Annotated in this window: 57 protein-coding genes (2 of these 57 running past the window's edge); 36 read left to right on the top strand and 21 right to left on the bottom strand. The window is 55.1% G+C overall.

All coding sequences use genetic code 11. The features are described 5' to 3' along the window. The 9 genes from rlmB to OOJ60_RS13685 form a co-directional block, all read left to right on the top strand. Positions 1-690: the 3' portion of a 23S rRNA (guanosine(2251)-2'-O)-methyltransferase RlmB gene (gene rlmB / locus OOJ60_RS13725; protein ID WP_042289578.1), read on the top strand. 42 nt of this gene lie to the left of the window's left edge; 690 of the gene's 732 nt are visible here — the last part of the coding sequence; its start codon lies beyond the left edge, outside the window; the stop codon is at positions 688-690. Positions 691-794: 104 nt separating this feature from the next. Continuing rightward, on the top strand, positions 795-1,196 hold the full coding sequence (locus OOJ60_RS13720) for a YjfI family protein (RefSeq protein ID WP_042289575.1): 402 nt from the start codon (positions 795-797) through the stop codon (positions 1,194-1,196). Positions 1,197-1,213: 17 nt separating this feature from the next. Next, on the top strand, positions 1,214-1,912 hold the full coding sequence (locus OOJ60_RS13715; protein ID WP_205612751.1) for a PspA/IM30 family protein: 699 nt from the start codon (positions 1,214-1,216) through the stop codon (positions 1,910-1,912). Next, complete coding sequence (locus tag OOJ60_RS13710) at positions 1,912-2,982, top strand: potassium channel family protein (protein ID WP_205612729.1); 1,071 nt, start codon at positions 1,912-1,914, stop codon at positions 2,980-2,982. The genes OOJ60_RS13715 and OOJ60_RS13710 overlap by 1 nt, the downstream gene beginning before the upstream one ends. Then, positions 2,955-3,638 (top strand): YjfK family protein, encoded by a 684-nt coding sequence (locus OOJ60_RS13705; protein WP_082636866.1) that lies wholly within the window; start codon positions 2,955-2,957, stop codon positions 3,636-3,638. Before OOJ60_RS13710 ends, OOJ60_RS13705 begins: the two co-directional genes overlap by 28 nt. Before the next feature lie 17 nt (positions 3,639-3,655). After that, the gene (locus OOJ60_RS13700; RefSeq protein ID WP_042289568.1) at positions 3,656-4,054 is read left to right on the top strand and encodes a DUF350 domain-containing protein; all 399 of its coding nucleotides are present in this window, start codon (positions 3,656-3,658) and stop codon (positions 4,052-4,054) included. A 9-nt stretch (positions 4,055-4,063) separates the two neighbouring features. Beyond that, a complete protein-coding gene (locus tag OOJ60_RS13695) occupies positions 4,064-4,705 on the top strand; it encodes a DUF1190 domain-containing protein (protein ID WP_060570938.1) in 642 nt (213 codons plus the stop codon). Between the two features lie 2 nt (positions 4,706-4,707). Beyond that, positions 4,708-5,871: a glutathionylspermidine synthase family protein gene (locus OOJ60_RS13690; RefSeq protein ID WP_205612728.1), complete on the top strand. Its 1,164-nt coding sequence runs from the start codon at positions 4,708-4,710 to the stop codon at positions 5,869-5,871. Between the two features lie 84 nt (positions 5,872-5,955). Then, complete coding sequence (locus OOJ60_RS13685) at positions 5,956-7,578, top strand: isovaleryl-CoA dehydrogenase (protein ID WP_060570936.1); 1,623 nt, start codon at positions 5,956-5,958, stop codon at positions 7,576-7,578. A 48-nt stretch (positions 7,579-7,626) separates the two neighbouring features. On the opposite strand, the gene yjfN is transcribed toward OOJ60_RS13685, so the two are convergent. Together yjfN and bsmA are read right to left on the bottom strand one after the other, a co-directional pair. Beyond that, entirely contained in the window at positions 7,627-7,902 is a 276-nt protein-coding gene (gene yjfN / locus OOJ60_RS13680; RefSeq protein WP_072197155.1) for a DUF1471 family protease activator YjfN, read from the bottom strand. A gap of 147 nt (positions 7,903-8,049) precedes the next feature. Further along, positions 8,050-8,379, bottom strand: coding sequence for a biofilm peroxide resistance protein BsmA (bsmA, locus tag OOJ60_RS13675; protein WP_042289558.1), 330 nt, complete (start codon positions 8,377-8,379; stop codon positions 8,050-8,052). 182 nt (positions 8,380-8,561) lie between these two features. Between bsmA and yjfP the strand changes: the two genes are divergently transcribed. Next, a complete protein-coding gene (yjfP, locus tag OOJ60_RS13670) occupies positions 8,562-9,311 on the top strand; it encodes an esterase (protein WP_205612727.1) in 750 nt (249 codons plus the stop codon). On the opposite strand, the gene ulaR is transcribed toward yjfP, so the two are convergent. Both ulaR and ulaG read right to left on the bottom strand, forming a co-directional pair. Further along, complete coding sequence (ulaR, locus tag OOJ60_RS13665; protein ID WP_042289553.1) at positions 9,308-10,063, bottom strand: HTH-type transcriptional regulator UlaR; 756 nt, start codon at positions 10,061-10,063, stop codon at positions 9,308-9,310. The genes yjfP and ulaR overlap by 4 nt on opposite strands. A gap of 104 nt (positions 10,064-10,167) precedes the next feature. Then, complete coding sequence (ulaG, locus tag OOJ60_RS13660; protein WP_181822125.1) at positions 10,168-11,232, bottom strand: L-ascorbate 6-phosphate lactonase; 1,065 nt, start codon at positions 11,230-11,232, stop codon at positions 10,168-10,170. Positions 11,233-11,591: 359 nt separating this feature from the next. Here ulaG and ulaA point away from each other — a divergent pair, with 359 nt between their 5' ends. The 6 genes from ulaA to OOJ60_RS13630 are packed head-to-tail and all read left to right on the top strand — an operon-like array spanning position 11,592 to position 16,003. Further along, a complete protein-coding gene (ulaA, locus tag OOJ60_RS13655; RefSeq protein ID WP_060570933.1) occupies positions 11,592-12,989 on the top strand; it encodes a PTS ascorbate transporter subunit IIC in 1,398 nt (465 codons plus the stop codon). Between the two features lie 15 nt (positions 12,990-13,004). Beyond that, entirely contained in the window at positions 13,005-13,310 is a 306-nt protein-coding gene (gene ulaB, locus OOJ60_RS13650; protein ID WP_042289546.1) for a PTS ascorbate transporter subunit IIB, read from the top strand. 9 nt (positions 13,311-13,319) lie between these two features. Continuing rightward, the gene (gene ulaC, locus OOJ60_RS13645; protein ID WP_181822124.1) at positions 13,320-13,787 is read left to right on the top strand and encodes a PTS ascorbate transporter subunit IIA; all 468 of its coding nucleotides are present in this window, start codon (positions 13,320-13,322) and stop codon (positions 13,785-13,787) included. A 12-nt stretch (positions 13,788-13,799) separates the two neighbouring features. Further along, complete coding sequence (ulaD, locus tag OOJ60_RS13640) at positions 13,800-14,453, top strand: 3-keto-L-gulonate-6-phosphate decarboxylase UlaD (RefSeq protein WP_120714914.1); 654 nt, start codon at positions 13,800-13,802, stop codon at positions 14,451-14,453. 9 nt (positions 14,454-14,462) lie between these two features. Further along, positions 14,463-15,317, top strand: coding sequence for an L-ribulose-5-phosphate 3-epimerase (locus OOJ60_RS13635; protein ID WP_181822123.1), 855 nt, complete (start codon positions 14,463-14,465; stop codon positions 15,315-15,317). Beyond that, the gene (locus tag OOJ60_RS13630) at positions 15,317-16,003 is read left to right on the top strand and encodes an L-ribulose-5-phosphate 4-epimerase (RefSeq protein ID WP_205612750.1); all 687 of its coding nucleotides are present in this window, start codon (positions 15,317-15,319) and stop codon (positions 16,001-16,003) included. The genes OOJ60_RS13635 and OOJ60_RS13630 overlap by 1 nt, the downstream gene beginning before the upstream one ends. Positions 16,004-16,152: 149 nt before the next feature. On the opposite strand, the gene yjfY is transcribed toward OOJ60_RS13630, so the two are convergent. Next, positions 16,153-16,428: a DUF1471 family protein YjfY gene (yjfY, locus tag OOJ60_RS13625; RefSeq protein ID WP_042289537.1), complete on the bottom strand. Its 276-nt coding sequence runs from the start codon at positions 16,426-16,428 to the stop codon at positions 16,153-16,155. Between the two features lie 147 nt (positions 16,429-16,575). Then, positions 16,576-18,699: a hypothetical protein gene (locus OOJ60_RS13620; RefSeq protein WP_233470898.1), complete on the bottom strand. Its 2,124-nt coding sequence runs from the start codon at positions 18,697-18,699 to the stop codon at positions 16,576-16,578. 280 nt (positions 18,700-18,979) lie between these two features. Here OOJ60_RS13620 and rpsF point away from each other — a divergent pair, with 280 nt between their 5' ends. The 5 genes from rpsF to OOJ60_RS13595 all read left to right on the top strand — a co-directional run bounded on the left by rpsF (position 18,980) and on the right by OOJ60_RS13595 (position 21,493). After that, positions 18,980-19,375 carry a 30S ribosomal protein S6 gene (gene rpsF / locus OOJ60_RS13615; RefSeq protein ID WP_001216673.1) on the top strand — a complete coding sequence of 132 codons (396 nt, stop codon included), beginning with the start codon at positions 18,980-18,982 and terminating at the stop codon, positions 19,373-19,375. A 6-nt stretch (positions 19,376-19,381) separates the two neighbouring features. Beyond that, positions 19,382-19,696 carry a primosomal replication protein N gene (priB, locus tag OOJ60_RS13610; RefSeq protein WP_042289531.1) on the top strand — a complete coding sequence of 105 codons (315 nt, stop codon included), beginning with the start codon at positions 19,382-19,384 and terminating at the stop codon, positions 19,694-19,696. Positions 19,697-19,700: 4 nt separating this feature from the next. Next, the gene (rpsR, locus tag OOJ60_RS13605; RefSeq protein WP_000135199.1) at positions 19,701-19,928 is read left to right on the top strand and encodes a 30S ribosomal protein S18; all 228 of its coding nucleotides are present in this window, start codon (positions 19,701-19,703) and stop codon (positions 19,926-19,928) included. A 41-nt stretch (positions 19,929-19,969) separates the two neighbouring features. Next, positions 19,970-20,419, top strand: a complete 450-nt coding sequence (gene rplI / locus OOJ60_RS13600) for a 50S ribosomal protein L9 (RefSeq protein WP_012907347.1) — start codon at positions 19,970-19,972, stop codon at positions 20,417-20,419. Between the two features lie 144 nt (positions 20,420-20,563). Then, entirely contained in the window at positions 20,564-21,493 is a 930-nt protein-coding gene (locus OOJ60_RS13595; RefSeq protein WP_042289528.1) for a DMT family transporter, read from the top strand. Between the two features lie 38 nt (positions 21,494-21,531). On the opposite strand, the gene OOJ60_RS13590 is transcribed toward OOJ60_RS13595, so the two are convergent. After that, positions 21,532-22,182, bottom strand: coding sequence for an OapA family protein (locus OOJ60_RS13590; RefSeq protein WP_181822122.1), 651 nt, complete (start codon positions 22,180-22,182; stop codon positions 21,532-21,534). Positions 22,183-22,400: 218 nt separating this feature from the next. Between OOJ60_RS13590 and fklB the strand changes: the two genes are divergently transcribed. Further along, the gene (fklB, locus tag OOJ60_RS13585; RefSeq protein WP_042289524.1) at positions 22,401-23,021 is read left to right on the top strand and encodes an FKBP-type peptidyl-prolyl cis-trans isomerase; all 621 of its coding nucleotides are present in this window, start codon (positions 22,401-22,403) and stop codon (positions 23,019-23,021) included. Positions 23,022-23,343: 322 nt separating this feature from the next. Continuing rightward, complete coding sequence (cycA, locus tag OOJ60_RS13580; protein ID WP_205612726.1) at positions 23,344-24,753, top strand: D-serine/D-alanine/glycine transporter; 1,410 nt, start codon at positions 23,344-23,346, stop codon at positions 24,751-24,753. Positions 24,754-24,846: 93 nt separating this feature from the next. Here the strand turns inward: cycA and ytfE are convergent, their stop codons facing one another. Continuing rightward, positions 24,847-25,509 (bottom strand): iron-sulfur cluster repair protein YtfE, encoded by a 663-nt coding sequence (gene ytfE, locus OOJ60_RS13575; RefSeq protein WP_042289519.1) that lies wholly within the window; start codon positions 25,507-25,509, stop codon positions 24,847-24,849. A 245-nt stretch (positions 25,510-25,754) separates the two neighbouring features. Between ytfE and OOJ60_RS13570 the strand changes: the two genes are divergently transcribed. Further along, positions 25,755-27,308 carry a methyl-accepting chemotaxis protein gene (locus OOJ60_RS13570; protein WP_060570929.1) on the top strand — a complete coding sequence of 518 codons (1,554 nt, stop codon included), beginning with the start codon at positions 25,755-25,757 and terminating at the stop codon, positions 27,306-27,308. A gap of 49 nt (positions 27,309-27,357) precedes the next feature. On the opposite strand, the gene OOJ60_RS13565 is transcribed toward OOJ60_RS13570, so the two are convergent. From OOJ60_RS13565 to OOJ60_RS13555, 3 genes are all read right to left on the bottom strand, one after another. Further along, the gene (locus OOJ60_RS13565; protein ID WP_181822120.1) at positions 27,358-28,323 is read right to left on the bottom strand and encodes a DMT family transporter; all 966 of its coding nucleotides are present in this window, start codon (positions 28,321-28,323) and stop codon (positions 27,358-27,360) included. Between the two features lie 76 nt (positions 28,324-28,399). Further along, entirely contained in the window at positions 28,400-29,224 is an 825-nt protein-coding gene (locus OOJ60_RS13560) for an AraC family transcriptional regulator (RefSeq protein WP_199957002.1), read from the bottom strand. 63 nt (positions 29,225-29,287) lie between these two features. Next, positions 29,288-30,154 carry an SDR family oxidoreductase gene (locus tag OOJ60_RS13555; RefSeq protein WP_205612725.1) on the bottom strand — a complete coding sequence of 289 codons (867 nt, stop codon included), beginning with the start codon at positions 30,152-30,154 and terminating at the stop codon, positions 29,288-29,290. An 88-nt stretch (positions 30,155-30,242) separates the two neighbouring features. Between OOJ60_RS13555 and OOJ60_RS13550 the strand changes: the two genes are divergently transcribed. After that, positions 30,243-30,623 carry a winged helix-turn-helix transcriptional regulator gene (locus tag OOJ60_RS13550; protein WP_205612724.1) on the top strand — a complete coding sequence of 127 codons (381 nt, stop codon included), beginning with the start codon at positions 30,243-30,245 and terminating at the stop codon, positions 30,621-30,623. Between the two features lie 52 nt (positions 30,624-30,675). On the opposite strand, the gene OOJ60_RS13545 is transcribed toward OOJ60_RS13550, so the two are convergent. Beyond that, positions 30,676-32,619 carry a bifunctional 2',3'-cyclic-nucleotide 2'-phosphodiesterase/3'-nucleotidase gene (locus OOJ60_RS13545; protein ID WP_042289506.1) on the bottom strand — a complete coding sequence of 648 codons (1,944 nt, stop codon included), beginning with the start codon at positions 32,617-32,619 and terminating at the stop codon, positions 30,676-30,678. Positions 32,620-32,809: 190 nt separating this feature from the next. On the opposite strand from OOJ60_RS13545, the gene cysQ reads away from it, so the two are divergent. Continuing rightward, positions 32,810-33,550, top strand: a complete 741-nt coding sequence (gene cysQ / locus OOJ60_RS13540; protein WP_205612723.1) for a 3'(2'),5'-bisphosphate nucleotidase CysQ — start codon at positions 32,810-32,812, stop codon at positions 33,548-33,550. Here the strand turns inward: cysQ and OOJ60_RS13535 are convergent. Further along, the gene (locus OOJ60_RS13535) at positions 33,540-34,097 is read right to left on the bottom strand and encodes a YtfJ family protein (protein WP_181822115.1); all 558 of its coding nucleotides are present in this window, start codon (positions 34,095-34,097) and stop codon (positions 33,540-33,542) included. The genes cysQ and OOJ60_RS13535 overlap by 11 nt on opposite strands. Before the next feature lie 325 nt (positions 34,098-34,422). Between OOJ60_RS13535 and OOJ60_RS13530 the strand changes: the two genes are divergently transcribed. Continuing rightward, positions 34,423-34,629, top strand: a complete 207-nt coding sequence (locus OOJ60_RS13530; RefSeq protein ID WP_004857160.1) for a DUF1107 domain-containing protein — start codon at positions 34,423-34,425, stop codon at positions 34,627-34,629. A gap of 71 nt (positions 34,630-34,700) precedes the next feature. Here the strand turns inward: OOJ60_RS13530 and OOJ60_RS13525 are convergent, their stop codons facing one another. The 6 genes from OOJ60_RS13525 to OOJ60_RS13500 form a co-directional block, all read right to left on the bottom strand. Then, positions 34,701-36,041, bottom strand: coding sequence for a hemolysin family protein (locus OOJ60_RS13525; RefSeq protein ID WP_042289497.1), 1,341 nt, complete (start codon positions 36,039-36,041; stop codon positions 34,701-34,703). 142 nt (positions 36,042-36,183) lie between these two features. Next, positions 36,184-37,722, bottom strand: a complete 1,539-nt coding sequence (locus tag OOJ60_RS13520) for an MFS transporter (protein WP_205612722.1) — start codon at positions 37,720-37,722, stop codon at positions 36,184-36,186. A gap of 79 nt (positions 37,723-37,801) precedes the next feature. Then, positions 37,802-38,824, bottom strand: coding sequence for a Gfo/Idh/MocA family protein (locus OOJ60_RS13515; protein WP_042289765.1), 1,023 nt, complete (start codon positions 38,822-38,824; stop codon positions 37,802-37,804). A gap of 10 nt (positions 38,825-38,834) precedes the next feature. Further along, entirely contained in the window at positions 38,835-39,902 is a 1,068-nt protein-coding gene (locus tag OOJ60_RS13510; protein ID WP_205612721.1) for a Gfo/Idh/MocA family protein, read from the bottom strand. Then, complete coding sequence (locus tag OOJ60_RS13505; RefSeq protein WP_199957010.1) at positions 39,899-41,083, bottom strand: Gfo/Idh/MocA family protein; 1,185 nt, start codon at positions 41,081-41,083, stop codon at positions 39,899-39,901. The genes OOJ60_RS13510 and OOJ60_RS13505 overlap by 4 nt, the downstream gene beginning before the upstream one ends. A gap of 15 nt (positions 41,084-41,098) precedes the next feature. Then, positions 41,099-42,253 carry a Gfo/Idh/MocA family protein gene (locus tag OOJ60_RS13500; protein WP_205612720.1) on the bottom strand — a complete coding sequence of 385 codons (1,155 nt, stop codon included), beginning with the start codon at positions 42,251-42,253 and terminating at the stop codon, positions 41,099-41,101. A 190-nt stretch (positions 42,254-42,443) separates the two neighbouring features. Here OOJ60_RS13500 and OOJ60_RS13495 point away from each other — a divergent pair, with 190 nt between their 5' ends. Further along, positions 42,444-43,499: a LacI family DNA-binding transcriptional regulator gene (locus OOJ60_RS13495; RefSeq protein ID WP_181822112.1), complete on the top strand. Its 1,056-nt coding sequence runs from the start codon at positions 42,444-42,446 to the stop codon at positions 43,497-43,499. Between the two features lies 1 nt (position 43,500). Here the strand turns inward: OOJ60_RS13495 and msrA are convergent, their stop codons facing one another. Continuing rightward, positions 43,501-44,139, bottom strand: a complete 639-nt coding sequence (gene msrA / locus OOJ60_RS13490; protein WP_181822111.1) for a peptide-methionine (S)-S-oxide reductase MsrA — start codon at positions 44,137-44,139, stop codon at positions 43,501-43,503. Between the two features lie 215 nt (positions 44,140-44,354). Between msrA and tamA the strand changes: the two genes are divergently transcribed. From tamA to OOJ60_RS13475, 3 genes are read left to right on the top strand one after another with little or no spacing between them, the layout of a single operon-like run. Next, the gene (gene tamA / locus OOJ60_RS13485; protein ID WP_060570916.1) at positions 44,355-46,088 is read left to right on the top strand and encodes an autotransporter assembly complex protein TamA; all 1,734 of its coding nucleotides are present in this window, start codon (positions 44,355-44,357) and stop codon (positions 46,086-46,088) included. After that, positions 46,085-49,864, top strand: coding sequence for an autotransporter assembly complex protein TamB (gene tamB, locus OOJ60_RS13480; RefSeq protein WP_205612719.1), 3,780 nt, complete (start codon positions 46,085-46,087; stop codon positions 49,862-49,864). The genes tamA and tamB overlap by 4 nt, the downstream gene beginning before the upstream one ends. Before the next feature lie 2 nt (positions 49,865-49,866). Continuing rightward, a complete protein-coding gene (locus OOJ60_RS13475) occupies positions 49,867-50,211 on the top strand; it encodes a gamma-glutamylcyclotransferase family protein (RefSeq protein WP_042289476.1) in 345 nt (114 codons plus the stop codon). Positions 50,212-50,548: 337 nt separating this feature from the next. On the opposite strand, the gene ppa is transcribed toward OOJ60_RS13475, so the two are convergent. Further along, the gene (ppa, locus tag OOJ60_RS13470) at positions 50,549-51,079 is read right to left on the bottom strand and encodes an inorganic diphosphatase (protein ID WP_042289473.1); all 531 of its coding nucleotides are present in this window, start codon (positions 51,077-51,079) and stop codon (positions 50,549-50,551) included. 308 nt (positions 51,080-51,387) lie between these two features. On the opposite strand from ppa, the gene ytfQ reads away from it, so the two are divergent. The 5 genes from ytfQ to OOJ60_RS13445 form a co-directional block, all read left to right on the top strand. Beyond that, positions 51,388-52,344 carry a galactofuranose ABC transporter substrate-binding protein YtfQ gene (gene ytfQ, locus OOJ60_RS13465; protein ID WP_042289469.1) on the top strand — a complete coding sequence of 319 codons (957 nt, stop codon included), beginning with the start codon at positions 51,388-51,390 and terminating at the stop codon, positions 52,342-52,344. A gap of 75 nt (positions 52,345-52,419) precedes the next feature. After that, complete coding sequence (ytfR, locus tag OOJ60_RS13460) at positions 52,420-53,922, top strand: galactofuranose ABC transporter, ATP-binding protein YtfR (protein WP_205612718.1); 1,503 nt, start codon at positions 52,420-52,422, stop codon at positions 53,920-53,922. 13 nt (positions 53,923-53,935) lie between these two features. Beyond that, positions 53,936-54,958, top strand: coding sequence for a galactofuranose ABC transporter, ATP-binding protein YtfT (gene ytfT, locus OOJ60_RS13455; RefSeq protein WP_042289468.1), 1,023 nt, complete (start codon positions 53,936-53,938; stop codon positions 54,956-54,958). Further along, positions 54,945-55,946, top strand: a complete 1,002-nt coding sequence (gene yjfF / locus OOJ60_RS13450) for a galactofuranose ABC transporter, permease protein YjfF (protein ID WP_042289465.1) — start codon at positions 54,945-54,947, stop codon at positions 55,944-55,946. Before ytfT ends, yjfF begins: the two co-directional genes overlap by 14 nt. 81 nt (positions 55,947-56,027) lie before the next feature. After that, on the top strand, positions 56,028-56,145 hold the beginning of the coding sequence (locus tag OOJ60_RS13445; protein WP_205612717.1) for a methyl-accepting chemotaxis protein. Its footprint extends 995 nt past the window's final position; the window shows 118 of its 1,113 coding nt (coding positions 1-118); its start codon is at positions 56,028-56,030; its stop codon lies off the right edge, out of view.

Genomic DNA, 56,145 nt, shown 5'->3' with positions numbered 1-56,145 from the left:
CTTGAGCGTGCTCCTGAGCGTTTTCAGGATGTCTTTATTCTTAAAGGTCGTGAAGATAAGCGTCTGTTGCCGCTGATCCACGCGCTGGAAGCGCAGGGCGTGGTCATCCAGGTGGCGAACCGCCAGTTTCTGGATGAAAAAAGCGAGGGTGCGGTACATCAGGGGATTATCGCCCGGGTGAAGCCGGGGCGTCAGTATCAGGAGAACGATCTGCCGGATTTGATCGCTTCACACGATCAACCGTTCCTGCTGATCCTTGACGGCGTCACCGATCCACACAACCTCGGCGCCTGTCTGCGTAGCGCAGACGCCGCTGGCGTACATGCGGTGATTGTGCCGAAGGATCGCTCGGCGCAACTGAACGCGACGGCGAAAAAAGTCGCCTGTGGCGCTGCCGAAAGCGTTCCGTTAATCCGCGTCACTAACCTGGCGCGTACCATGCGTATGCTGCAGGAAGAGAACATCTGGATTGTGGGAACGGCAGGTGAGGCCGACCATACGCTTTACCAGAGCAAAATGACCGGCCGCATGGCGTTGGTGATGGGCGCGGAAGGTGAAGGTATGCGCCGTCTGACCCGTGAGCACTGCGACGAACTTATCAGCATTCCGATGGCAGGCAGCGTGTCATCGCTGAACGTCTCCGTGGCGACTGGGATTTGCCTTTTCGAAGCGGTGCGTCAGCGCAGCTAAATCTCTTTTTAAGTAAAAGCCATCCGTTTTCGGATGGCTTTTTTTTATTTATTGCGATTACTATAACCGACTAAAATGGATTATGACTCAATGGGAAATGTTATATGCCATGGACTCCGCTGGCGCTTGCTGATGCGCTACAGAATAATGTCGCTTTAAATATAGAAATCACAAATAATGAAAATGCCTTAATCATTAAAATGAATGATTATGGCGACCTGCTGCTCTCGGTGTTATTTACCTCACGACAGATAATTATTGAAACACGAGTCTGTCCGGTGACGGCGATTCATAATCAGCCTGAATTTAATCTTTTCCTGCTCCGTCACCAGAAAATGTTGCCGCTCTCATCGGTTGGCATTTCGGGCATTCAAAATGAAGAGTACTACGTGGTGTTTGGCGCGCTATCGCTATATTCCTCGTTGAACGATGTTGTTCTTGAAATTACCACGCTGGTCGAAAATGCGTTAGATCTCGCAGAAGTCACGGAAGAGTACGCGCAGTAATCATCAGGGAGAAAATGATGGGTATTTTAAAAAGTTTATTTACGCTGGGTAAATCAATGATCTCCCAGGCGGAAGCTTCAATTGAAGAAGCGCAGGGCGTAAGAATGCTGGAGCAGCATATTCGCGACGCTAAAACTGAACTTAATAAAGCGAATCAGTCGCGTGTCGAACTGCTCGCCCGGGTGAAACTCAGCAACGACAAACTTTATGATTTGCGCGAGCGTAAAGCCAGCCTCGAGAAGCGGGCGCTGGAAGCGCTGAATAAAAAGGTCGACGCCGCGTTAATCAATGAGGTCGCAGAAGAAATAGCGCGCCTGGAAAACCTCATTACGGCAGAAGAGCAAGTACTTGCTAACCTTGAAGCGTCGCGGGACGGCGTAGAGAGAGCCGTAACAGCCACCGGTCAGCGCATTTCACAATTTGAGCAGCAGTTGGAAGTCGTAAAGGCGACGGAGGCGATGCAGCGCGCGCAGCAGGCGGTCACCACCTCTACCGTAGGCGCCTCCTCCAACGTCTCTACAGCGGCAGAATCACTCAAGCGCATCCAGACGCGCCAGGCAGAACGTCAGGCACGGCTGGACGCGGTGGCGCAGTTGGAAAAAGTGGCGGATGGGCGCGATCTGGACGAGCGGCTGGCTGAAATGGGCATCGGCGGCAGCAATAAAAGTTCAGCTCAGGATGTGTTAGCGCGCCTGCAACAGCAAAAAGGTGAGTAATGCTGTTCACCTGGCTTGTCAGGGCCTGCCAGCGGCACTTTTCCCGGGTGACCTGGCCTGCGTTATTGGGTTTGTTTATCAGTCAGTACCTGATTTGTTTTCTGGTTCTGACCCTGCTGGGTGAAACGGCGCTGGTCGGTCGCCTGAGCGACTTCATCTACTACTGTTCGGTGGTGGGGTCTACGCTGGGTTTTGGTGACTTAAGCCCGCAGACCGCCGGAGGACGTTTGTTTACCGGCCTCTGGCAAATCCCGGTAAGCGTTGGCTTATTTGGTGCGCTGATGGGAAAGGTCATTGCGCAGGTACAAGGAACGTTAGCGAAAGGATTAACCGGGATGGGCGATTTTCGACATCTGCGTAAACATATGCTGGTGATTGGTTGGCGGGGCCATCAGACGGAGAAGATGATCTCGCTTCTGCTTTACGATACCCGACGCGCCTTTGAACGGGTTTTGCTGTGCGAGTGGGACGAGATGCAACACCCGCTGTCAGGCAACCGCTGGGTGGATTTTCTGCGCGTCAGTAATATTAACGACCCACAGGAACATCAGCGGATGGGGCTGAGCCACTGCCAGAGCGTAATCATTTATGCCAGAACAGACGAGCAGACCTTTACCGCTGCGCTATCGCTGGCAGGCTTTGTTCCGCCGCACAGCCATATTGTGGTGTATCTGGAAGATGAACGTTACGCCGGACTGCTTGAAACACACTGTCCGCAAATAGAAATTGTGCGCAATCTCTCCGCGGAGCAGCTGTCCCGTTCGATCCAGGATCCCGGTTCCTCACAGTCGGTGGCTTCCATTATGAATCCCATGCTCGGCGACACCGGCTTTGCCCTGCCTGTGCCGCAAGCGGTTACGCCTTTCCGCTATGGCGCGCTGATGCGCTATATGAAACTTCATCATGACGCGACGGTGCTCGGTATCAGCCATTGCAAGAACGGTCGCGGCATGGAGCTAAACCCGGTGATTTCAACCGAAGTCCGCGGTGGCATGTGGTTACACCTGGTCGGCAACAGCCGCATCCTGGCGGACGATGTCGCCTGGCAAGAGATAGGAGAAGCGAGATGACGTCGTTCTTTCAACGGCTGTGGAGAAGGTCTGCCCCACAGGCGCCGGTTCGTGGACCGTTAGGACTGCACCTCAATGCCGGGTTTACGCTGGATACGCTGGCGTTCCGCCTACTGGAGGCGTCGCTTTTGGTGGAACTGCCCGGTGAAGAATATACCGTTGCGGCTGTTAGCCATATCGATCTGGGGGGAGGCAGTCAAATTTTCCGCTATTACACCTCCGGCGATGAGTTTTTACAGATAAACGCCACCGGAGGCACGGGCGTCGAGGATATCGACGACATCAAACTGTTCGTTTACCAGACCTGTGACGGCATAAGCCAGGAAGCGCACTGGCGTGCGGCCATCAGTCCAGTGGCCATTGGTACGCCGACGTTGACCTGGCAGGCGCAGCGCTGGCAGCGATTTTTTAACCGCGAGGAGCCGGGAAACATCGCGCCGATCTTTATGCTGGAAAAAGTGGAGAATCAACAGCAGGCAAAATGGGATATCCACAATTTTTCGATGGGCTACCAGCGTCAGATCACTGACGACACCTGGGAATACTTGCTGCTGAACGGGGAGGAGACATTTGACGAGCGCGGAGAGCCCGAGTGGGTCTTTTCACGCGCGCTGGGCGTTGATATTCCCCTGACTTCATTGAATATTATTGGTTAATTACAGGGAAGCATGTGATGCACATTCTGGATTCATTATTGGCCTTCTGCGCCTATTTTTTTATTGGCGCGGCGATGGTTATCCTTTTCCTTTTTATCTACTCCAAAATTACGCCGCACAATGAATGGCGATTGATAAAAACTAATAACACTGCAGCCTCGCTGGCCTTCAGCGGTACGCTGCTGGGATATGTTATTCCGTTATCCAGCGCGGCAATAAACGCCGTTAGCATTCCGGATTATTTTGCCTGGGGAGGCATTGCGCTGGTCATTCAGCTCATCATCTACGCTAGCGTCAGGCTGTATATGCCGACGCTGAGCGAGAAAATTATTCAGCATAATACGGCGGCGGGACTATTTATGGGCACCTCCGCACTGGCGGGCGGTATTTTCAATGCGGCTTGCATGACGTGGTAATGGACGATCATGGCTAAAAAAACAGGAAACAAAAAACGTAAAACAGGCTTAGGTCATGCAGCGATTACCCGGATCGACCGTCCGGTAAACCCTTTCGAGCCTAAACGCAGCCGGTACAGTGGCAAAGTGCTGACGCTGGCGATCATGGGCGGCGCGGCTTTTTTCGCCTTGAAAGGGTGCAGTGACAGTGACGATGTCGACAACGATGGTGACGGCGTTTTTTACGAAACGGTGCAGAACTGCATTGATGACGGCAATAATATTAGCGTTTGCGTTGATGCCTGGAATAACGCGAAAACCGAATTTTATAACACCTTGCCAAAAAGGATGAGCAAGAGCGACTGCGAAACCCAGTTCGGCAACTGTTATCAGGATATTATCGACCAGAGCTGGGTGCCTGTCATTTCTGGCTTTTTGCTCAGCCGTGCGCTCCGTAAAGATCGTGATGAGGCGTATGTTTATAGCAGCAATGGGTCATCCTACGTTTCTCGTCCCGTCTGGCGTACGACGTCTGGCGACTACGCCTGGCGTACTGGCTCACGAAAAACAGACTCTGCGACCAGCCATAGCTACAGCACGAAAAAGGTATCAACGGTGTCTCGTGGAGGTTACGGACGCTCGTCCAGCGCCCGTGGCAGCTGGGGGGGCTAACCATGCTGCGACATGATGTGCCGGTTCGCCGGGATCTGAATCAGATCGCCTGCGATCACGGTTTCGATTTTCATATCATTGATAACGAAATCTACTGGGATGAAAGCCGGGCTTACCGCTTCACGCTTCGGCAAATTGAAGAACAGATCGAAAAGCCGACGGCAGAATTGCATCAGATGTGCCTGGAAATCGTCGATCGTGCAATAAAAGATGAGCATATTCTTGAGCAACTGGCGATCCCGCCGCTTTACTGGGATGCGATTGCTGAAAGCTGGCGCAGCAAGGATCCTACGCTGTACGGACGTATGGATTTTGTCTGGTGCGGTAATGCGCCGGTTAAGCTGCTTGAATACAACGCAGACACGCCAACGTCATTATACGAGGCGGCGTATTTCCAGTGGCTGTGGCTGGAGGATGCCCGCCGAAGCGGCGCGATTCCCCGTGATGCCGATCAGTACAACGCGATACAGGAGCGCCTGATTTCGCGGTTTGCGGAGCTTTATCGTCCGGAACCATTTTATTTTTGCTGCTGTGAAGACAGCGATGAAGATCGCACCACGGTGCTTTATTTACAGGACTGTGCGGAGCAGGCGGGCCAGGAGACGCGGTTTCTTTATCTCGAAGAGCTGGGGCTTGGTGTTGGCGGCGTGTTAACCGATCTCAACGATAACGTGATTCAGCGCGCCTTTAAGCTCTATCCGCTGGAATGGATGATGCGGGACGATAACGGACCGTTGTTACGCAAGCGACGAGAACAATTGATTGAACCTTTATGGAAAAGTATCCTCAGCAACAAGGGGTTAATGCCACTGCTGTGGCGCGTCTTCCCGCGGCATCCCAATTTGCTTCCGGCCTGGTTTGACGGGGAAAAGCCCTGTATCCAGGCGGGGGCAAGCTGTGTGCGCAAGCCGATTTTCTCCCGTGAGGGGGGGAACGTGACGATCTTTGACGGCCATCAGCAGGTAATGGAGCATGCCGATGGTGATTATGCCGACGAACCCATGATCTATCAGGCGTTTCAGCCGCTACCACGCTTCGGCGACAGCTATACGCTGGTCGGCAGTTGGATCGTAGATGATGAAGCCTGCGGTATGGGGATCCGTGAAGATAACACCCTGATCACCAAAGATACGTCACGATTCATACCTCACTACATCTCGGGGTGATCCCACTTTTGTGATCTCTCTCCGTCGTCATTCAACCGGCAGCGACCATACTTATTGTCGCGGCCATTGAAGGAGGGAGACACAATGCACTGGCAAACGCATACCGTTTTTAACCAACCGATACCGTTGAATAACAGCAATCTTTTCTTGTCTGACGGCGCGCTGTGCGAAGCAGTTGTCCGGGAAGGGGCTGGCTGGGACGGTGAACTGCTCGCCAGCATCGGACAACAGCTTGGCACCGCCGAGTCTCTGGAGCTGGGACGGCTGGCGAACAGCTGGCCGCCGGAATTATTGCGCTATGACCCGCAGGGGCAGCGTCTGGACGATGTGCGTTTTCATCCCGCCTGGCATCTGCTGATGCAGGGGCTATGTACCAACCGCGTGCACAACCTGCCCTGGGAGGAGGAGGCGCGCGCCGGATCGTTTGTCGCCCGCGCTGCGCGCTTTGTCCTGCATGCGCAGGTGGAAGCCGGGACGCTATGCCCGATAACCATGACTTTTGCCGCCACGCCACTTTTACAGCAGATGCTCCCGCCCCCCTTTTCTGACTGGTTGACACCGTTAGTGAGCGATCGCTACGACTCACATCTTTTGCCTGGCGGGCAAAAACGCGGCCTGCTCATTGGTATGGGGATGACGGAGAAACAGGGCGGGAGCGATGTGCTGAGCAATACCACCCGCGCGGAGCGACTGGAAGACGGATCGTACCGGCTGGTGGGGCACAAATGGTTTTTCTCCGTCCCGCAAAGCGATGCCCATCTGGTGCTGGCCCAGACGGATGGGGGGCTATCCTGTTTCTTCGTACCGCGTTTTTTGCCCGACGGAAAGCGCAACGCTGTGCGGCTCGAACGTCTCAAAGACAAACTGGGTAATCGCTCCAATGCCAGTTGCGAAGTGGAGTTTCAGGATGCCCTTGGCTGGCTGCTGGGTGAAGAGGGCGAAGGCGTTCGCCATATCCTGAAGATGGGCGGCATGACGCGCTTTGATTGCGCGCTCGGTAGCCATGGGTTGATGCGCCGCGCTTTCTCAGTGGCGATTTACCACGCGCACCAGCGTCAGGTTTTTGGCAAGCCGCTGATTGAACAGCCTATGATGCGTCAGGTACTCAGCCGGATGGCGCTACAGCTTGAGGGGCAAACCGCGCTGTTGTTCCGTCTGGCTCGCGCGTGGGAACGCCGGAGCGAAGCAAAAGAGCAACTGCTGGCCCGTCTGTTTACCCCTGCCGCTAAATTCGCGGTTTGTAAAAGCGGTATCCCGTTTGTGGCCGAAGCGATGGAAGTCCTCGGTGGCGTAGGGTATTGCGAAGATAGCGAACTGCCGCGGCTATACCGCGAAATGCCGGTTAACAGCATCTGGGAAGGTTCAGGAAACGTAATGTGTCTCGACGTTCTGCGGGTCATCAGTAAACAAACCGGCGCGGATGAAATACTGAGCGAAACCTTTTCTGATGTGAGGGGGCAGGACCGCCATTTTGATCGTGCGGTTCGCCAACTGCAACAGCGGCTACGTAAACCTGTGGAAGCGCAGGGGCGTGACATCACCCAACTGATTTATCTGCTCGGCTGCGGTTCGCAAATGCTGCGATACGCGTCGCCGCCGGTTGCGCAGGCATGGTGTCAGATGATGCTGGATACGCGTGGAGGAAGACGCTTATCGGAACAGGTTCAGGATGAAGTACTGCTGAGGGCGACGGGAGGAGTACGGTAATCTCTTAGCCGGGTGGCGCAACGCTGACCCGGCTCAGGAAGGGCAGAATCAGGCGTAAAGGATGGCCTGGACGCGCCAGTTATCAGGCTGCTGTTCTTCATACATCTGCACAATGCGATACCACGAAGCGCCTTGTTCATCGGCTTTAAGCGCCACGATACGCTCCACGTCCTGTGGATTTCCTGAAATATTACTGACTGAAATCAGGCCAATTTCATTGAGGCCCGTCACGCAGTCCGCGCTGGCAAATTCGGCAGATTGCGCCGTCGTGCTTATCAGCCCGGCAGTAAGCAGCAGTGAGGATAAGGCAAGAGATTGGTTCATCGTCAGCTCCATTTTACGTTTCCCCGCAAGACGCAGGGCATTCCATCGCCGTAATAAACCTCGAGCTTCCTGCTGTCGGTTTATTGTGCACAGATAAACGTATAGAGGCGTAAAGCAACGTGAAACTGACTTAAATTTCAGCATCTTTTATTTACGATATAAAATGGCCTGTGAATACCACTGACCCGTCACGATCGTCTCATCGACCATGACGATAACGTAATAATCGGCTTTCGCGGCGGCGGCTTTGGCTTTAACCTCATCAATTGCGTCATCCGGAGACCCCCTCACCATTGAGGTGACGGTGCCCATTCGCTGCAACCCTTGCGTTTGATTGCGGCGTATTTCTTGCGGATGATCGGCGACGGGTGGCGCTGGCTGCGGCTTACCTTCAAGTACGCTGCATCCCGTTAACAACATAACCAGCATCAAAGGGACAAGCCGACGCATAACTCTATCTCGTTTACTGATAGTCATAGTGTAGTGCCTATTTAATTTCCCTTTGGGGGAATGTTCCCGAAATGTTAACTTCCGCGCGATTTTCGAATGAAAATGTCGTGAAAGCGTAATCCAGTTCTCAACATTATGAATCGTTGTTGAACACTTAACACTGCTTAATGGATCGCCCTGTGGCGTTCCGGACAAAAAAGGACCCGCAAATGATTGAAATAGAAACATATCAGTTGGCGGAGCATCACCTGCTGCACGCTTTCCCAACCGGTAAAATCAATACACCTTTACCGAGTATCATTTTCTATCACGGGTTCACGTCGTCAGCGCTGGTTTACAGCTACTTTGCCGTCGCGCTGGCCCAGGCCGGTTTTAGGGTCATTATGCCAGACGCCGCAGAACACGGCGCGCGTTTCAGCGGTAACGCACCGTTGCGAATGACGCGCTTCTGGCAGATTTTGCAGCAAAACATGCAGGAATTTACTGCGTTACGTGCGGCTATTCTCCAGGAGAACTGGCTGCAGGATGACAGGCTTGCCGTGGCGGGAGCGTCAATGGGCGGTATGACCGCACTCGGGATCATGACGCAGCATCCTGAAGTCAGCTGCGTGGCCAGCCTGATGGGCTCGGGTTACTTCACCCGTCTGGCAAAAACGCTGTTTCCCCCTTCGGCGTTGGATACGCCAGCGCAGCAGGCGATGTTCGACAGCGTTATCGCGCCACTGGCGAAGTGGGATGTCTCGCAACAGCTGGAACAGGTGTCCGACAGGCCGCTGCTGTTATGGCATGGAGTGGAGGATGATGTCGTGCCAGCAGAAGAATCGTTTCGCTTGCAGCGGGCGCTGGCGCAGGCTGGACGAGACCGGAATCTGACCTGTGAGTGGCAGACGGGCGTGCGCCATCGCATCACACCCGAAGCCCTGGCGGCGACGGTCTCTTTTTTTCGTCAGCACCTTTAAACGCGTATAATGCTTACGCCCTGCGCCTCAAGCTGTTTCAGGATTTCAGGGTTAGCATGTTTGCCGGTGATAAGCATATCGATCTGATCTGCGCGACTGAACAGCATCCCCGCCCGTTCGCCCACTTTGCTGCTGTCGACCAATACGACCAGCTTGCCGACCACACTCAGCATTTTTTGCTCGGCCATAGCGGTGAGCATGTCCGTTTTGTACAGGCCATCCGTGGTCAGCCCTTTACCGCTGGTGAACATCCAGTGTCCGGCATAGAGACTGTTTTCACTGCCCTGGGGGCTCAGGGTGATCGACTGGGTTTTATTGTACTGGCCGCCCATGATGATCACGCTGTCATGCTCCTGATCGATCAGGTAATTGGCCAGCGGAAGATAGTTGGTGATGATCTGCACAGGTTTACCACACATCTCGCGCCCCAACAAAAAGGCAGTGGAGCCGCAGTTAATCACAACGCTTTCCCCCGGATTGACCAACTGGGAGGCGGCTTTCGCGATACGAACTTTTTCATCGTGGTTTTGGGCCTGATGCAGGTTCATTGGCGTCCAGCGTGGGCGCTGCTGGGCGATGGCTTCGGCTCCGTTTCGCACTTTTTTTAGCTTGCCGCTCTCATCAAGTTTATTGATATCCCGGCGTGCCGTTGCAGGGGAGATACCCAAACGTTCAACGACATTTTCCACAGTGACAAAGCCCAGTTGTGCCAGCATATCCAGCAAAATTTGATGTCTTTGCGCTTCAGTCATGAGCTATTCCGATACAAAATGATTTTAAAAGATGATATTTGAAATAGCCTGAAAATACTAAAGTAAATGTGAAAAAATGCCGGGAAAACCCGGCATTATCGCGATTACAGGAACGATTTAAACGGCAGATCGGGCTCAATAGTGAAGCAGTCGTCAAAGCCGCGCGGATAGTGATATTCAAAGTTATCCTTATCCAAAGGCCAGGTGAATTTCCCGCCAACCTGCCAGATGAACGGCTTAAAACCGTATTTAAGGCGATCTTTTTTCATTTCCCACAAGACGCGGATCTCCTGCGGATCGGCCTGGAAATTTGACCAGATATCATGGTGGAACGGGATCACGACTTTCGTGTTCAGGGATTCCGCCATGCGCAGAATGTCTGCACTGGTCATTTTATCGGTAATACCGCGTGGGTTTTCGCCATAGGAGCCCAGCGCCACGTCGATCTGATGCTCGTTGCCGTGCTTCGCATAGTAGTTGGAGTAGTGGGAATCTCCGCTGTGGTACAGCGTCCCCCCCGGCGTTTTGAACAGATAGTTTACGGCGCGCGCATCCATGCCGTCAGGCAGAACGCCTGCGGCTTTCTGGTCCGCCGGAAGGGTGATCAGCGCGGTGCGGTCAAACGCGTCAAGGGCATGTATTTCAATATCTTTTACTTTAACCACATCGCCTGGTTTTACCACGATGCAGCGCGATTTCGGCACACCCCAACCTATCCAAAGGTCCACGCAGGTCTGCGGCCCAATGAACGGCACATCGTCCGCGCAGTTTTGCATCACCGCTGCCGCCACATTGACATCAATGTGATCGTTATGATCGTGTGTTGCCAGCACCGCGTCGATCTGGCGAATCGCGAAAGGATCCAGCACAAATGGCGTGGTGCGCAGGTTTGGCTGCAATTTTTTTACGCCCGCCATACGCTGCATCTGGTGGCCGGTCTTCATCAGCGGGTTACCGTGGCTTTGTTTTCCGGTACCGCACCAGAAATCCACGCACACATTGGTGCCGCCTTCGGATTTCAGCCAGATGCCGGTACACCCCAGCCACCACATTGCAAATGTGCCTGGCGCCACGCGTTCTTGTTCAATCTCTTCGTTCAGCCAGCTTCCCCATTCCGGAAAAGTGTTCAGGATCCATGATTCACGGGTGATGGTATTCACTTTACTCATTGTTTGACTCCTGGGTTCAATCAAAAATAATCATTTTATGATTTGATGTGATTCATGTTGTCACCATTTTGAGCGGTTTGCAATGGGGAGAACGTGGGGTTTTACCTTATTGATCACACGGTCAATACCGTATCATGCCGCTAATTGAGCGTGTATATTTAATTAATTGCATGAAAAATAAAGAGTAATTCTGTTTTCTGGTTATATCATGAAATCCATTATGAAAAGAGGGGAAATAATTTGCGTGATGCGTCACAAATAATCAAATTTAATCTTGTGATGATTATTTGTGATTACTAGAGTGATGGCACCAACCACACCGGGATTACCCCTCGTGTTCCTTTTTACTGGAGAGAGTTATGGAGATCCTCTACGACGTCTTTACCGTTTTCTTTAATCAGGTAATGACAAACGCGCCGCTTCTGCTCGGCATCGTGACGTGCCTCGGTTATATCCTGCTGCGTAAAAGCGTCAGCGTGATTATTAAAGGCACCATTAAAACCATTATTGGTTTTATGCTGTTGCAGGCGGGGTCTGGCATTTTGACCAGCACCTTTAAGCCGGTTGTTGCCAAAATGTCTGAGGTGTACGGCATCAACGGCGCGATCTCCGATACCTACGCCTCGATGATGGCAACCATTGACCGGATGGGCGATGCATACAGTTGGGTAGGGTATGCCGTGCTTCTGGCGCTGGCGCTGAATATTTGTTACGTCCTGCTCCGACGTATTACCGGCATCCGCACCATCATGCTGACCGGACACATCATGTTCCAACAGGCGGGGCTGATCGCGGTGTCGCTCTACATCTTCGGCTATTCGATGTGGACCACTATTATCTGCACCGCCATCCTGGTCTCCCTGTACTGGGGCATTACGTCCAACATGATGTACAAGCCGACTCAGGAAGTGACTGACGGCTGCGGTTTCTCCATCGGTCACCAGCAGCAGTTCGCCTCCTGGATCGCTTATAAGGTCGCGCCATATCTGGGTAAAAAAGAAGAAAGCGTTGAAGATCTCAAGCTACCGGGCTGGCTGAATATCTTCCACGACAACATCGTTTCAACGGCCATCGTGATGACGATTTTCTTTGGCGCGATCCTCCTTTCCTTCGGCATCGACACGGTGCAGGCGATGGCGGGTAAAACACACTGGACGGTGTATATCCTGCAAACCGGCTTCTCATTTGCCGTGGCGATTTTCATCATCACCCAGGGCGTGCGTATGTTCGTCGCCGAACTGTCCGAAGCGTTCAACGGTATTTCTCAACGCCTGATTCCCGGCGCCGTGCTGGCTATCGACTGCGCCGCGATTTACAGCTTTGCGCCTAACGCGGTGGTCTGGGGCTTTATGTGGGGCACCATCGGCCAACTGATCGCGGTCGGTATTCTGGTGGGTTGCGGTTCGTCCATTCTGATCATTCCAGGCTTCATCCCGATGTTCTTTTCCAACGCCACCATTGGCGTCTTTGCCAACCACTTTGGCGGCTGGCGCGCGGCGCTGAAGATCTGTCTGGTGATGGGGATGATCGAAATCTTTGGCTGCGTCTGGGCCGTGAAACTCACGGGTATGAGCGCCTGGATGGGGATGGCCGACTGGTCGATTCTGGCGCCGCCGATGATGCAGGGCTTCTTCTCCCTCGGCATCGCGTTTATGGCCGTCATTCTGATTATCGCATTGGTTTATATGGTCTTCGCCGGACGCGCGCTACGTGCGGAAGAAGACGCAGAAAAACAACTGGCAGAACATTCTGCTTAATGAGGAGTGTGGATTATGACCGTACGTATTCTGGCTGTATGTGGCAACGGGCAAGGGAGTTCCATGATCATGAAAATGAAAGTGGATCAGTTTTTAACCCAATCCAATATCGACCACACGGTAAACAGCTGTGCTGTCGGCGAGTACAAAAGCGAGCTGGGCGGCGCCGACATCATCATCGCCTCAACCCATATCGCCGGTGAGATTAGCGTGACAGGTAACAAGTATGTGGTGGGCGTTCGCAATATGTTATCGCCCGCTGACTTTGGCCCAAAGCTGCTGGAAGTGATCAAACAACATTTTCCGCAGGATGTGAAGTAAGGGGGCGTCATGAAACTACGTGATTCGCTGGCGCAAAACCATTCTGTCCGTTTGCAGGCTGAAGCCAGCACCTGGCAAGACGCCGTGAAGATTGGCGTTGACCTGCTGGTGGCCGCTGATGTCGTCGAGCCGCGCTACTACCAGGCCATTCTTGATGGCGTAGCGCAGTTTGGCCCGTACTTCGTGATTGCCCCTGGGCTGGCGATGCCGCATGGCCGACCGGAAGAGGGCGTTAAGAAAACCGGTTTCTCGTTGGTAACGTTGAAGACGCCGCTGGCGTTTAACCACGAAGATAACGATCCGGTCGATATCCTGATCACCATGGCCGCCGTTGATGCGAATACCCATCAGGAAGTGGGCATCATGCAGATCGTGAATCTGTTTGAAGACGAGGCCAATTTTGACCGTTTACGCGCCTGCCGTAACGAGCAGGACGTGCTTGATTTAATAGATAACGCCACCGCGGCGGCTGTTTAAGAGGAATTTCATATGTCTCAGTTACCCATGTTACAGGTTGCGCTGGATAATCAAACGCTGTCTCACGCCTACGAGACCACCCGCCTGATTGCGGAAGAAGTAGACATTATTGAGGTGGGCACCATTCTCTGCGTTGGGGAAGGGGTACGCGCGGTGCGTGACCTGAAAGCGCTCTATCCACACAAAATCGTACTGGCGGACGCCAAAATTGCTGACGCGGGCAAGATCCTGTCCCGGATGTGCTTTGAAGCCAACGCCGACTGGGTGACCGTCATCTGTTGCGCAGATATCAACACCGCGAAAGGCGCGCTGGATGTGGCGAAAGAGTTTAACGGCGACGTACAGATTGAGCTGACCGGATACTGGACCTGGGAGCAGGCGCAGCAGTGGCGTGATGCGGGCATTCAGCAGGTGGTTTATCACCGTAGCCGTGACGCGCAGGCGGCGGGCGTTGCATGGGGCGAGGCGGATATCAGCGCCATCAAGCGCCTTGCCGATATGGGCTTTAAAGTGACCGTGACCGGTGGCCTGGCGCTGGAAGATCTGCCGCTGTTCAAAGGGATTCCTGTTCACGTTTTTATTGCCGGGCGCAGCATTCGCGATGCCGACTCTCCGGTTGAAGCGGCGCGCCAGTTTAAACGTTCCATCGCCCAACTGTGGGGATAAGGAGCGGATATGCTGTCGAAACAGAACCCGTTGGGCATCTATGAAAAAGCGCTCCCTGCCGGGGAGTGCTGGCTGGAGCGCCTGCGGATGGCGAACACGCTGGGTTTTGACTTCGTTGAAATGTCGGTGGATGAGACCGATGCGCGCCTTGCGCGGCTCGACTGGAGCCGCGAACAGCGACTGACGCTGGTGAGCGCCATTGCGGAGACTGGCGTGCGTATTCCATCCATGTGTCTGAGCGCCCATCGTCGTTTTCCGTTAGGAAGCGAAGATGACGCGGTGCGCGCCCAGGGCCTGGAGATCATGCGCAAGGCGATTCAGTTGGCGCAGGATATCGGGATCCGCGTGATCCAGTTAGCCGGCTACGACGTCTATTATCAGGAAGCCAATAACGAGACGCGCCGTCGTTTTCGTGACGGTCTGAAAGAGAGCGTAGAGATGGCTAGCCGGGCGCAGGTGACGCTGGCGATGGAGATCATGGATTACCCTCTGATGAACTCCATCAGTAAGGCGTTAGGCTACGCGCACTATTTGAATAACCCGTGGTTCCAGTTGTATCCCGATATCGGCAACCTGTCGGCATGGGATAACGATGTTCAGATGGAGCTGCAGGCCGGGATAGGTCATATCGTGGCGGTTCATGTAAAAGACACGAAGCCGGGCGTATTCAAGAACGTGCCGTTTGGCGAAGGCGTTGTCGATTTTGAACGTTGTTTTGCGACGCTCAAGCAGAGTGGGTATTGCGGGCCATACCTGATTGAGATGTGGAGCGAAACGGCGGACGATCCGGCGCGTGAGGTGGCGAAAGCGCGCGACTGGGTGAAAGCGCGCATGGTCAGCGCAGGTCTGGTGGAGGCAGCATGATGCAGATGTTAAAGCAGCAGGTGTTTAACGCCAACATGGATCTTCCTCGCTATGGCCTGGTGACCTTTACCTGGGGCAACGTCAGCGCCATCGACCGTGAACGCGGCCTGGTCGTGATAAAACCGAGCGGGGTCCCTTACGAGACCATGACGGTTGATGACATGGTGGTGGTCGACATGGACGGTCATGTTGTGGAGGGGCGGTATCGTCCTTCATCCGATACCGCTACGCATCTTGCGCTGTATCGCCATTATCCGTCGCTCGGGGGCGTCGTGCATACCCACTCCACCCACGCCACCGCCTGGGCGCAGGCGGGGCTGGCGATACCGGCGCTCGGCACCACCCACGCGGATTACTTTTTTGGCGACATCCCTTGTACCCGGGCGCTGAGCGAAGCAGAAGTGCAGGGTGAGTACGAGCGCAATACGGGCACGGTAATCATCGAAACGCTGGGCGACATTGAACCGCTGCATACGCCGGGAATTGTGGTGTATCAGCACGGCCCATTTGCGTGGGGCAAAGATGCTCACGATGCGGTGCATAATGCCGTGGTCATGGAGGAGGTAGCGCGGATGGCATGGATTGCGCGGGGGATTAACCCAGACCTCAGCCCCATTGACGATTATCTGATGAACAAACACTTCATGCGTAAACACGGTCCGAACGCTTACTATGGGCAGAAGTGAAGCTGCAAGAAGTGAAGAGGTAAATAGCGCCGGAACTCACTCCCTGGCGGGGAGGTAATCGGTCAGGTTCTGGCGGTTTTTGCAAAAAAAGCCCCCTGCAAAGGGGGCAAATCAGAGTATGGCATTATTTTTCGTTGGTTTACCTGGTGCTAGCGAAAAATCTCTGCGCTGGGGTGGATGTTGCCATTGCTGCCGGGTTCGCGGATCAAAATGACATGGTAATACGTCGCGCCTTGCGCATCGGCTTCGTCGTTCAGCGCATCTTTAGCGTCGCTTTCCGTGGCGACGTTATGGTTGATGTAAATGACGCCTAAGCTCTGAACATCATCCATATTTCTGGCCTGCTGGTTATCAATCTCAATGGCGGCAAGCGCATTGGCGCCCAGCAAAAGCCCAGCCAGAAGGGCTATCATACGGGTTCGCATACCTACCTCCTCGACTGCTAACTCGGATGAGCGAGACCGTTTTTGGGGTAACCCCTGTTGATCTTATTTTAATCGCTACCCGCAATGTCGATGGCGACCTTTTCTGATGCAGTTGTTCAAAAAATTACCGCATCAGGCATAGCAGAATTAATTCTTCGACTCAGTGGGAATCGCCTCTGCAGTGGCGGCATCTTGTCTGTTATCAGGCAGTCTGACGCGTATCAACCTGTCATGAAAAACCAGGATCAGCGTATTTCCCTGCCAGTTAAAAGCCATGTTTTTTAACCCGCAGTAGCGAAGCCGGTGCAATGATGCAATTTTTGTCGCGCTGCCGACATCCCAGATATCAGCGGTTATTCCTGAACCCGCCGGTTTTTCACAACCTGCCTGAGCAAAAAAGCGTCCATGAGCGGAACGGGCGGTTGCAGTGATACTGTCAGCATTTTTAAGCTCTGCGCTAAAGCGCCATTTGCCGCTGAGACTATCAATAAAATAGGTCCCCATTCGCCAGGCATTCATGTGATGTTGAAGCGGTGATTGATATTGATAATGCAGCGCTATCCAGTGGGCCTCACTGGAGCCCAGCGGATATGGCGTATGTCGGGTAATGTCATCGGCAGATAAATCGATGCGGCGGCTTCTGATATCGGCTGGCGATCGGAAAGGAACCGTATACGAGAGTTCAGCTCTTCCGGTTTCTGAATTAAGTTTGACTAATCCATTGCTGTCTTCAAGCCAAAAATAGCCAGGGGTTGAAATCAGGACCGGTTGAATGGAGTTTCCGCTGGCGAAATGGTTACGACAAGTTTTGAACAGGCTATTTTCTGGCGGAGATATACGCGGATCGATACGGCGAAAAATCAAACATCCTTTCCCCTCGTCGCTATAGTCGCTCGAAAAGGTAATGGGATTCCCGTTCGCATCACTGAACCATGATGTCACGCCAGTTTCTTCATTTAAAGCCAGCGTAGCTATTTTTCTGGTAGGGATATTCAGTTCAAACCACTGGCCTGAAGACGTTTTGAACCAGGCCTTCTGTCCTTTATGGACCAACGTTAAACCGGACAGGCTTTCCCCTTGCCAAAGTTGGGTGGCATGCTGCGGATGTCCGGGCTCGGTGATATAGAGTTCCGAAACGTAATTTTGCTGTTGGCGATCGTAGCGTTTCGTGGCGAATAATGAATTACCGTCAGGAAGTTCCTTGTATTCCTTAATTTCCCGGGAGTCATCCGTATCAGAAAGGAGATCTTTGAGTGTGATTGTTACCATGCTCATGGCGTCGGATGACGTTGTTTCACCAGACTGACGTTCAGGCGCGCTTTCCGCTAACGGTACTTTTTTAACCCATGCCGTGACCTCTGAAGCCAGTTCGCTTTGCAGATTATTTTTCTTCAGGTAGGTGGTAATGGGTTTGATACTCTCTTCCAGTACGAGCTTGTCAGAGAGATAGCTCTGTAATGGCCGGAGGCCCGGCCCGAGGAGAGTGAAGTTTTTCCAGTAGTCGATTCTGTTCGCTATTGCCTTTAGATACGAATAATGAGGATTAGGCGATACGACACATGTTGTTAGGATCAACGCAACTTTTGGCTCGCCAAAAACAGCGCTGGCGTCCATTATTTTCAGATAAGTGGTTCGTTTAGTGTCACCTACAGAGTAAGTTTTTCGTGCCTCTGTAAACGATATTTCTTCTTGTAGTTCAGGCTGTTTAATTAATTCCTGCGGCGCCCGCCATAACCAATGCTGTGAAATCGCCAGATTTGTTTTGTGCTCAACTTCTTTGGCCGTGATATAGCCTGCCTGCTGTGCTTGCCATAATTTCGGCGTGACAAATTTTTCAGCCAGGCTGGTGGCCACTTCCGGTCTGTGTGATAGCAGGGTCTGCCCCCAGTCCTCTTCCAGGTAAGCGACAGGCATTGACGCTGACTGAAGGCTAAAATTTTCTTGTTTAAGTAAGTCCGACAGCTTCGGCGCCAGCGTATTCCAGTCGGCGGCGATCGCCAGCGTCATTTTATCCGCTGCAATACGTTTTTTGCCATCCAGCCAGACCAGAATGTTGGTATCGTCCAGGGGCGCTCTCGGCGAATTTGCCAGGCCCCGCTCTGCGGGCGATTCCCACTGCCACCGGGTAAAAACCGGCGCAGGATTATAGTCAGCATAGGGTGATGGTAAACAGCTTTCAGGGTGCGGCGGGCTCTCTGTGCCCGTCTGAATGACATACCAGGCCATCAGGCCTGTGAAAATAAACGCCAGCCCACATTTTTTGCTAAGCATCCTTTGCTCCAGGTCAAATATTCCATTTTATCTCCCTGCATACTAAGTGGTCATCCCGTCAAAAACCATCTAATAACAACCACAAGATGAAATTCTCTCTTCTCGCCGGGGGATGAGCAGCGACAGCGAGCAGGCGATTGTTTGCAAATCGCCTTGAGTTTCCCGTCTGACCCCAGTATTATGACGCGTCATTTTTCAGCCGACCTTTAACACGTTCCTTGCCTCCCCGGGCCTCGGCTGACCCAGACAGGAGGCTGAATAATCCGTAAGGAGCAATTCGATGCGTCATTACGAAATCGTTTTTATGGTCCATCCTGACCAGAGCGAACAGGTTCCGGGCATGATCGAGCGTTACTCTGCTGCCATCACTGGCGCAGAAGGCAAGATCCACCGTCTGGAAGACTGGGGCCGCCGTCAGCTGGCTTACCCGATCAACAAACTGCACAAAGCGCACTACGTTCTGATGAACGTTGAAGCGCCGCAGGAAGTGATCGATGAGCTGGAAACTACCTTCCGCTTCAACGATGCCGTTATCCGTAGCATGGTAATGCGTACCAAGCACGCTGTTACCGAAGCATCTCCGATGGTTAAAGCGAAAGACGAGCGCCGTGAGCGTCGCGATGATTTCGCAAACGAAACCGCAGATGATGCTGAAGCTGGGGATTCTGAAGAGTAATTTCTGATGACCAACCGTCTGGTGTTGTCCGGCACCGTGTGCAGGGCTCCCCTTCGAAAGGTCAGTCCATCAGGAATTCCGCATTGCCAGTTCGTGCTTGAGCATCGTTCTGTGCAAGAGGAAGCCGGGTTTCACCGGCAGGCGTGGTGCCAAATGCCCGTTATTGTTAGCGGACATGAAAACCAGGCCATTACTCACAGTATAACGGTCGGTAGTCGCATAACCATTCAGGGATTTATCTCTTGCCACAAAGCAAAGAACGGCCTGAGCAAAATGGTTCTGCATGCCGAGCAGATTGAATTGATAGATTCTGGAGACTAGCCATATGGCACGTTATTTCCGTCGTCGCAAGTTCTGCCGTTTCACCGCGGAAGGCGTTCAAGAGATCGACTATAAAGATATCGCTACGCTGAAAAACTACATCACCGAAAGCGGTAAGATTGTCCCAAGCCGTATCACCGGTACCCGTGCAAAATACCAGCGTCAGCTGGCTCGCGCTATCAAACGCGCTCGCTACCTGTCCCTGCTGCCGTACACTGATCGCCATCAGTAATCGGTCACGGTCCATTAATACGACTTTGAGAGGATAAGGTAATGCAAGTTATTCTGCTTGATAAAGTAGCAAACCTGGGTAGCCTGGGTGATCAGGTTAACGTTAAAGCGGGCTACGCTCGTAACTTCCTGGTACCACAGGGTAAAGCTGTTCCTGCTACCAAGAAAAACGTTGAATACTTCGAAGCACGTCGCGCTGAACTGGAAGCTAAACTGGCTGACGTTCTGGCTGCTGCAAATGCACGCGCAGAGAAAATCAACGCACTGGAAACCGTTACTATCGCGTCTAAAGCAGGCGACGAAGGTAAACTGTTCGGTTCCATCGGTACTCGCGACATCGCTGACGCTGTTACTGCAGCTGGCGTTGAAGTGGCTAAGAGCGAAGTTCGTCTGCCGAACGGCGTTCTGCGTACCACTGGTGAGCACGAAGTGAACTTCCAGGTTCACAGCGAAGTCTTCGCTAAGCTGACCATTAACGTTGTTGCAGAATAAGTTTTTATTCTGACAGCTTCGTGAAAAACGCCGACCTCGTGTCGGCGTTTTGCTTTTCTTCCTCTGCGCTTTTTCACACTGGCTATTCTTTGCCCTTTTCGGGATAATCATCAAAAATAAAACATAATTTCAATGTGGTGAAGAATGGATACCCCGCACCCGCAACCTCTGTTTGCGCGTAAAAATATTGTCTACCTGAGCGCCGCGTTTTGCTGCCTGTTATGGGGGAGCGCCTACCCGGCGATTAAAAGCGGCTATGAGATCTTCCAGATCGCAACCGATGATATTCCTTCAAAAATTGTTTTTGCCGGTTACCGCTTCCTGTTTGCCGGTCTGCTGCTTCTGCTGCTGGCCATGGCGCAGCGTAAGCCCATCGGCAGATTACGTTCTCGCCAGTTCGGCCAGCTCACGTTACTGGGGCTGACGCAGACCTCTTTACAGTACATCTTCTTTTATATTGGTCTGGCTTTCACCACTGGGGTGAAAGGCTCGATCATGAATGCGACAGGCACCTTCTTTAGCGTACTGCTGGCGCACTTCATCTACCAGAATGACAAGCTGAGCTATAACAAAACACTGGGTTGTATCCTCGGCTTCGCGGGAGTGATGGTGGTGAATTTCAGCAGCGGGCTGGACTTCAGTTTTAGCCTGCTGGGCGACGGGTCTGTCGTCCTGGCGGCGTTTATCCTTTCCGCCGCCACGCTTTACGGCAAGCGCATCTCGCAGACGGTTGACCCTACGGTAATGACCGGTTACCAGTTGGGGATTGGCGGCCTGGCGCTGATCGCTGGCGGTTACGCGTTTGGCGGCACGCTCACCGTCCACGGGTTTTCATCTGTCGCGATTCTCGGTTATCTGACATTACTCTCGTCGGTAGCGTTTGCACTGTGGAGCATTTTGCTCAAATACAACCGGGTGGGAATGATTGCACCGTTTAACTTCTTGATTCCCGTTTCCGGAGCGGTGCTGTCGGCAGTGTTTCTTGGCGAGAATATTCTTGAATGGAAATACGCGATTGCGCTGGTGCTGGTGTGTTCGGGGATCTGGTGGGTCAATAAGGTGCGTAAAGCGTAAATCAGGCCCGGTGGCATACTGTCGCCGGGCATAGGTGATTATCGCGCCCGCAGGAAACTGCCGTCCGGCTGACGGGTGAACAGTACCTGCTGGTCATTGCCGGTATCGATGGTTAAGCCTGTCACCACGCCGTTCGCATTCTGGCGAATCTGCACTAACTGCCCTTCTTTAAGGGTGCTCAACGGCTTGCCTGCGCCTTCCACTTTTGCCATGGCATACACGTCTGTCGGCGGCAGTCCGTGGTCGCGGAACAACTGCGCCATCGTTTTACCAGAACCAACGCGGTAAGAACGCCATTGCTGATCGATCCCGCTGTCCGGCTGGAAAGGCTGCGTTTGCGGCTGCGACTGTTGTGTCTGCGGCTGCGTTTCCGGCTGGCCTTCCTGAATGGGTTCCGGCGCCACCGGAGCGACCTGTCCGGGATCGTTTTGCGGCGTGACGAGCTGCGCCTGCAGCTGTGCTTCGGTCGGTGGCTGAGACGGTGACTGAATATCCAGCTGCGCGTCACGGGTTACCGTAGGCGCAACGCTATTGTCGTCGGAGGGAAGCAGGAAACCGATGACCAGCACCACTGCCGCAATAATAATGCCGCGGCGGTGCATCGGCGGAAGCGGGTCCATAAGGCGAAAATTGTCCGGTGCATGCCAGATTTTCGCCAGGGTAGGTTTTAGTTCAAAGCGCCCGGGCATGGCTTTCCTCCTGCTCCGCGTCTCGTTCCTCAATCATAGAGTATAGACAGCTAACGCTATGATGTTCGTGATATTACCCGCTTTTGATATATTCATACGGGATACCCCTATTGTTTCTTTTTCCCCAGGATTTGTCATCCACCCCATGACAACATTTTACCGCAGAGGGCGCGGCTGTTATGCTGCCCGCTACTTTAAATCCGATGAAAGGAAATACGATGGCAACCCCGACTTTTGACACTATCGAAGCGCAAGCAAGCTACGGCATTGGTTTGCAGGTAGGACAGCAACTGAGCGAATCCGGCCTGCAGGGGCTGTTGCCTGAAGCGCTGGTTGCAGGTATTGCCGATGCGCTGGAAGGTAAACAACCGGCTGTTCCGGTTGACGTGGTACACCGCGCGCTGCGTGAAATTCATGAGCGTGCTGATGCCGTACGTCGCGAACGTTTCCAGGCGATGGCCGCGGAAGGCGTGAAGTATCTGGAAGAAAACCGTGAGAAAGAGGGTGTGAGCAGCACCGAATCCGGTCTGCAATTCCGCGTACTGACCCAGGGTGAAGGTCCGATTCCGGCCCGTACTGACCGCGTTCGCGTGCATTATACCGGCAAGCTGATTGACGGCACCGTATTCGACAGCTCCGTAGCGCGCGGCGAACCGGCTGAATTCCCGGTTAATGGCGTGATCGCCGGCTGGATTGAAGCGCTGACCTTAATGCCGGTCGGCTCGAAGTGGGAACTGACTATTCCTCATGAACTCGCCTACGGTGAACGCGGCGCGGGTGCCTCCATTCCGCCGTTCAGCACGCTGGTGTTTGACGTCGAGCTTCTGGAAATCCTGTAAGCAGAGCCTTCTGTTCCCTTCGGAAAAGAGGGGAACAGAAAATATGCAATAAAACCGCGTATTCGCCGAACATCGGCATTTTATCTTGCAAATGGTTCCGTTGCGTGTATTTTTGTGAGCTAATTCGCGTTATCAGAGTGATATGACACTCACTTTAAACATATAGTTAACATAATATTTAAATCTTAGTATTCATCCCGCCGATTCTTACCTAATATCGATGAGTCCTGACAACAGGATCGTCGTATCATACAGAAGCACAACAGACGCATTAAAGGCCGCAGAGCCTGCACAACACAGACAGGTACAGGAAGAATAAAACATGGTAGATCAGGTAAAAGTCGCCGCCAATGAACAGGCACCGGCTGAACAGTCGCTACGGCGCAATCTCACAAACCGACATATTCAGCTTATCGCCATTGGCGGGGCGATCGGTACGGGCCTGTTTATGGGGTCCGGCAAAACCATCAGCCTCGCCGGACCGTCGATCATTTTTGTTTATATGATCATCGGCTTTATGCTCTTCTTTGTCATGCGGGCGATGGGCGAGCTGCTGCTCTCAAATCTGGAATATAAATCTTTTAGTGACTTTGCTTCGGATCTGCTGGGACCGTGGGCAGGCTATTTTACCGGCTGGACCTACTGGTTCTGCTGGGTGGTGACCGGGATGGCGGACGTCGTGGCGATTACCGCTTATGCCCAGTTCTGGTTCCCGGGGCTTTCCGACTGGGTGGCCTCGCTGGCTGTCGTGGTCTTACTGCTGAGCCTTAACCTCGCCACCGTGAAAATGTTCGGTGAGATGGAGTTCTGGTTCGCGATGATTAAAATCGTCGCCATTGTCGCGCTGATTATCGTGGGGCTGGTGATGATCGCCATGCACTTTACATCACCGACCGGCGTCGAAGCGTCTTTTGCGCACCTGTGGAATGATGGCGGCTGGTTCCCGAAAGGCATCAGCGGCTTCTTTGCTGGCTTCCAGATTGCAGTGTTTGCGTTTGTTGGTATCGAACTGGTGGGGACAACGGCGGCTGAAACGAAAGATCCCGAGAAATCCCTGCCGCGCGCCATCAACTCCATTCCTGTTCGTATCATTATGTTCTACGTGTTCGCGCTGATCGTCATTATGTCCGTCACGCCGTGGAGCTCCGTGGTACCGGATAAGAGCCCGTTCGTAGAGCTGTTTGTACTGGTTGGTCTGCCTGCCGCGGCAAGCGTGATCAACTTCGTGGTGCTGACCTCTGCGGCCTCTTCGGCAAACAGCGGTGTGTTCTCGACCAGCCGCATGCTGTTCGGCCTGGCGCAGGAAGGGGTGGCGCCGAAAGCGTTCGCGAAGCTGTCTAAACGCGCGGTTCCAGCCAAAGGGCTGACCTTCTCTTGCATCTGTCTGCTGGGCGGCGTGGTGATGTTGTACGTCAACCCGAGCGTGATTGGCGCGTTCACCATGATCACCACGGTGTCGGCAATCCTGTTTATGTTCGTGTGGACCATTATCCTGTGTTCATACCTGGTGTATCGCAAACAGCGTCCGCACCTGCATGAGAAATCGATCTATAAAATGCCGCTTGGCAAGCTGATGTGCTGGGTGTGCATGGTGTTCTTCGTGTTTGTGATCGTGCTGCTGACCCTGGAAGACGATACCCGTCAGGCGCTGCTCGTCACGCCGCTGTGGTTTATCGCCCTGGGACTGGGCTGGCTGTTTATCGGTAAGAGACGTATGGCAGGAATGCGTTAAATTGTATCGCCCGGCGGCGGCAACGCTTACCGGGCTCGCTTACTGGTACAGGTTGTAGGCCGGATTAGGCGTATCCGCCGTCCGGCAAATCGCTTATTCCCCGGCTAAGGCACGCGGGAACAGGACATTATTCTCCAGACTGATGTGTTCCATCAGGTCATCAATCATCTCGTTAATCCCGTTGTACATCGCTTTCCAGGTGGTGCAGGCTTCCGGCGGAATGGTCACATTCTGCGTGGTATGCTTAATCACTTCCAGCAGTTCACCCGCCTCATCATGCTCGCTTTCCATCACGCTGATTGGCCCCATCGCCTGGCTGCCCATTCCCTGTTTGATCATTGGAAACAGGATCTGTTCTTCTTTCATCATGTGGCTCGACAGCTCCTGATGCAGCATAGTCAGGTACTTCGCCAGACCTTTCGGCACGTTTGGCTTATCAGCATGCACGCGTTCAACTTTGGTCGCTTGTAGGATCAATTCCGGCAATTGCTCACGGTGTCTGTCGTGGTAGCGCACGATGATGTGGTTGATGATTTCGGCTAACGGCGCGGTACGCCAGTCTTTTTCAATGGGCTGTTCAGCCAGTTGGGCAAGCTGCGCCTCAATGGCGTCAACGTCCAGCTCTTTGCGTGCGGCCGCCCGCGCCAGCGTCTGCTTACCGCCGCAGCAGTAGTCCATATCATACTTACGAAACAGCGCCGACGCGCGAGGAATAGAAAGCGCCAGTTCACCTAAAGGTTGATCGCGATAAGCCATAGCCGTTACCTCATTTTGAATAATATAAGATGTATTTTAAATGCATCTTTAGGTGGGCGCTATAACCCTTTCGGGTCAGAGGATTTTGTGATGTCTGTCACGAAAAATTCTTTCGTTTTTAACGTACTGATACTTATCAGAAAGCGCGCCATTCCCCCATAAACGGAGTCCTGGCGAATTAAACAACCCGCGATCGCTGCCGATACCAAGTCCTCAGACAACACCTGCAACATAAAAGGCAAAAGATGTTTAAACGAATCAACGTGATCACTTTATTGATCGTGGTGCTACTCGCGCTCGGGGCGATGCAGCTTCTTTCGGCTGGCGTGTTTATTAACGCGCTGAAAAATGACAAACAAAATTTCACGGTGTCGCAACTTGCAAGCCAGAACGTGGCGGAATTTACCGATGCGTGGATCAGCCTCAATCAGGCGCGGGTAACGCTGAACCGGGGGATGCTGCGTTTGCAAAGCAGCATGGCAGGGCAGATCAACGGCGGCCAGCTCAGCGAACTGGTGAAAACCGCAGATGCTCTGCTGGCGAACGCGAAAAAACATTACGACACCTATTATGCGCTACCGGAAACGCCAGGGATGGACGAGCGCCTGGCGGACAGGCTGGAAGAACAGTACGGCATTTACTCAGCGACGCTGGCAAAAATGAACGCCTTGCTGGCGGAAGGCAAACTGGAAGAGATGTTTAAGCAGAACGCCGAACAGAAACAAACGGCAATGCAGAGCGTCTATCACGAATGGCGCACCGCGCAGGCGAAGCTCACCAGCGCGGGGATCAAGGATAACGAAAGCGACTATCAGCGCATCCTGTGGATTCTGTCCTTTATTCTGCTGGCGGTCGTGGTCGTCATCCTGATCAGTTGGATAGCGATGCAGCGTGTGCTGTTGAAGCCGCTGCATGAAGTGATGTCCCATATTCGCCATATCGCGTCCGGCGATCTCACGCACAGCATTGACGCGGAAGGCAACAACGAAATGGCGCTGCTGGCGCGTAACGTACGCGATATGCAGCAGTCGCTGGCGAATACCGTCCGCGTGGTGCGCGATGGCGCCGATACGATCTACACCGGCGCCGGTGAGATTACGGCGGGCAGTAACGATCTCTCCTCACGTACTGAACAGCAGGCCGCTTCGCTGGAAGAAACCGCAGCCAGCATGGAGCAGTTGACCGCCACCGTCCGGCAGAATGCGGACAACGCCCGCCAGGCGACGCAACTGGCGAAGAACGCCTCGGGTACGGCGAAAAAGGGCGGTGAGGTTGTGGAAGGCGTCGTGCGCACCATGGATGAGATCGCCGCCAGTTCCAGCAAGATTGCCCAGATCACCAGCGTGATTGACGGCATTGCCTTCCAGACGAACATCCTGGCGCTTAACGCCGCGGTGGAAGCGGCGCGCGCAGGCGAGCAGGGACGTGGATTCGCCGTGGTCGCTGGTGAAGTTCGTACGCTGGCGAGCCGCAGCGCCCAGGCCGCGAAAGAGATCAAGGCCCTGATTGAAGACTCTGGCGATCGGGTGAATGCCGGTTCCGCGCTGGTGCATGAAGCCGGTGAAACGATGAATGAGATTGTCAGCGCGGTCACCCGCGTGACCGACATCATGGGCGAAATCGCTTCCGCGTCGGATGAGCAAAGCCGGGGAATCGATCAGGTGGGACAGGCGGTGGCGGAGATGGATCGCGTGACTCAGCAGAACGCATCGCTGGTGGAGGAGTCAGCGTCTGCCGCCGCCGCGCTGGAAGAACAGGCTGCGCGTCTGAATCAGACGGTAGCGGTATTTAAAGTATAAGCAGCAGCATTAACTGCAGGCCGGACACGCGCAGCGCTGTCCGGCCCATTTACATCTCCGGGACGGGCGCCACGCCGGGTTTTTCCGGTTTGGCTTTCACGGCGAGCACCACGCCGACAACGAGCAGCGCTATGCCGCTTAATGTCAGCAGCGGGGGAATGTCCTGACGCAGAATAAAGGTGTACAGCAGGCCCGCCAGTGTCTCAAATACAATTAATGGCCCAAGGATCACCGTCGGCAACCGTTGGCTGGCGATATTCCAGCACAGAGCCCCTACCCACGAGCACAGCACCGCAATTGCCACCATCAGGCCGATAAAGACCGCAGGTCGCGGGCCAAAGGGGAGCGCAAAGCCTGGGGTTTGGTTGTGTAGCCACAAGCAGGCGGCGATGTAGCCTGCGAAAGAGACGGGCAGGGTGACCAACGCCTGCGCTGTCGCCCACATCATTGGATGCTTGTCCGGATTTTCGCGCAGCCAGCGCGCATTACGCAGCGCATACCACGCCCAGCAGGCCACCGAAACCACCGCCAGCGCGATGCCAGAGCCATAGCGCCAGCCGCTGAAATTCGGCAGCCCTTGACCCAGCTCCGCGATATTCACACACAGCAGTCCGATGCCTGTCAACGCCAGTGAAGGGGCAAGGCGTCGCCAGGCGAGTCTGCCGTCGCGATGACTGTACAGCAGGTTAGCAAATACCGGAATGACGACCGGCAGCGTGCCGATAATCATCGTCGATACCGGCGCGCCGGTGCGCTGAATGGCGCTGGCGAGGCAGAGATAGTAAATCAGGTTGCCCATCATGGTCAGCGCCAGCGCGGTGAACCAGTCCTTTGAGGTCAATTGGCGAAGACGGGCGCGACCAAGCCAGGCGAGCGGCAGAGCGATCAGGCCCAGCGCCAGGTAACGCCCCATCGACTGCAGCATCGCCGGGTATTCCGGTACGATCAACGGCCCGACAAAAATCAGTCCCCACATTAACCCTGCCAGCAGGGCATATATCACGCCGCTAATCATTATGTTTCTCCCTCTGCTTTAACCCAGCGCCGAGTGTAGGCAGGGAAAACGCGCGCGTATTGTATGAGATTGCGCATTAGCGGGGGAAAACCTGTCTCTGGTAGCGCACGGGAGTGATGCCGTAGCGATGGGTAAAGGCGCGAGTCAGATGCGACTGGTCGGTAAGGCCAGCGGCGGCGGCCACTTCGGCGGCGGGCATCCCGAGAGTGAGAAAGGCTTTCGCCCTCCACAGGCGGATCGCCATCAGCATCTGATGCGGCGTGACGTGAAAATGCGCTTTGAACTGGCGCTGAAAATGCCAGGGACTGAGCGCCGCGACAGCGGCCAGTTCGTCTAAGGTGACCGGACGCATGTAGTTGTCGTGGAGATAATCGCGCACCCGCGTAAAGCGGTGCGCGCCTTCACGCGGCGCCCGCATCGGCTGCGCCAGCGGCCGGAAGGTATCGATTAAATCCAGCAACAGTCCTTTCTGCGCCAGCGGATCGTCGGTGTGCCACAAACCGTGGATCAGCGAGCAAATCTGGCGTGAACGCAAGGGATCGTGTCTTGTCACTTCGCGAAACCCCCAGTGGCGGATCCCCGTGATCTCTTCCAGCAGGGTGGGGTCAAGATAGATCATCCGGTAGCGCCAGCCATCGGCGGTTTCAGCTTCGCCGGTGTGCAGTTCGTCCGGATTCATGGTGATAACGGAATGGGCGGGCGCCAGATATTGGGTGCCGCGATAGCGAAAGCGCTCGGCTCCCGCCTCAATAGCCCCAATGCCGAAGGCTTCGTGGGTGTGGGGTTCGAAGGCGTAGCGAGAAATATGCGCATGATACAGTTCCACGCCCGGCACTTCCGCCAGATGGCGAAAACGGGCGCTGTCTTTCTCATCGCTGAATTGCTCAGGTACACCTTGCATGTCATCTCTCCCCACGCATCATCCTGCCATTATCAAAGAGGATACGTGAGGATGTCACCTAATTTAACTAATTTTTAACGCTTGCAGCATGGTGCGAACGCTGTCGGCAAGCGTGGTGGTGGGACGACCAATCAGTTGGCTCAATGTACGGCTGTTATCGAACAGACCGCCTTCAGAAGCGCCAATGTCCGAATCCGCCAGCATATCAGCCAGGCCAGCGGGCAGACCTGCCCCCTGCAGCGCCGCGGCGAAGTCCGCTTCACTCAGGTTCTGATAGACAATGTGTTTGCCGCTCTGTTGACTCAGTTCGTCAGCCAGTTGGCTCAGCGTCCAGGCGTCGTCCCCCGCCAGTTCATACACTTTTCCGGCATGGCCGTCGGCGCTGAGGACGCGTGCAGCGGCGGCGGCATAGTCAGCACGCGTCGCAGAGGCGATTTTGCCCTCGCCAGCGGCGCCGATAAACACGCCGTGCTCCAGCGCGGCGGGCGCGCTCGCCAGGTAGTTTTCGCTATACCAGCCGTTGCGCAGCAGCGTATACGGGATGCCGGATCCCGCCAGCATCTTCTCAGTCTCGACATGCTCAAGGTGCAGGCCGAGCGGGGAACGATCTGCATGAAGCAGACTGGTGTAAGCGATAAATTTTACGCCTGCCGTTTTCGCCGCGTTAATCACATTACGGTGTTGCACAGCGCGCTGCCCGACTTCGCTTGACGAGATCAACAACAGCTTTTCGACGCCCTGTAGCGCGGTGGTGAAGGCGGCCTCATCGCTATAGTCTGCCTGGCGGACGGTGATTCCCCGCTGACTTAGCGTCGCGGCCTTCGCCGGGTGACGCACAATCGCCACGACCTGGCTGGCGGGAACAGTTTTTAGCAGGCTTTCGATAACATGGTGGCCGAGTTGGCCGGTAGCGCCGGTGATGGCAATCATGGGGTGACTCCTTTACGTGTCTGTTGTGTTCCATTACGCTATCACCTAAACTTACTTTTAGTAAGTACGTACAAAAAGGTAAGTGTAAATGGGTAAATCCACTCTTTCTCAGCAGCTTCGTGACGGCAACCTGTTCGCCGAGCAGTGCCCTTCCCGCGACGTGCTTAAGCATGTCACCAGCCGTTGGGGCGTGTTAATTCTGGTTGCGCTGCGTGACGGCACGCATCGGTTTAGCGATCTGCGGCGCAAAATGGGGGGCGTGAGTGAAAAGATGCTGGCGCAGTCATTGCAGGCGCTGGAACGGGATGGGTTTATCAACCGGGTGTCCTATCCGGTGGTACCGCCGCATGTCGAGTATAGCCTGACGCCGCTTGGCGAGCAGGTAAGTGAAAAGGTCGCCGCGCTGGCGGACTGGATTGAGCTGAATTTACCGCAGGTGCTGGCGCTGCGGGAAACGCATGCGGCGTGACGTCTCGCCGGATAAGCGCATGAACAGCGCCATCCGGCACGCCGCACAACGTTTACTTGCTCAAATCCACCTGATAAATCGCAAACCCTACGTCATCGGTGGCGACTTTCTGCATCGGATACTGCCCTTTCTCTTTAATAAATGCCGCCGCTTTCGCGGTGGGTGAGGTTTCAAAGCGAATATCCAGTTTGCGGTCGCTGTGAATCGGCGCCAGACGCCAGTTATTATCTGCTGCCGGGTGGATCTCGCCTGTACGCTTCGACTCCGCGCCGATCCACGCCGCCAGCACAGAACGGTTTTCATCCGGTGAGGCAAACGCGATATGGCTGTCGCCGGTTCCGGCGAACTTACCGCCGTATGCGCGATAGTTATTGGTGGCGACCAGGAAAAGCGCATTCGGGTCGATCGGCTTGCCGTTAAAGGTCAGGTTTTTGATGCGCTCGGCTTTTGGATTTACCGTCTGGCATTCGCCGTCGTAACGGGCGGGTTGGGAGACGTCAATCTGATAGTTCACGCCATCGATCACGTCGAAGTTATACGTGCGGAAACCGTCCCAGTTGATCAGCGACTGCGGTTTGCTGCTGTTGATATCAATCTGATTAAACTGCCCGGCGGCGCACTCCAGCCACTCTTTCACCTCTTTACCGCTGGCTTTCACCACCACCAGGGTGTTCGGATACAGGTACAGATCCGCGGCATTACGGAAGGTAAGCTGACCTTTTTCGACTTCGACAAAGCTGGCCGGATCGTTCTTACGTCCGCCCACTTTAAACGGCGCGGCGGCAGACAATACCGGCAGTTTCGCCAGATCCGGATCGCCCTGAATAAAGTGTTCCACATAGGCTTTCTGCGCGTTGTTCACTACTTGTACGGTCGGATCGTCCTGCACCAGCGCCAGAAAGCTGTACATGTTGTCGGCGGATTTGCCGATCGGTTTGCTGACGAAATCGCGGGTGGCGTCATGATCGCTTTTCAGAATCCGCACCAGCTTTTCATCTTCGGCGGCCAGCGACTTTTTCGCCGCGGGGTCGTAAATCGGGCGCGCTTCAGCTTTCGCTCCGGTTACCTGCCACTTTCCGCTGTCATTGTTAAGCACCAGATCCACAACCCCAAGATGATCGCCCCACATGCCCGGCATCACCGCTGGTATGCCGTTTAGCGTGCCCTTAGCGATATCTGCGCCTTTGATACCGGCAAAGTCTTTGCCCGGAAAGACCGCGTGCGCGTGACCAAACATAATGGCGTTAATGCCCGGCACGTCGCTGAGATAATAAACGGAGTTTTCCGCCATGCTCTGGTACGGGTCGGCGGAAAGGCCGGAGTGAGCAATCGCCACGACGATATCCGCCCCTTTCTCGCGCATTTCCGGCACGTATTTCCGCGCGGTTTCGGTAATATCATTCACCGTCACTTTGCCGCTCAGGTTGGCTTTATCCCAGGTCATGATTTGCGGCGGCACAAAGCCGATATAGCCAATTTTCAGGGTTTGCGTATGGCCTTCGTTATCCACCACGTCCGTTTCTTTAATCAGATATGGCGTAAACAGCGGCTTTTGTGTTTTCACGTCGATGATATTGGCGTTGACGTAGGGGAACGTCGCGCCAGCCAGCGCCTTGTGCAGGTAATCCAGCCCGTAGTTAAACTCGTGGTTGCCGAGATTACCGACCGCGTAGTCCAGCGTGTTCATCGCTTTATAGACCGGGTGAATATCGCCGTCCTTTAGCCCCTTCGCCGCCATGTAGTCACCTAAGGGACTTCCCTGAATCAGATCGCCGTTGTCGACCAGTACGCTGTTTTGCACTTCGCCACGCGCTGCGTTGATCAGGCTTGCGGTGCGTACCAGTCCGAATTTTTCGGTTGGCGTATCCTTGTAATAATCGAAATCCATCATATTGCTATGCAGATCGGTGGTTTCCATTATTCGCAGATCGACCGTCGCGGCGTTCACGCTGGCCGCGATCAGCGTGGCCAAAAGCGTTACACTAAACTTAATCATCAGGGGCATCCTTTTTTAGATCGAGACCACAAAAGAAAATGTATATAAATTTTCTTTCTTACAGAACTGTGAATCATGACATGAAAGGCGGCGGCAAAAACGCAGACGCTATCACAGTTGGCGGATCCTCCTGCAATGGGGTATAAGTAAAACAACGAGTTAACACCACTGTACGAAAACGAGGTGGAGAATGTTAGAACAAGTCTGTCAGCTTGCACGGAACGCGGGCGATGCCATTATGCAGGTTTATGATGGAATCAAACCGATGGAGATCGTTAGCAAGCAGGACGATTCTCCCGTCACCGCAGCGGACATCGCCGCGCACGCCGTCATCGTTGAAGGGTTAAAGACGTTAACGCCGGACATCCCGGTTCTGTCGGAAGAAGATCCCCCCGCCTGGGAAGTGCGTCAGCACTGGCAGCGCTACTGGCTGGTGGACCCGCTGGACGGCACCAAAGAGTTTATCAAACGCAATGGCGAGTTCACCGTCAACATCGCGCTGATCGATAACGGTAAACCGATGCTGGGCGTGGTTTATGCGCCGGTGATGAAGGTGATGTATAGCGCCGCTGAGGGCAAGGCCTGGAAAGAGGAATGCAGCGTACGCAAACCGATCCAGGTACGCGATGCGCGTCCGCCGCTGGTAGTCATTAGTCGCTCGCACACGGATAACGAACTGAAAGAGTATCTTCAGCAGTTGGGCGAACACCAGACCACGTCGATCGGTTCGTCGTTAAAATTCTGTCTGGTGGCAGAAGGACAGGCGCAGTTGTACCCGCGCTTCGGACCGACCTGCATCTGGGATACCGCCGCTGGCCATGCGGTTGCCGCCGCCGCCGGGGCGCACGTTCACGACTGGCAGGGCAAACCGCTGGACTACACCCCGCGTGAATCGTTCCTCAACCCCGGCTTCCGGGTGTCTATTTACTGAGTAATTTATGCAGCAGGGCGATCACCTGCTGCACATCTTGTTGGCTTAACGCGCCGTCTTTGGCCCACTGCACACGACCCTCTTTATCCAGCACCACAATGGCGGAGCTTTCTTCCTCCAGTTGCCAGGCCTTACGCGCTACGCCGTTGCTGTCGACAATAAATTGCGACCACGGGTAGAGCTTCTTATTGCTCTCCAGGCTGCTACGCACAAACATGCCGGAGCCGGGAATGGCGTCGTCGGTGTTCACGATAGTGGTGGTCTGGTAGGTATCGTGGGGCAGTTTTGCCGATTTAATCGCCTCTATCAGCGTGGCGTTCTTCTCTTTAGCCGAGGTGCGTCCCGCGATGTGCTGGAGGATGCGCACTTTGCCCGGCAGTTGCGCGCTGTTCCACTTTTTGTAGCTGAACGTATCGTTTTCCAGCACCAGCTCGCCGCGATCGGCTATTCCCACCGCCGGTACGCGTTGGTTGATTTCGAAGCTATGGGCGGAAGCCATCATCGGCGCTAACAGGCATGCCAGCGCCAGAATCTTACGTAGGGTCATGGTGTTTCCTTTTTCTTGTTTGCAGGTGATCCGACCACTTTGGGCCGCTGTTTAATCATATGTGCGAATGATGCTTTTTCCCGTAAACGCGGCGTCAGTTTGCGGACGGGCGCACAAATCCTGCGAAAAACGACGTCTTATACTGAAGGCATCGGCAGCAATCAAAGATGATTCTGATTAACTGTAATAAAAAGGTAAATAAACTTATACACGCTGGAAACATCGTACAGATAGTCTATAGTCAAATGGCATTAAAATTTGCGCCTTAGAACTGTTGGGCCGATTGTGGCACCGCAAGGGCGTAAGACTTACGCAGGAGACAACAATGAAAATTTTCCAACGGTACAACCCACTGCAGGTGGCGAAGTACGTGAAGATCCTGTTCCGCGGACGGTTATATATCAAGGACGTTGGCGCTTTTGAGTTCGATAAGGGTAAGATTCTTATCCCAAAAGTGAAGGACAAACAGCATCTTTCTGTGATGTCCGAAGTTAACCGTCAGGTTCTGCGTCTGCAAACTGAGATGGCTTAACCAAAGTGCTATGCAGTTGTGTTACGTAGTAAATGAACGGCTCCCGATGGGAGCCGTTGATGTTTGTGGGATCAGGAGGCGTGGGTCTCGTCCTTCGCATCGGGCAGTTTCGGCGTCAGGACGTTGGGTTTGCTGTCCAGACGGGTCACCAGCAGTTGGTCGATACGGTAGTTGTCGATATCCACCACTTCGAATTTGTAGCCGGAAAACTTCACCGAATCGGTACGTTTTGGGATCTTCCGCAGCATAAACATCATAAAGCCGCCGATGGTCTCGTAGTTGCCCGACTGCGGGAACTCGTCAATATCCAGCACGCGCATCACGTCGTCGATTGGCGTACCGCCGTCGATCAACCATGAGTTCTCGTCGCGCGCTACAATCTGCTCTTCCAGCCCCTGGCCGACCAGATCGCCCATCAACGTGGTCATCACGTCATTCAGAGTGATAATACCCACCACCAGCGCGTATTCGTTCATGATCACCGCGAAGTCTTCCCCGGCAGTTTTGAAACTTTCCAGCGCTTCGGAGAGGGTCAGAGTATCGGGAACAATGAGCGTATTGCGGATCTGCACGCCGCTGTTCAGCGCCATGCTTTGATTCGCCAGCACCCGGTTCAGCAGATCTTTTGAGTCCACGTAGCCAATGATATGGTCGATATCTTCATTACATACCAGAAACTTAGAGTGCGGATGCTCCGCGACTTTGGTTTTCAGGCTTTGCTCATCTTCGTGCAGATCAAACCAGATTACGTTTTCACGTGAGGTCATGGAAGACGGCACGGTACGCGACTCCAGCTCAAAGACATTTTCAATCAGCTCATGTTCCTGCTTACGCAGCACTCCCGCGAGCGCCCCGGCTTCCACCACGGCGTAGATATCGTCAGAGGTGATGTCATCTTTACGCACCATCGGCAGTTTGAAGATGCGGAAGATCACGTTCGCCAGCCCGTTGAAGAACCACACCAGCGGGGTGAACACAAACAGACAGAAGCGCATCGGGTTGATGATACGCAAAGCCACAGCTTCTGGCGCAATCATACCGATGCGTTTCGGGGTTAAGTCCGCGAAGAGAATAAACATGCCGGTTACCAGCGAGAAAGAGAGAATAAAGCTCAACTGCTCGGAGAGTTCCGCTGACATGTACCGGGAAAACAGCGAGTGAAATGCCGGAGAAAAAGCGGCGTCGCCGACGATACCGCCCAAAATGGCGACTGCGTTCAGGCCAATTTGCACCACGGTAAAGAACATGCCGGGATTTTCCTGCATCTTCAGAACGCGCTGCGCATTAAGATTGCCTTCATCGGCCAGCAGCTTCAGTTTGATTTTACGTGAGGCGGCAAGCGAGATCTCGGATATCGAGAAGAACGCACTCACAGCGATCAGGCAAAGAATGATAAAAATACTGTTTAACATATCTTATCCGACCGTTCAGGTCAGATCCTCGGAAGGGAAGTTTATAATTCGTGCGATACAGAAATTGAAAACCGGCTCGTAGCGGTGAGCCGGTAAGTTCAGGGGCTAGTATAGCGTAAGCGACTGTAAAGTCGCCAGAGGGTTAATTTTCAGCAATAACGGCAGGGTTTTTCGCGCCAGGCTTCGCGTCCCAGACTTCGTCATATTCATAGCCGGTCAGGGCTTTAATGACCTGGCGGGTCTCTTCGTCACAGTCGGCGCAGTTGCCGCCCAGCTTGCGCCGCGCCACCTCTTTAATCAGGATCTTGTGCGTCTTCTGGGTCAACGTAAACCTGAATGTGGTATAGAAGCTGACGGCCAGCAACGCCGCGGTGGCGAAGATCATCAGACCGATAATGGCGTACAGGGCGCTGATGGGTTGCGCACCGCCGCCTTTGACAAAGCCGCTCTCTTCCAGTACCACGCCTATCAGCATAATCGCCAGTGCGACGGTGCTTTTACGGGTTAATACCATCACCCCGGCAAAAATCCCTTCCCGACGCTGGCGGGTGACAATCTCATCGACATCCGGAATAAAGCTATAGATGTTCCACGGAATGTAATACAACCCCGCTTTTGCCAGACCGAACAGCACAAAAAGGGCGGAAAAGAGCAGGGCGGGGATCGGTACGTCGACGACGTAAATCGCCAGCAGGCTGGCGAGAACGATAAAAATACAGCCGTAAGAAAGCCGTAGCGCGCTGGATGGCGTCATATTTAGCTTGTTCATCAGCATCATAAAGCCAAACGTACCCGGAATAGAAACAAACGCCGCGATACTGAGTAATCCAGACACCGTCGCCGCATCCTGCTTTAAGCCGTAAACCACGTAATAGGTAAATACCGAGCCAAACACATCCATGGCGGTAAACGAGCAAATATAAATAAGAATATGTTGACGGAAAATACGTATTTTAAAGGATGAAAAGAGATCAATAACCAGATACTTAAGATGATTGAATAACCCACTGCTGCGCTGCGTTTCCGGCGTGAATTCATATTCTTCGCGTACGTCTTTCGCTTCCCACGTTGTCGCCCAGGTGGTAAACACCGCGACAAAATAAATGATCGCAAAAACAATCCCGGTTAGCGTATAGGTAAAAGAATTATCTTTACCGGTGAACTGCATGATAATACCCGGCACCGACACCGCTAAAAATCCGCCCAGCGACGAGCACATCATACGGACGCCAGCCAGACGCGTACGTTCGCTAAAGCGGTTAGTCATCTCTGCGGCCAGCGTCTCCCATGGCACCAGCACCATCGCTGACAGCAGCTCAATAGACAGATAGGTGCCCAGATAATACCAGTAGCTCATGTCGGTGACCCACACCAGCGCGTAGAGAAACATGAGCGGGGCGCTGATTAACAAAAAGAAACGTCGTCGGCCAAATTTCCGGCCAAGCCAGGTATTACCGAAATTATCGGTAATATAGCCCATCACCGGACTTAAAATGGCGTCAATAATTCGGGCGATTGCAAATATCGAGCCCGCTTCCAGCACCGATAATCCACAATAGGTGGTATAAAAAAATAAAAGCCAGGTGCCAATAACCGCGAATGCACCGCCTCCAAATAAATCGGTTACGCCATAGCCTATCGCTACGCCGTAACCCACTCTCCGTTCAGTAGGTTTCGCCATATCATTATTCCTGTAGGGGACTTTTTATTGCCGGAGGGCGGCGTCGCCAGCTCCGGCCTGGGTTTAACGCATTGCGGGTTTATTTCTCCAGGGTTATCCAGTGCCGTAATTGCGACGAACGATAAATGGCATCGACGATCTGCAAGGATTTCGCGGCTTCATCAATGCCGCACACTTTTGCGGCGGCGGGATCGCGCACCGCATTGTAGAACTGGCGAATCGCTTCCCGGTGGCCGACGCCCCAGTAGCTTTTGCCGCTGCCGTCCGGGGCGGAATCACTCGCCAGCTTGTGCCGCGCGCCGTCACGCAGTAACCACAGCTCACTGCCCTCAAGCTGCAGCAAGCCATGTTCACCGTGAATTTCCATTTGCAGGGGTGAGTTGGTGGTGTAACAGTTGCTGGCGTAGAACAGCCCGCGCGCGCCGTTAGCAAAGGCGAAGGTAGCCATCGCGCTATCCTCGCCGTCAATAATGTCAGCCAGCCAACTGCTGTCGACCACGCCCTTCACGCGGGTGACGCCCTTGCCAAACCATTGCATCAAATCAAGGGTGTGAATCGCCTGGTTGATCAGCAGACAGCCGCCTTCGGTGGCATGTTTCCCACGCCAGGGACTGTCGGTGTAATAACCGCCGCCGCGCGACCAGGTCAGCACAGCTTTAATGGCGAGCATTTTGCCGATTGTCCCGTCCTGCAGTTGCTGCTGAATAGCGATGCTGGTGGGGTTAAGCCGGTTCTGATAACAAATGCCCAGCGTTCCTTTGGCGTGCAGAAGGGCGGCGTCGATTTCCGCCACGTCCAGCGCGTTTATCACCGCAGGTTTTTCGCAAAAGACCTGTTTCCCCGCCGCCAGCGCGGCGAGGATCATCGGCTTATGCAGATAATGCGGCGTACAAATATGCACCACGTCGATGGCGTCATCCCACAGCATTTCACGATAGTCATGGTAGAGCTGGCAGTCATATTCTGCGGCCAGTTGTCGCCCCCGGTTGATATTGCATTCCGCAATGGCCCGTAGCGTCACGGCGGGCAACTGACGCAGTGCCTCTACGTGGGTGGTGTGGATGGCTCCACAGCCAATGATGGCGGCGTTCAGTGTTTTCATGGGCGCTCCGTCATCCACGCGCATTTGCCAGCATCTGTGCTTTAACGCACAACTCGGCGGCCTTAAAGGCGTGTGCCTGGGTCATGGCGTTTTCGCTGCGATGCAGACAGTCGAGGATCAGTTCGCCAAAGTAGGGGAAGCCGACTTTCCCCGCCACGGGATAGCGGAACTCGCCCTCTTTGTTGACCAGATAGACCACATCCTGCTCGCCGCGAGTGATATCGACATATTTACGGATTTCGATATAGCCCTCAGTACCGAGCAGGGTTAAGCGTCCGTCGCCCCAGGAAGAGAGGCCGTCCGGGGTGAACCAGTCGCAGCGAAAGTAGCCTGTGGCGCCGTTATCGCCCGCCAGCATCGCGTCGCCGAAATCTTCAAACAACGGATACTGTGGGTGATTCACGTTACGCACCTGACTGGCGACAACCTGAGCGTTACTGTTGCCGGTGTAAAACAGAAACTGCTCGATCTGATGGCTGCCAATATCGCAGAGAATGCCGCCGAAATAGCGACGGTCGTAGAACCAGTCCGGACGCCCGCTGCCCTCGCGATGCGGGCCGGTACCGAGCGTTTGCACCACCCGGCCTATCGCCCCTTTTTTCACTAACTCGCCGGCGAAGACCGCGCTTTCGACGTGCAGGCGTTCGCTGTAGTACACCGCGTATTTTCGTCCGGTTTTGGCTACCATCGCTTTGGCGTCTTCCAGTTGCCCAAGCGTAGTCAGCGGCGCCTTGTCCGTGAAGTAATCTTTTCCGGCCGCCATCACCTTCAGCCCCAGCGGACAGCGCTCTGAGGGCACCGCCGCGCCAGCGATCAGCTGTATGTCCGGGTCATTGAGCAGCGTGTCCAGCGAGTCAGCCACCTGCGCCTGAGGGTACTGCTTCACGAACGCCGCCACCTTCTGCGGGTCGGGGTCATATACCCATTTCAGCGTCGCGCCAGCCTCAATCAACCCGTTGCACATGCCATAGATATGGCCGTGATCGAGCGCGGCGGCGGCAATCTTAAACTCGCCAGGCTGGACCACCGGCTGCGGTTTGCCGGTCGGGGCATAGTTCATTCCATCGTTTAAGCTCATGCTTCTACTCCTGAATCTAAGTCTTTACCCAGAGGGATTGCGCCCACTTCGGCAAAATTGCTCACGGAAGCGGATTTCTCATAAAAATGCGGGGCTTTCTCCAGCAGGCCGCCGGTGCGATAAAACGCATCGTCGCGGGCAACCGGCAGCGTGACCACGGAACGGGTGATGGCCGATTTGTAAATCGCGGCGATCAGTTCCAGTGAGCGTTTCCCCTGCTCACCGTCCACCAGCGGCGCGGTTTGTTGTTCAATGGCGGTTAACACGTTTTCGATTTGCCCGGTATGCAGGGTCCATGTGAGGGCGGGTGTGGCGTGAAACAGCGCGGTCAGGCGCGCTTCCAGCGCAAGATTGTTTTCCGGCTGCGGAAAGCCGTTGTCGGCGGACTGACTGGCGAACACTTTCCACGGCGCGGAGATCCGCGCCTTTTCGCCCTGGATGACAATCTTCTGATCTTCGCCGTGATGAACGACCGAGGCGGTCAACTGCGTCAGCGCGCCGCCGGGGTATCTGAAAATCGCCGCGCTGAGGTCTTCGACTTCGGCGTTATCGTGGGCGACGTTGGTCATCATCGCCACCACCTCGCTGGGAAAGCCGAGCAGCCACTGGATGGCGTCGATGTGGTGCACCGCGTGATTCAGCGTACAGCCGCCGCCCTCTTTTTCCCAGGTGCCGCGCCACCAGAGGTCGTAATAGCAGTGTCCGCGCCACCAGAAGGAGTCCACCTGCGCGTGGCAAATATTGCCTGCCAGGCCGGAGTCCACCGCCGCCTTTAAGCGCCAGAACGCGTCAGTAAAGCGGTTTTGCGCAATCACCGACAGGGTTTTCCCGCTGGCCCGTTGGGCGGCGATCATCGCGTCGCACTCCTCCAGCGACGCCGCCATTGGTTTTTCGCACAGCACATGCTTTCCGTTATTCAGCGCATCAATGGCGATTTCCGCGTGGACGTAAGGCGGCGTACAGACGTCCACCAGATCGACATGCAGATCCGCCGCCAGCAGCGCGGCGTGGCTGGCGAACACCTGCGCTTCAGCCAGCCCGTAGCGGGTTTTCTTCTCTTCGGCTTTCTCCGGATAGATATCCACCAGCGCGACAATCCGGCAGCGTTCAGGAAAGGCCAGATAGCCCTGAATATGGTTATGGGAAATATTCCCCGTTCCAACAATCGCAACGTTCAGCATCCTTCCTCCTCGTCGTTACCAGGTGCCGGAAGCGTCCAGCGTGCGGCTGGCGACATGTTTTTCTACCGATGACGCAATGCGTTCTTGCAACAACTGGTAGTAGCGCTGTTCGTCAAAGGGAAACGCGACCCAGTCGTCGATCCAGGTGGACAGGTGCATGGCGTTAGAGAGCGTGAGACCGCGAATCCCCTCCAGACCGGGGGCGATCAGCGGCTCGCCGTGCAGGATAGCGGCGGTGAAATTACGGGTAATCACATCATGCTCGCTGCATTCCGCCGTGGTGGGAATCGTCACTTCCCAGCACTCCGGCTCGCCGAAGCCGTTTTGCCAGCGGGCATTGAACTCGGTTTCTGATTCGCGCAAACGCCAGAAGCGCAGGCGGCCTTCTTCCACCACCACTTTGCCGCGATCGCCTGCGATCTCCAGCCGGTTGGTCCCCGGCGCTTCTGCGGTGGTGGTAATAAACACCCCCGTTGCGCCGTTGGCGTATTCCGCATACGCGGTGACCTCGTTTTCGACCTCAATCTGGCGATGCTTACCAAACTGGCAAAAGGCGCGCATCCGCACCGGCATTCCCACCAGCCACTGCCAGAGATCGAGCTGATGAGGATCCTGGTTGAGCAGCACGCCCCCACCTTCGCCTTTCCAGGTGGCGCGCCAGCCGCCGGAGTTGTAATAGCTCTGCGAGCGATACCAGTTGGTGATGATCCAGTTGGAGCGGCGCAGTTCGCCCAGTTCGCCGCTGTCGATGAGATCTTTCACTTTCTGGTACAGCGGATTGGGACGCTGGTTATACATCATGCTAAACACCACGTCGCATTCGCGAGCGCAGGCGTTCATTTCCTCAACCTGCGCGGTGTAGACGCCAGCGGGCTTTTCGCAGAGGGTGTGTATGCCCCGGCGCATTGCCATTATCGATAGCGCCGGATGATCGTAATGCGGCGTGGCGACAATCACCGCGTCGATCAGACCGCTTTCCAGCATCTCGCGCGCGTCGCTGAACAGAGCGACCGACTCGCCCGTCAGACGGCGGATGGCGGCATGTTTGTCGGGATTGTTATCGCAAACGGCGGTCAGGCAGGCTTCTTCAACCTTACCTGCCAGCAGATAACGGGCGTGGACGGTGCCGATATTGCCGACGCCAATAATGCCAAAGCGTACTTTTTTCATGTCAGGCCTTACTCAGTGCGATGGGGGGATAAGCGGAACATAGAAAACGGCTGAAACGTCGACAACGGGATTTTGTGAGAGGACTTGCAGGATGCAAAAGAAGTTAGCCCGCGAAGCAAAAAGGCGTTTTAGAATCAATGGGGTACATCTGCAAAAATTTGCAAAGATACATTGCGAGCGGGGTCACAGAATGTCAGGCAAGCTAAAAATGGACGAAATTGCGGCCTTGACCGGCTTCTCGGTCAGTACCGTTTCCCGGGTACTCAGCGGAAAGTCTTACACCAGCAACAAGGCGCGTGAAGCGATAGTGAACTGCGCGCGCCAGTTGGGCGTGCTCGACTCCCTCGCCAGCGGTCGCCTGCTGATTAACGGGATCGTGGTTTTTGCCCCCCAGCGAACATTCACCGCCCAGGGCGACGCTTTTTACCTGGAGGTGACGCGGGGCATCGCTGACGCGGTTGCGCCGCACGATGTGTATCTCACCTGGTGTGGGCTGGACGAGCAACGCGCCGATATCAAAATCTTTCTGGAAAAAGCCAACAATAAGAATATCAACGCCATCATTCTGATCGGCATTGACGATCCAACCATCCACAAACTGGCGCAGTCGCTGGATAAACCCTGCGTGCTGGTGAATTCGCAGGATCGGGAGGGGCTACTCGACGCGGTATCACCGGATCACCGGGCGATTGGCAACCTTGCGGCGCAGTATCTGTTCGATCAGGGGCACCGCCGCATACTTCACATCACCAGCCTGCGGCGCGAAACCATGTACTGGCGGCTGGAAGGCATTAAAGAGGTCTATCGCCAGTATCAGATCCCGTTTGATTCACAGCGGGATCTGCTGGTCACCGAAGGGTTTACCGCCGGGGAGGCGGAACAGGCGATAGACGACTGGCTGCGCATTACGCCGCGCGAGGCGTGGCCGGAAGTGATTTTTTGCGCGGGTGCGCCGATGTCGGTGGGCATTCAGCGCGTGCTGGAAAAAGCAGGCGTTCGCATGCCGGAGGGGATCTCGCTCATGACCACCGGCGTGGAGGGACTGGACGCGGAGGTTATTGCAACGGTGAGTTGCATCACTATTCCCTGTCGGGCGCTGGGGGTGGAAGCCGTGCATTTATTGCAAAACCGGCTCAACCGGCCATCCGCGCCGGTATTCAATTTATGCCTGAAAGGCAAGGTGTTGGATAAGGGCACGGTGGTTAGCGCCACGCGCCACGCCGCCCGCGTGGCCGTGTCACGATAGATTACCCTTGTGGCGGCAGACAAATGCCAATCCCGCCGATGCCGCAGTATCCGTACGGATTTTTGTGCAGATACTGCTGGTGATCGTCCTCGGCGTAGTAAAACGGCGTGGCGTTGCTGATTTCCGTTGTGATGTGGCGATCGTCGCCGGAGGCGGTCATCGCCGACTGAAAACGCGCAAGGCTGGCGCGCGCGGCGGCGTCCTGCTCCGGCGTCAGCGGATAAATGGCCGAACGGTACTGGGTGCCGTGGTCGTTGCCCTGACGCATACCTTGCGCCGGATCGTGGTTTTCCCAGAACACCTGTAACAGCTGCTCGTAGCTGATAACGTTCGGGTCATACACCACGCGTACCGCTTCGGCGTGGCCGGTCTCGCCGGAACACACTTCCCGGTAGGTCGGGTTAGGCGTATAGCCGCCGGTATACCCCGCCGCGGTGCTGTAAACGCCAGGGAGCTGCCAGAACAGGCGCTCAACGCCCCAGAAACAGCCCATGGCGAAAAAGGCGACTTCCATCCCCTCGGGCACGTTCGTCATTGAATGTTCATTGACGGCGTGAAGCGTCGCCACCGGCATCGGGGTATTGCGTCCAGGTAGCGCCTCTGACGGTGAAATCAGATGCTTTTTGTCGAATAAACTCATGGTGCCGTTCTCCCGATAATCAGTAATTGGGGTTAAGGTTGTAACAAGACGCGTATTTGCACACAATATCCATTACGAATACGTCTATCTTAAACATAAGAAATATTTGGGTTGTCGTCTGTTTTTCAATCCCAGTTGTTGGGTTTTTGTTAAGCCGTGGATCGGCATTATGGTTGTTTTCCAGGGGTGGAAATAAGGGATATTCAGGAGAAAAAGTGCCACATATCCGTCAGTTATGCTGGGTGAGCCTGCTGTGCTTAAGCAGTTCCGCCTGGGCCGCGAACGTCCGATTACAGGTCGAGGGGCTATCAGGAGAACTGGAGAAAAACGTCCGTGCGCAGCTCTCCACAATTCAAAGCGACGAAGTGACGCCGGACCGGCGTTTTCGCGCGCGCGTGGATGATGCTATCCGTGAGGGGCTAAAGGCGCTCGGTTACTACGAGCCGACGATCGACTTTGACCTGCGTCCGCCGCCGGCAAAGGGGCGTCAGGTGCTGATCGCCAGGGTCACGCCGGGTGAACCGGTGCGCATTGGCGGGACCGAAGTCATTTTACGCGGCGGCGCGCGTACCGACAGAGATTATCTGGATCTGCTGAAAACGCGTCCGGCAGTCGGGACGGTGCTGAATCACGGGGATTACGACAGTTTTAAAAAGTCCCTCACCAGCGTGGCGCTACGTAAAGGGTATTTCGACAGCGAATTTAATAAGAGCCAGTTGGGCGTCGCGCTTGACCGCCATCAGGCTTTCTGGGATATCGACTACAACAGCGGCGAGCGCTACCGCTTTGGTCATGTCACTTTCGAAGGTTCGCAGATCCGCGATGAGTATCTGCAAAATCTGGTGCCGTTTAAAGAGGGGGACCAGTATGAATCAAAAGATCTCGGCGAGTTAAACCGTCGTCTCTCGGCGACCGGATGGTTCAACTCGGTGGTCGTCGCGCCGGAATTCGACAAAGCGCGCCAGACCAAAGTGCTGCCGCTAAAGGGCGTGGTTTCGCCGCGCACCGAAAACACCATCGAAACCGGGGTGGGCTATTCCACTGACGTCGGCCCGCGGGTAAAGGCGACGTGGAAAAAACCGTGGATGAACTCGTACGGGCACAGCCTGACCACCAGCGCCAGCATCTCCGCCCCCGAACAGGTGCTGGATTTCAGCTACAAAATCCCGCTCTTAAAGAATCCGCTGGAGCAGTATTACCTGGTGCAGGGCGGCTTTAAGCGTACCGATCTCAACGATACCGAACAGGATTCCACCACGCTTGCGCTTTCGCGCTACTGGGATCTTTCCAGCGGCTGGCAGCGAGCGATAAACCTGCGCTGGAGTCTCGACCACTTTACCCAGGGCGAAGTGACCAATACCACCATGCTGCTGTATCCGGGGGTGATGATAAGCCGTACCCGCTCGCGCGGCGGCCTGATGCCGACGTGGGGCGACTCGCAGCGCTATTCGATTGACTACTCCAACACCGCCTGGGGATCAGATGTCGATTTCTCGGTGATCCAGGCGCAAAACGTCTGGATCCGCACCTTGTACGATCGCCACCGTTTCGTGATGCGCGGCAATCTCGGCTGGATTGAGACCGGCGACTTTGACAAAGTGCCGCCGGATCTCCGCTTCTTCGCCGGGGGCGACCGCAGTATTCGCGGCTACAAATATAAATCAATCTCGCCGAAAGACAGCAATGGCGACCTGAAAGGGGCGTCGAAGCTGGCAACCGGCTCGCTGGAATATCAGTATAACGTCAGCGGAAAATGGTGGGGCGCGATGTTTGTCGACAGCGGCGAAGCGGTCAGCGATATCCGCAGAAGCGACTTCAAAACCGGCGCCGGGGTTGGCGTGCGCTGGCAGTCGCCGGTCGGGCCGATCAAGCTCGATATCGCCGCGCCGATCGGCGACAAAGACGAGCATGGTTTACAGTTTTACATCGGTCTGGGGCCTGAATTATGAGTTTATGGAAGAAGATAAGCCTCGGCGTACTGATTTTTATCCTGCTGCTGCTGGCAACCGTCGGGTTTCTGGTGGGCACCACCACCGGACTGCATCTGGTGTTCAACGCGGCGAACCGCTGGGTGCCGGGGCTGGAAATCGGCCAGGTGACCGGCGGCTGGCGTGACCTGTCATTGAAAAATATCCGTTACGACCAGCCGGGCGTGGCGGTGAATGCCGGCGAAGTGCATCTGGCCGTGGGGCTGGACTGCCTGTGGAACAGCAGTCTGTGCGTCAACGATCTGTCGCTCAAGGACATCAACGTCGTCATTGACAGCAAAAAGATGCCGCCCGCGGAACAGGTAGAGGCAGAGGAAGACAGCGGCCCGCTGAATCTCTCCACGCCCTATCCCATCACCCTTTCTCGCGTCGCGCTGGAAAACGTCAATATTAAAATTGACGACACCACCGTTTCGGTAATGGATTTCACCTCAGGCCTGAACTGGCAGGAAAAAAATCTGACCCTGAAGCCCACCTCATTACAGGGGCTGTTGATCGCGCTGCCGAAAGTGGCGGACGTGGCGCAAGAAGAGGTCGTGGAACCGAAGATCCAGAATCCGCAGCCGGACGAAAAACCGCTCGGCGAAACGCTCAAGGATCTGTTCTCCAGGCCGGTGCTGCCGGAAATGACCGACGTTCACCTGCCGCTGAATCTTAATATTGAAGCGTTTAAAGGCGAGCAGTTGCGTCTTACGGGCGATACCGATCTGACGGTCTTTAGCCTGCTGCTGAAGGTCAGTAGCATTGACGGCAATATGAAGCTGGACGCGCTGGATATCGATTCCAGTCAGGGGACGATAAATGCGACTGGTACGGCACAGTTAAGCCATAACTGGCCAGTGGATATGACCCTCAACAGCACGCTGAACGTGGAGCCGCTGAAGGGCGAGAAGATCACGCTAAAGGTGGGCGGCGCGCTGCGCGAACAGCTGGAAGTCGGCGTGAATCTCTCCGGCCCGGTGGATGTGGATCTGCGGGCGCAGACGCGGCTGGCGGAGGCCGGGTTGCCGCTCAATCTGGACGTGGTCAGTAAGCAGGTTTACTGGCCGTTTACCGGCGATAAGCAGTTCCAGGCCGATGATATCCGGCTCAAACTCACCGGCAAAATGACCGACTACACGCTGTCGATGCGCACGGCGGTGAAAGGTCAGGATATTCCCCCGGCGACCATCACCCTGGATGCGAAAGGCAACGAACAGCAGATTAACCTCGACAAGCTGACCGTCGCCGCGCTGGAAGGGAAAACCGAGCTGAAAGCGCTGGTGGACTGGCAGCAGGCGATCAGCTGGCGCGGTGAACTGACGCTGGACGGCATTAACACCGCCAAAGAGGTGCCGGACTGGCCCTCGAGGCTCAATGGTCTGGTCAAAACCCGCGGCAGCCTGTATGGCGGCACGTGGCAGATGGAGGTGCCGGAGCTGAAGCTGACAGGCAACGTTAAGCAGAACAAGGTTAACGTTAACGGCTCGCTGAAGGGCAACAGTTACATGCAGTGGATCATTCCAGGACTGCATCTGGAACTGGGGGCGAACAGCGCGGATGTGAAAGGCGAGCTGGGCGTCAAAGAGCTGAATCTGGACGCCACCATTGACGCGCCGGGGCTGGATAACGCACTGCCGGGGTTAGGCGGTACGGCGAAAGGCCTGTTAAAGGTGCGCGGCACGGTCGATGCGCCGCAACTGCTGGCGGATATCACCGCCCGCGGCCTACGCTGGCAGGAACTCTCCGTGGCCCAGGTGCGGGTAGAAGGAGATATCAAATCCACCGACCAGATTGCCGGACAGCTTGATGTCAGGGTAGAACGAATCTCGCAGCCGGATGTGAATATCAATCTTGTCACGCTGAACGCGAAAGGCAGCGAGAAGCAGCACCAGTTGCAGCTGCGGGTTCAGGGCGAGCCGGTTTCCGGACAGCTCGATCTGGCCGGTAGCTTTGACCGAAAAGAGATGCGCTGGAAAGGTACCCTCAGCAATACCCGCTTCCAGACGCCGGTGGGGCCGTGGTCGCTGACCCGCGCCATCGCACTGGATTACCGCAACCAGGAGCAGAAAATCAGCATTGGGCCACATTGCTGGACGAACCCGAACGCTGAACTGTGTGTGCCGCAAACCATTGACGCCGGGGCGGAAGGCCGGGCGGTGGTGAATCTCAACCGCTTCGATCTGGCGATGCTGAAGCCGTTTATGCCAGAGACCACTCAGGCCAGCGGCGTTTTTACCGGGAAGGCTGACGTGGCGTGGGACACCACCAAAGAGGGGCTGCCGCAGGGCAACGTGACGCTTTCCGGACGTAACGTGAAGGTGACGCAGACGGTTAACGACGGGCCGCTGCCGCTGGCGTTTGACACGCTGAACGTCAGCGCCGATCTGCATAACAATCGCGCGGAACTGGGCTGGCTGATTCGCCTGACCAATAACGGACAGCTTGACGGTCAGGTGCAGGTGACCGATCCGCAGGGGCGACGTAATCTCGGCGGCAATGTGAACATCCGCAACCTCAATCTGGCGATGGTGAACCCGATCTTTGCCCGCGGTGAAAAAGCGGCGGGGATGCTGAACGCGAACCTGCGTCTCGGCGGCGATGTCCAGGGGCCGCAGATGTTTGGTCAGCTCCAGCTAAGCGGTCTGGATATCGACGGCAACTTTATGCCGTTTGACATGCAGCCAAGTCAGCTGGCGATGAATTTTAACGGTACGCGCTCGACCCTGACCGGGGAAGTACGTACTCAGCAGGGGCAGATAAACCTCAGCGGTGACGCAGACTGGAGCCAGATCGACAACTGGCGCGCGCGGGTTGCGGCGAAAGGCAGCCGGGTGCGCATTACCGTACCGCCAATGGTACGGCTGGACGTCTCGCCGGACGTGGTGTTTGAAGCGACGCCGAGCTTATTCACCCTCGATGGTCGTGTCGACGTGCCGTGGGCGCGCATTGTGGTGCATGAGCTGCCGGAAAGCGCAGTGGGCGTCTCCAGCGACGAAGTCATGCTCAACGATCAGTTACAGCCTGAAGAACCGCAGACCGCCGGGATCCCGATCAACAGCAACCTGATCGTTCACGTCGGCAACAACGTGCGGATGGACGCGTTTGGCCTGAAAGCCCGTCTGACGGGCGATTTGAAAGTGGCGCAGGATAAACAGGGGCTGGGGCTTAACGGACAGATTAATATTCCGGAAGGCCGCTTCCACGCCTACGGGCAGGATCTGATAGTGCGTAAGGGCGAACTGCTCTTCTCTGGCCCACCGGATCAGCCTTTACTCAATATCGAAGCGATTCGTAACCCGGAAGCGACCGAAGATGATGTAATCGCTGGCGTTCGCGTCACCGGATCGGCGGACGAACCGAAGGCGGAGATCTTCTCTGATCCGGCCATGTCACAGCAAATGGCGCTCTCTTATCTGCTGCGCGGACAGGGACTGGACAGCGATCAAAGCGACAGCGCAGCGATGACCTCCATGCTCATTGGCCTGGGGGTTGCACAAAGTGGTCAGGTTGTGGGTAAAATCGGGGAGACATTTGGCGTAAGCAATTTGGCGCTGGACACCCAGGGGGTAGGGGACTCATCCCAGGTGGTGGTCAGCGGATATGTATTGCCTGGTCTACAGGTGAAATACGGTGTGGGCATATTTGACTCTTTAGCCACGCTCACGCTACGTTATCGCCTGATGCCTAAGCTATATCTGGAAGCCGTGTCTGGCGTAGATCAGGCACTGGATTTGCTCTATCAGTTTGAGTTTTAGCAATGCGAATATTTGTCTACGGCAGTTTACGAACCAAACAAGGCAACAGCCACTGGATGACCAACGCCCAGTTGCTGGGCGAATACAGTATTGATAACTACCAGTTGTACAGCCTGGGCCACTATCCAGGCGCAGTTCCCGGGAACGGAACAGTACAGGGTGAAGTTTATCGTATTGATAACGCCACGCTGGCCGAACTGGATGCCCTGCGCACCCGGGGCGGCGAATACGCACGCCAGTTGATCCAGACGCCGTACGGAAGTGCATGGATGTATGTGTACCAACGTCCGGTGACGGGATTAACGCTGATCGAAAGCGGTAACTGGTTAGACAGAGACCAGTACTGAATTGAGCACGCCACCTTCGGGTGGCGTTGTTTTTTGCGAGGCGCTACGCCTCATTATTTGTCATCCCATCACGCCATTTCTTTTCTCTCCGTTCCGCTTCACTGTGCAGAGGGAGAAATCCAGGGAGGATACTGACAACCATTTACGACGCGGGCTCTCTGCGCCAGACAGCTCCGTCGCACAGGCATGGCTGGGGATGAGGTGGTCGACGTTGCGTTATTAAGACGCAGGCTATCGTGAAAGAGGGGAAGTTAGGCCGGTTAAGGCGTTTCGTCAGGCATAAAAAAACCCTGATCCGCCGATGCCCGACGTTCAGGGTTTTTATCGCGTAACGAACTTATTTCTTCGCGGCGCGCTCGAAGGAAGCAACGATTTCCGCTTTAGCGGCTTCGGCGTTGTCCCAGCCGTCAACTTTCACCCATTTGCCTTTTTCGAGGTCTTTGTAGTGCTCGAAGAAGTGAGTGATCTGCGCTTTCAGCAGTTCCGGCAGGTCGTTCACGTCTTTAATGTGATCGTACTCTTTGCTCAGCTTGGTGTGCGGCACTGCAACCAGTTTCGCATCTTCACCGGATTCGTCGGTCATTTTCAGCACGCCAACCGGACGGCAGCGGATCACAGAGCCCGGCTGCAGCGGGTACGGCGTTGGGACCAGTACGTCAACCGGGTCACCGTCCAGAGACAGGGTGTGGTTGATGTAGCCGTAGTTGCACGGATAGAACATCGCGGTGGACATGAAGCGGTCAACGAACAGCGCGCCGCTCTCTTTGTCGACTTCGTATTTGATCGGATCTGCGTTAGCCGGGATCTCAATCACTACATAGATATCTTCCGGCAGCTCTTTACCCGCAGGTACGTTGAGTAAGCTCATGTCTGTTTCCTTTAACTGTGTCGTAAACAAGTGGCAAGTATTATAGCTATCTCGCGCCGAATGTCTTCGCCTGATTTTGTTTTTACCTCCCTCCCGCATGGCCTTTTTAGCGCGCTCGCATGACAGGAAAATCCATATCTTCAGCCGCTTTTTTCATAGGTAAATGAAAGCGATTACAAACTTGTGATTAACGTTCTATTTACTTTTTTGAAGTGTGATGTAACGCAATTCGTTACATATTCGATTGTCTATAGTTTTTTCGCGACTGTTTCTTAACCAACAAAAACTCACCCTACGAGGACACAGTTATGTGGAAGCGCTTACTTTTAGTCACAGCAGTTTCGGCAGCCATGTCGTCTATGGCGATGGCCGCCCCCTTAACCGTAGGATTTTCGCAGGTCGGCTCAGAGTCCGGCTGGCGCGCCGCCGAGACCAACGTGGCGAAAAGCGAGGCCGAAAAGCGGGGGATTACGCTGAAGATCGCCGACGGCCAGCAGAAGCAGGAAAACCAGATTAAAGCAGTGCGCTCGTTCGTGGCGCAAGGGGTTGACGCTATCTTCATTGCGCCGGTGGTTGCGACAGGGTGGGAACCGGTGCTGAAGGAAGCGAAGGATGCGGAAATTCCGGTCTTTCTGCTCGACCGCTCCATCGATGTCAAAGACAAATCTCTCTATATGACGACGGTGACCGCCGACAACGTCCTTGAAGGCAAACTGATAGGCGACTGGCTGATCAAAGAGGTGAACGGTAAGCCGTGTAACGTGGTTGAGTTGCAGGGAACAGTCGGCGCCAGCGTGGCTATCGACCGTAAGAAAGGCTTTGCAGAAGCCATCGCCAATGCGCCAAACATCAAAATTATCCGTTCCCAGTCTGGCGACTTTACCCGCAGTAAAGGCAAAGAGGTGATGGAAAGCTTTATCAAAGCGGAAAACAACGGCAAGAACATCTGCATGGTTTACGCCCACAACGATGATATGGCGATTGGCGCCATTCAGGCGATAAAAGAGGCGGGATTGAAACCAGGGAAAGACATTCTCACCGGTTCCATCGACGGCGTGCCCGACATCTTCAAAGCGATGATTGACGGTGATGCCAACGCCAGCGTTGAACTGACGCCAAACATGGCGGGTCCGGCTTTCGACGCGCTCGAGAAATTCAAGAAAGACGGCACGATGCCGGAAAAAGTGACCATCACCAAATCGACGCTTTATCTGCCGGACACCGCGAAAGAAGAGTTAGAGAAGAAGAAAAATATGGGCTACTGATTGTTTGACAAGGCCGGGTGGCGCGACGCTGACCCGGCCTACGGTAAAGCGGGTTCAGAATGTACCGGAGGAACCATGACCACTGCTCAACACCAGGCGATCCTCCGTACCGAGGGCTTGAGTAAATTCTTCCCGGGCGTCAAAGCGCTGGATAACGTCGACTTCACGCTACGGCGCGGCGAAATCATGGCGCTGCTGGGGGAAAACGGCGCGGGGAAATCGACGCTGATTAAAGCGCTGACCGGGGTATATCACGCCGATCGCGGTACGATATTTCTGGAAGGCCGTGCGATCTCACCCCGGAATACCGCCCATGCACAGCAATTGGGCATTGGTACGGTGTATCAGGAAGTTAACCTGCTGCCAAACATGTCGGTGGCGGATAATCTGTTTATTGGCCGTGAGCCCCGGCGTTTTGGCCTGTTGCGGCGCAAGGAGATGGAAACACGCGCCTCGGCGCTAATGGCGTCTTACGGCTTCTCGCTCGACGTGCGCGAGCCGCTAAACCGCTTTTCAGTGGCAATGCAGCAGATCGTCGCCATTTGCCGGGCTATCGATCTCTCTGCAAAAGTGCTGATCCTCGACGAGCCGACCGCCAGCCTTGACACCCAGGAAGTGGAGATGTTGTTTGGTCTGATGCGCCGCTTGCGCGACAACGGCGTCAGCCTGATCTTCGTGACCCATTTCCTCGATCAGGTCTACGACGTGAGCGACAGGATCACCGTCTTACGTAACGGTAGCGTTGTTGGCTGCTGTGAAACGCGCGAGCTGCCGCAAATCGAACTGGTGAAAATGATGCTGGGACGCGAGCTGGAAACCAACGCGCTTCAGCGCGCGGGACGCACCTTGCTGAGCGACAAACCGTTCGCTGCGTTCAAAGGGTATGGCAGGAAAGGGACGATCGCCCCGTTCGATCTGGAAGTGCGCCCCGGTGAGATCGTCGGTCTGGCGGGGCTGTTAGGCTCCGGGCGGACGGAAACCGCGGAAGTGATCTTTGGCATCAAGCCGGCAGACAGCGGCAGCGCGCAGATCAAAGGCAAACCGCACGCTCTGCGATCGCCGCATCAGGCATCCTGCCAGGGGATCGGGTTTTGTCCGGAGGATCGGAAAACCGACGGTATCATTGCCGCCGCATCGGTACGGGAAAATATCATTCTGGCGCTCCAGGCTCAGCGCGGCTGGCTGAGGCCGATCCCGCGCAAGGAGCAAAACGACATTGCGGCGCGTTTTATTCGCCAGCTTGGTATACGCACGCCCAGCGCGGAACAGCCGATTGAGTTTCTTTCCGGCGGCAATCAGCAGAAGGTGCTGCTGTCGCGCTGGTTGCTGACCAAACCGCAGTTCCTGATCCTCGACGAACCCACCCGCGGGATTGACGTCGGCGCGCATGCCGAGATCATCCGGCTGATCGAAACCCTTTGCGCCGACGGTCTGGCGCTGCTGGTGATTTCTTCGGAGCTGGAGGAACTGGTCGGTTATGCGGATCGGGTCATCATTATGCGCGACCGAAAACAGGTGGCGGAGATCCCCCTGGCTGAACTCTCTGTTCCGGCGATCATGAACGCCATCGCGGCGTAAGGAGACTTTTGTGATGCCTCAATCTCTCCCGCAAAGCACCTCGCCAAAGCGACGCTTTCGCTGGCCGACCGGGACGCCGCAGCTGATAGCGCTCCTGCTGGTGCTGCTGGTGGACAGTCTGGTTGCGCCGCATTTTTACCAGATTGTCCTGCAGGATGGCCGTCTGTTCGGTAGCCCTGTCGATATTCTCAATCGCGCCGCGCCTGTGGCGCTGCTGGCGATCGGTATGACGCTGGTGATCGCTACCGGCGGCATCGATCTCTCTGTCGGCGCGGTGATGGCCATTGCGGGGGCCACCACCGCGGCCATGACCGTCGCCGGACACAGCCTGCCGGTGGTGTTGCTCGCCGCGCTTGGCTCGGGGATCCTCGCCGGATTATGGAACGGTGTCCTGGTGGCGATCCTGAAAATCCAGCCGTTTGTCGCCACCCTGATCCTGATGGTGGCCGGGCGCGGCGTCGCGCAGTTGATCACCTCCGGGCAGATCGTCACCTTTAGCTCGCCTGCGCTCTCCTGGTTTGGCAGCGGATCCCTGCTGCTGTTTCCGACGCCGGTGATCGTGGCGTTGATCACTCTGCTGCTGTTCTGGTTGCTGACCCGTAAAACCGCGCTCGGTATGTTTATTGAAGCGGTAGGCATTAACATTCGCGCGGCCAAAAACGCCGGCGTGAATACACGGATCATCGTCATGCTCACCTATGTGCTCAGCGGGCTGTGCGCGGCGATTGCCGGGATCATCGTTGCGGCGGATATACGCGGCGCCGACGCCAACAACGCCGGGCTATGGCTGGAGCTGGACGCCATTCTGGCGGTGGTTATCGGCGGCGGCTCGCTGATGGGCGGACGCTTCAACCTGTTTTTGTCGGTGGTGGGGGCGCTGATCATTCAGGGCATGAACACCGGCATTTTACTGTCCGGATTCCCGCCGGAAATGAATCAGGTCGTCAAAGCCGTCGTGGTGCTGTGCGTGCTGATTGTCCAGTCGCAGCGCTTTATCAGTTTGCTAAAAGGAGTGCGTGGTCGTGATAAAACGTAACCTACCGCTGATGATCACCCTCGGGGTTTTTGTGCTGGGCTATTTGTACTGCCTGACCCAGTTTCCCGGCTTCGCCTCCACGCGGGTGATCTGCAATATTCTCACTGACAACGCCTTTCTCGGCATCATCGCCGTAGGGATGACCTTTGTGATCCTCTCCGGCGGTATCGATCTTTCTGTCGGTTCGGTGATCGCCTTCACTGGCGTATTTCTGGCGAAAGCCATTGGTTATTGGGGCGTGTCGCCGTTGCTGGCGTTTCCACTGGTGCTGGCGATGGGCTGCGCCTTCGGCGCGTTTATGGGATTACTGATTGACGCGCTGAAGATCCCGGCGTTTATCATCACCCTTGCCGGGATGTTCTTTCTGCGCGGAGTCAGCTATCTGGTGTCTGAAGAGTCGATTCCGATTGACCATCCTGTTTACGATACCCTTTCCAGCCTGGCGTGGAAGATCCCCGGCGGCGGGCGTTTGAGCGCAATGGGTCTGCTGATGTTGGCGGTGGTGGTGACAGGCATTTTTCTGGCTCACCGCACGCGGTTTGGGAATCAGGTGTACGCCATTGGCGGCAACGCGACCTCGGCAAACCTGATGGGCATTTCAACGCGCAGCACCACCATTCGCATCTATATGCTGTCCACCGGGTTGGCGACGCTCGCCGGAATCGTTTTTTCTGTCTATACCCAGGCCGGTTACGCGCTGGCGGGCGTTGGCGTGGAGCTGGACGCGATCGCTTCGGTGGTCATTGGCGGCACGCTGCTGAGCGGCGGCGTCGGCACAGTGCTCGGTACGCTGTTCGGCGTGGCTATTCAGGGGCTGATTCAGACCTATATTAATTTCGACGGCACGCTCAGTTCGTGGTGGACGAAAATCGCCATCGGGATCCTGTTATTTATCTTCATCGCGTTACAGCGCGGCCTGACGGTGCTGTGGGAGAACCGGCAAAACGCGCCGGTACGCAGAATATCCCCCTCGGTCTTACCAAAGTGAAACGCAGGCATCGCGTAATCACCTAAACTTTTTCCGGTTGTTGTCGATAGTTTCTGTACAGACTTCAACCGGAAAATAACGATGCCAAAATCCCTCTCCCTACGACTTTCCCTGCTGGTTTTATTGTCGCTGATTACCCTGCTGTTGCTGCTGACGGGCAGTATGGGGATGTACGCCTCCACCCGCATCATCACTTCCT

This window comes from Citrobacter sp. R4 (genome assembly GCF_026719175.1).
Classification (GTDB): Bacteria; Pseudomonadota; Gammaproteobacteria; order Enterobacterales; family Enterobacteriaceae; genus Citrobacter_A; species Citrobacter_A sedlakii.
The sequence above is the reverse complement of the archived record's forward strand: the minus strand, read 5'-3'. Positions and strand labels throughout refer to the sequence as shown.

Excerpts from the sequence above, each read along its gene's own strand:
- OOJ60_RS13530 (WP_004857160.1), top strand. The coding sequence starts at position 34,423 with ATGAAAATTTTCCAACGGTACAACCCACTGCAGGTGGCGAAGTACGTG.
- ytfQ (WP_042289469.1), top strand. The coding sequence starts at position 51,388 with ATGTGGAAGCGCTTACTTTTAGTCACAGCAGTTTCGGCAGCCATGTCG.
- ytfR (WP_205612718.1), top strand. The coding sequence starts at position 52,420 with ATGACCACTGCTCAACACCAGGCGATCCTCCGTACCGAGGGCTTGAGT.
- ppa (WP_042289473.1), bottom strand. The coding sequence starts at position 51,079 with ATGAGCTTACTCAACGTACCTGCGGGTAAAGAGCTGCCGGAAGATATC.
- OOJ60_RS13630 (WP_205612750.1), top strand. The coding sequence starts at position 15,317 with ATGCAGATGTTAAAGCAGCAGGTGTTTAACGCCAACATGGATCTTCCT.
- OOJ60_RS13535 (WP_181822115.1), bottom strand. The coding sequence starts at position 34,097 with ATGACCCTACGTAAGATTCTGGCGCTGGCATGCCTGTTAGCGCCGATG.
- OOJ60_RS13550 (WP_205612724.1), top strand. The coding sequence starts at position 30,243 with ATGGGTAAATCCACTCTTTCTCAGCAGCTTCGTGACGGCAACCTGTTC.
- rpsF (WP_001216673.1), top strand. The coding sequence starts at position 18,980 with ATGCGTCATTACGAAATCGTTTTTATGGTCCATCCTGACCAGAGCGAA.
- ulaR (WP_042289553.1), bottom strand. The coding sequence starts at position 10,063 with ATGACTGAAGCGCAAAGACATCAAATTTTGCTGGATATGCTGGCACAA.
- yjfP (WP_205612727.1), top strand. The coding sequence starts at position 8,562 with ATGATTGAAATAGAAACATATCAGTTGGCGGAGCATCACCTGCTGCAC.
- bsmA (WP_042289558.1), bottom strand. The coding sequence starts at position 8,379 with ATGACTATCAGTAAACGAGATAGAGTTATGCGTCGGCTTGTCCCTTTG.
- OOJ60_RS13520 (WP_205612722.1), bottom strand. The coding sequence starts at position 37,722 with ATGGCGAAACCTACTGAACGGAGAGTGGGTTACGGCGTAGCGATAGGC.
- OOJ60_RS13560 (WP_199957002.1), bottom strand. The coding sequence starts at position 29,224 with ATGCAAGGTGTACCTGAGCAATTCAGCGATGAGAAAGACAGCGCCCGT.
- ytfT (WP_042289468.1), top strand. The coding sequence starts at position 53,936 with ATGCCTCAATCTCTCCCGCAAAGCACCTCGCCAAAGCGACGCTTTCGC.
- OOJ60_RS13620 (WP_233470898.1), bottom strand. The coding sequence starts at position 18,699 with ATGCTTAGCAAAAAATGTGGGCTGGCGTTTATTTTCACAGGCCTGATG.
- OOJ60_RS13685 (WP_060570936.1), top strand. The coding sequence starts at position 5,956 with ATGCACTGGCAAACGCATACCGTTTTTAACCAACCGATACCGTTGAAT.
- fklB (WP_042289524.1), top strand. The coding sequence starts at position 22,401 with ATGGCAACCCCGACTTTTGACACTATCGAAGCGCAAGCAAGCTACGGC.
- msrA (WP_181822111.1), bottom strand. The coding sequence starts at position 44,139 with ATGAGTTTATTCGACAAAAAGCATCTGATTTCACCGTCAGAGGCGCTA.
- OOJ60_RS13565 (WP_181822120.1), bottom strand. The coding sequence starts at position 28,323 with ATGATTAGCGGCGTGATATATGCCCTGCTGGCAGGGTTAATGTGGGGA.
- priB (WP_042289531.1), top strand. The coding sequence starts at position 19,382 with ATGACCAACCGTCTGGTGTTGTCCGGCACCGTGTGCAGGGCTCCCCTT.
- OOJ60_RS13720 (WP_042289575.1), top strand. The coding sequence starts at position 795 with ATGCCATGGACTCCGCTGGCGCTTGCTGATGCGCTACAGAATAATGTC.
- OOJ60_RS13710 (WP_205612729.1), top strand. The coding sequence starts at position 1,912 with ATGCTGTTCACCTGGCTTGTCAGGGCCTGCCAGCGGCACTTTTCCCGG.
- OOJ60_RS13515 (WP_042289765.1), bottom strand. The coding sequence starts at position 38,824 with ATGAAAACACTGAACGCCGCCATCATTGGCTGTGGAGCCATCCACACC.
- ulaC (WP_181822124.1), top strand. The coding sequence starts at position 13,320 with ATGAAACTACGTGATTCGCTGGCGCAAAACCATTCTGTCCGTTTGCAG.
- tamB (WP_205612719.1), top strand. The coding sequence starts at position 46,085 with ATGAGTTTATGGAAGAAGATAAGCCTCGGCGTACTGATTTTTATCCTG.
- OOJ60_RS13510 (WP_205612721.1), bottom strand. The coding sequence starts at position 39,902 with ATGAGCTTAAACGATGGAATGAACTATGCCCCGACCGGCAAACCGCAG.
- rplI (WP_012907347.1), top strand. The coding sequence starts at position 19,970 with ATGCAAGTTATTCTGCTTGATAAAGTAGCAAACCTGGGTAGCCTGGGT.
- OOJ60_RS13700 (WP_042289568.1), top strand. The coding sequence starts at position 3,656 with ATGCACATTCTGGATTCATTATTGGCCTTCTGCGCCTATTTTTTTATT.
- ulaG (WP_181822125.1), bottom strand. The coding sequence starts at position 11,232 with ATGAGTAAAGTGAATACCATCACCCGTGAATCATGGATCCTGAACACT.
- rpsR (WP_000135199.1), top strand. The coding sequence starts at position 19,701 with ATGGCACGTTATTTCCGTCGTCGCAAGTTCTGCCGTTTCACCGCGGAA.
- OOJ60_RS13690 (WP_205612728.1), top strand. The coding sequence starts at position 4,708 with ATGCTGCGACATGATGTGCCGGTTCGCCGGGATCTGAATCAGATCGCC.
- ytfE (WP_042289519.1), bottom strand. The coding sequence starts at position 25,509 with ATGGCTTATCGCGATCAACCTTTAGGTGAACTGGCGCTTTCTATTCCT.
- cysQ (WP_205612723.1), top strand. The coding sequence starts at position 32,810 with ATGTTAGAACAAGTCTGTCAGCTTGCACGGAACGCGGGCGATGCCATT.
- yjfY (WP_042289537.1), bottom strand. The coding sequence starts at position 16,428 with ATGCGAACCCGTATGATAGCCCTTCTGGCTGGGCTTTTGCTGGGCGCC.
- OOJ60_RS13715 (WP_205612751.1), top strand. The coding sequence starts at position 1,214 with ATGGGTATTTTAAAAAGTTTATTTACGCTGGGTAAATCAATGATCTCC.
- OOJ60_RS13695 (WP_060570938.1), top strand. The coding sequence starts at position 4,064 with ATGGCTAAAAAAACAGGAAACAAAAAACGTAAAACAGGCTTAGGTCAT.
- OOJ60_RS13570 (WP_060570929.1), top strand. The coding sequence starts at position 25,755 with ATGTTTAAACGAATCAACGTGATCACTTTATTGATCGTGGTGCTACTC.
- yjfN (WP_072197155.1), bottom strand. The coding sequence starts at position 7,902 with ATGAACCAATCTCTTGCCTTATCCTCACTGCTGCTTACTGCCGGGCTG.
- OOJ60_RS13525 (WP_042289497.1), bottom strand. The coding sequence starts at position 36,041 with ATGTTAAACAGTATTTTTATCATTCTTTGCCTGATCGCTGTGAGTGCG.
- OOJ60_RS13495 (WP_181822112.1), top strand. The coding sequence starts at position 42,444 with ATGTCAGGCAAGCTAAAAATGGACGAAATTGCGGCCTTGACCGGCTTC.
- OOJ60_RS13590 (WP_181822122.1), bottom strand. The coding sequence starts at position 22,182 with ATGCCCGGGCGCTTTGAACTAAAACCTACCCTGGCGAAAATCTGGCAT.
- OOJ60_RS13500 (WP_205612720.1), bottom strand. The coding sequence starts at position 42,253 with ATGAAAAAAGTACGCTTTGGCATTATTGGCGTCGGCAATATCGGCACC.
- cycA (WP_205612726.1), top strand. The coding sequence starts at position 23,344 with ATGGTAGATCAGGTAAAAGTCGCCGCCAATGAACAGGCACCGGCTGAA.
- OOJ60_RS13545 (WP_042289506.1), bottom strand. The coding sequence starts at position 32,619 with ATGATTAAGTTTAGTGTAACGCTTTTGGCCACGCTGATCGCGGCCAGC.
- OOJ60_RS13595 (WP_042289528.1), top strand. The coding sequence starts at position 20,564 with ATGGATACCCCGCACCCGCAACCTCTGTTTGCGCGTAAAAATATTGTC.
- ulaB (WP_042289546.1), top strand. The coding sequence starts at position 13,005 with ATGACCGTACGTATTCTGGCTGTATGTGGCAACGGGCAAGGGAGTTCC.
- OOJ60_RS13555 (WP_205612725.1), bottom strand. The coding sequence starts at position 30,154 with ATGATTGCCATCACCGGCGCTACCGGCCAACTCGGCCACCATGTTATC.
- OOJ60_RS13635 (WP_181822123.1), top strand. The coding sequence starts at position 14,463 with ATGCTGTCGAAACAGAACCCGTTGGGCATCTATGAAAAAGCGCTCCCT.
- OOJ60_RS13475 (WP_042289476.1), top strand. The coding sequence starts at position 49,867 with ATGCGAATATTTGTCTACGGCAGTTTACGAACCAAACAAGGCAACAGC.
- ulaA (WP_060570933.1), top strand. The coding sequence starts at position 11,592 with ATGGAGATCCTCTACGACGTCTTTACCGTTTTCTTTAATCAGGTAATG.
- ulaD (WP_120714914.1), top strand. The coding sequence starts at position 13,800 with ATGTCTCAGTTACCCATGTTACAGGTTGCGCTGGATAATCAAACGCTG.
- OOJ60_RS13505 (WP_199957010.1), bottom strand. The coding sequence starts at position 41,083 with ATGCTGAACGTTGCGATTGTTGGAACGGGGAATATTTCCCATAACCAT.